The organism is Butyrivibrio sp. WCE2006, from assembly GCF_000701985.1.
Classification (GTDB): Bacteria; Bacillota; Clostridia; order Lachnospirales; family Lachnospiraceae; genus Butyrivibrio.
Genome location: NZ_JNKH01000006.1, coordinates 57,672 through 115,342 on the forward strand (window position 1 = coordinate 57,672; position 57,671 = coordinate 115,342).

General features: G+C 40.8%; 37 protein-coding genes (2 of these 37 cut by a window edge). 30 read left to right on the forward strand and 7 right to left on the reverse strand.

What is annotated here, in order from left to right; translation table 11 throughout:
- The 24 genes from T501_RS05990 to T501_RS06105 form a co-directional block, all read left to right on the forward strand.
- On the forward strand, positions 1 to 1,668 hold the 3' portion of the coding sequence (locus T501_RS05990) for an MMPL family transporter (RefSeq protein ID WP_081843056.1). 885 nt of this gene lie to the left of the window's left edge; only the last 1,668 of its 2,553 coding nucleotides appear in the window; the start codon falls outside the window, past its left edge; it ends in the stop codon at positions 1,666 to 1,668.
- On the forward strand, positions 1,649 to 5,203 hold the full coding sequence (locus tag T501_RS05995; RefSeq protein WP_044913837.1) for a hypothetical protein: 3,555 nt from the start codon (positions 1,649 to 1,651) through the stop codon (positions 5,201 to 5,203). The genes T501_RS05990 and T501_RS05995 overlap by 20 nt, the downstream gene beginning before the upstream one ends.
- Complete coding sequence (locus T501_RS06000; RefSeq protein WP_044913838.1) at positions 5,200 to 6,201, forward strand: fibronectin type III domain-containing protein; 1,002 nt, start codon at positions 5,200 to 5,202, stop codon at positions 6,199 to 6,201. Before T501_RS05995 ends, T501_RS06000 begins: the two co-directional genes overlap by 4 nt.
- A 33-nt stretch (positions 6,202 to 6,234) precedes the next feature.
- Entirely contained in the window at positions 6,235 to 7,434 is a 1,200-nt protein-coding gene (locus T501_RS06005; RefSeq protein WP_044913839.1) for a hypothetical protein, read from the forward strand.
- Between the two features lie 137 nt (positions 7,435 to 7,571).
- The gene (locus tag T501_RS06010) at positions 7,572 to 8,633 is read left to right on the forward strand and encodes a glycosyltransferase family 2 protein (protein ID WP_026509530.1); all 1,062 of its coding nucleotides are present in this window, start codon (positions 7,572 to 7,574) and stop codon (positions 8,631 to 8,633) included.
- A 104-nt stretch (positions 8,634 to 8,737) separates the two neighbouring features.
- On the forward strand, positions 8,738 to 9,877 hold the full coding sequence (locus tag T501_RS06015) for a glycosyltransferase family 52 (protein WP_026509529.1): 1,140 nt from the start codon (positions 8,738 to 8,740) through the stop codon (positions 9,875 to 9,877).
- A 118-nt stretch (positions 9,878 to 9,995) separates the two neighbouring features.
- Positions 9,996 to 11,747, forward strand: a complete 1,752-nt coding sequence (locus tag T501_RS06020) for an ABC transporter ATP-binding protein (RefSeq protein ID WP_026509528.1) — start codon at positions 9,996 to 9,998, stop codon at positions 11,745 to 11,747.
- A 24-nt stretch (positions 11,748 to 11,771) separates the two neighbouring features.
- On the forward strand, positions 11,772 to 13,532 hold the full coding sequence (locus T501_RS06025) for a hypothetical protein (RefSeq protein WP_026509527.1): 1,761 nt from the start codon (positions 11,772 to 11,774) through the stop codon (positions 13,530 to 13,532).
- 20 nt (positions 13,533 to 13,552) lie between these two features.
- Complete coding sequence (locus T501_RS06030; protein WP_026509526.1) at positions 13,553 to 14,011, forward strand: GtrA family protein; 459 nt, start codon at positions 13,553 to 13,555, stop codon at positions 14,009 to 14,011.
- A 5-nt stretch (positions 14,012 to 14,016) separates the two neighbouring features.
- A complete protein-coding gene (gene rffA / locus T501_RS06035; RefSeq protein WP_026509525.1) occupies positions 14,017 to 15,153 on the forward strand; it encodes a dTDP-4-amino-4,6-dideoxygalactose transaminase in 1,137 nt (378 codons plus the stop codon).
- 3 nt (positions 15,154 to 15,156) lie between these two features.
- The gene (locus T501_RS06040) at positions 15,157 to 16,998 is read left to right on the forward strand and encodes a hypothetical protein (protein ID WP_026509524.1); all 1,842 of its coding nucleotides are present in this window, start codon (positions 15,157 to 15,159) and stop codon (positions 16,996 to 16,998) included.
- Positions 16,971 to 17,483, forward strand: a complete 513-nt coding sequence (locus T501_RS06045; RefSeq protein WP_044913840.1) for a GNAT family N-acetyltransferase — start codon at positions 16,971 to 16,973, stop codon at positions 17,481 to 17,483. The genes T501_RS06040 and T501_RS06045 overlap by 28 nt, the downstream gene beginning before the upstream one ends.
- Positions 17,484 to 17,524: 41 nt before the next feature.
- A complete protein-coding gene (locus T501_RS06050; protein WP_026509522.1) occupies positions 17,525 to 18,475 on the forward strand; it encodes a glycosyltransferase family 2 protein in 951 nt (316 codons plus the stop codon).
- Positions 18,456 to 20,093 carry a DUF6020 family protein gene (locus tag T501_RS06055; RefSeq protein ID WP_044913841.1) on the forward strand — a complete coding sequence of 546 codons (1,638 nt, stop codon included), beginning with the start codon at positions 18,456 to 18,458 and terminating at the stop codon, positions 20,091 to 20,093. Before T501_RS06050 ends, T501_RS06055 begins: the two co-directional genes overlap by 20 nt.
- Positions 20,094 to 20,373: 280 nt before the next feature.
- Positions 20,374 to 23,166 carry a tripartite tricarboxylate transporter TctB family protein gene (locus tag T501_RS06060; RefSeq protein WP_044913842.1) on the forward strand — a complete coding sequence of 931 codons (2,793 nt, stop codon included), beginning with the start codon at positions 20,374 to 20,376 and terminating at the stop codon, positions 23,164 to 23,166.
- Positions 23,167 to 23,228: 62 nt separating this feature from the next.
- Positions 23,229 to 25,172: a polysaccharide biosynthesis protein gene (locus tag T501_RS06065; RefSeq protein WP_044913843.1), complete on the forward strand. Its 1,944-nt coding sequence runs from the start codon at positions 23,229 to 23,231 to the stop codon at positions 25,170 to 25,172.
- 15 nt (positions 25,173 to 25,187) lie between these two features.
- Entirely contained in the window at positions 25,188 to 26,471 is a 1,284-nt protein-coding gene (locus T501_RS06070) for a DegT/DnrJ/EryC1/StrS family aminotransferase (RefSeq protein WP_197027924.1), read from the forward strand.
- A gap of 22 nt (positions 26,472 to 26,493) precedes the next feature.
- Entirely contained in the window at positions 26,494 to 28,059 is a 1,566-nt protein-coding gene (locus T501_RS20670; RefSeq protein WP_081843057.1) for a WecB/TagA/CpsF family glycosyltransferase, read from the forward strand.
- A gap of 278 nt (positions 28,060 to 28,337) precedes the next feature.
- Complete coding sequence (locus tag T501_RS06080; protein WP_155994797.1) at positions 28,338 to 28,898, forward strand: hypothetical protein; 561 nt, start codon at positions 28,338 to 28,340, stop codon at positions 28,896 to 28,898.
- Positions 28,899 to 29,138: 240 nt separating this feature from the next.
- Positions 29,139 to 31,610, forward strand: a complete 2,472-nt coding sequence (locus tag T501_RS06085; RefSeq protein WP_044913845.1) for an ABC transporter substrate-binding protein — start codon at positions 29,139 to 29,141, stop codon at positions 31,608 to 31,610.
- Between the two features lie 243 nt (positions 31,611 to 31,853).
- Positions 31,854 to 32,840 (forward strand): ABC transporter permease, encoded by a 987-nt coding sequence (locus T501_RS06090; protein WP_026509514.1) that lies wholly within the window; start codon positions 31,854 to 31,856, stop codon positions 32,838 to 32,840.
- 17 nt (positions 32,841 to 32,857) lie between these two features.
- On the forward strand, positions 32,858 to 34,534 hold the full coding sequence (locus tag T501_RS20675; protein WP_044913846.1) for an ABC transporter permease: 1,677 nt from the start codon (positions 32,858 to 32,860) through the stop codon (positions 34,532 to 34,534).
- 179 nt (positions 34,535 to 34,713) lie between these two features.
- Positions 34,714 to 35,877 (forward strand): ABC transporter ATP-binding protein, encoded by a 1,164-nt coding sequence (locus T501_RS06100; RefSeq protein ID WP_044913847.1) that lies wholly within the window; start codon positions 34,714 to 34,716, stop codon positions 35,875 to 35,877.
- A complete protein-coding gene (locus T501_RS06105) occupies positions 35,877 to 36,872 on the forward strand; it encodes an ABC transporter ATP-binding protein (RefSeq protein WP_026509511.1) in 996 nt (331 codons plus the stop codon). Before T501_RS06100 ends, T501_RS06105 begins: the two co-directional genes overlap by 1 nt.
- 107 nt (positions 36,873 to 36,979) lie before the next feature.
- Here the strand turns inward: T501_RS06105 and T501_RS06110 are convergent, their stop codons facing one another.
- Entirely contained in the window at positions 36,980 to 39,691 is a 2,712-nt protein-coding gene (locus T501_RS06110; protein WP_197027925.1) for an FtsX-like permease family protein, read from the reverse strand.
- Positions 39,692 to 39,700: 9 nt separating this feature from the next.
- The gene (locus T501_RS06115) at positions 39,701 to 40,417 is read right to left on the reverse strand and encodes an ABC transporter ATP-binding protein (protein WP_026509504.1); all 717 of its coding nucleotides are present in this window, start codon (positions 40,415 to 40,417) and stop codon (positions 39,701 to 39,703) included.
- Between the two features lie 273 nt (positions 40,418 to 40,690).
- Here T501_RS06115 and T501_RS06120 point away from each other — a divergent pair, with 273 nt between their 5' ends.
- The gene (locus T501_RS06120) at positions 40,691 to 42,577 is read left to right on the forward strand and encodes a putative bifunctional diguanylate cyclase/phosphodiesterase (RefSeq protein ID WP_044913849.1); all 1,887 of its coding nucleotides are present in this window, start codon (positions 40,691 to 40,693) and stop codon (positions 42,575 to 42,577) included.
- Between the two features lie 70 nt (positions 42,578 to 42,647).
- Here T501_RS06120 and T501_RS06125 read toward each other — a convergent pair whose 3' ends face one another.
- Together T501_RS06125 and T501_RS06130 are read right to left on the reverse strand one after the other, a co-directional pair.
- A complete protein-coding gene (locus tag T501_RS06125; RefSeq protein WP_081843058.1) occupies positions 42,648 to 43,820 on the reverse strand; it encodes a DUF3048 domain-containing protein in 1,173 nt (390 codons plus the stop codon).
- Between the two features lie 126 nt (positions 43,821 to 43,946).
- Positions 43,947 to 45,026 carry a GGDEF domain-containing protein gene (locus T501_RS06130; RefSeq protein ID WP_044913850.1) on the reverse strand — a complete coding sequence of 360 codons (1,080 nt, stop codon included), beginning with the start codon at positions 45,024 to 45,026 and terminating at the stop codon, positions 43,947 to 43,949.
- A gap of 169 nt (positions 45,027 to 45,195) precedes the next feature.
- On the opposite strand from T501_RS06130, the gene T501_RS06135 reads away from it, so the two are divergent.
- Complete coding sequence (locus tag T501_RS06135) at positions 45,196 to 46,143, forward strand: MraY family glycosyltransferase (RefSeq protein WP_044913851.1); 948 nt, start codon at positions 45,196 to 45,198, stop codon at positions 46,141 to 46,143.
- A 110-nt stretch (positions 46,144 to 46,253) separates the two neighbouring features.
- Here T501_RS06135 and T501_RS06140 read toward each other — a convergent pair whose 3' ends face one another.
- Positions 46,254 to 47,924: a putative bifunctional diguanylate cyclase/phosphodiesterase gene (locus T501_RS06140; RefSeq protein WP_044913852.1), complete on the reverse strand. Its 1,671-nt coding sequence runs from the start codon at positions 47,922 to 47,924 to the stop codon at positions 46,254 to 46,256.
- Positions 47,925 to 48,162: 238 nt separating this feature from the next.
- On the opposite strand from T501_RS06140, the gene T501_RS06145 reads away from it, so the two are divergent.
- A complete protein-coding gene (locus tag T501_RS06145) occupies positions 48,163 to 51,675 on the forward strand; it encodes a glycosyl hydrolase 115 family protein (protein WP_044913853.1) in 3,513 nt (1,170 codons plus the stop codon).
- A 232-nt stretch (positions 51,676 to 51,907) separates the two neighbouring features.
- Here T501_RS06145 and T501_RS06150 read toward each other — a convergent pair whose 3' ends face one another.
- Together T501_RS06150 and T501_RS06155 are read right to left on the reverse strand one after the other, a co-directional pair.
- A complete protein-coding gene (locus T501_RS06150; protein WP_044913854.1) occupies positions 51,908 to 53,053 on the reverse strand; it encodes a glycoside hydrolase family 88 protein in 1,146 nt (381 codons plus the stop codon).
- The gene (locus T501_RS06155; protein WP_044913855.1) at positions 53,050 to 54,585 is read right to left on the reverse strand and encodes a lipopolysaccharide biosynthesis protein; all 1,536 of its coding nucleotides are present in this window, start codon (positions 54,583 to 54,585) and stop codon (positions 53,050 to 53,052) included. Before T501_RS06155 ends, T501_RS06150 begins: the two co-directional genes overlap by 4 nt.
- Before the next feature lie 65 nt (positions 54,586 to 54,650).
- Here T501_RS06155 and T501_RS06160 point away from each other — a divergent pair, with 65 nt between their 5' ends.
- The 3 genes in view from T501_RS06160 to T501_RS06170 are tightly spaced (at most 19 nt apart) and all read left to right on the forward strand, a layout consistent with a single transcriptional unit that may run on beyond the window.
- Positions 54,651 to 55,709 carry an NAD-dependent epimerase/dehydratase family protein gene (locus tag T501_RS06160; protein WP_026509495.1) on the forward strand — a complete coding sequence of 353 codons (1,059 nt, stop codon included), beginning with the start codon at positions 54,651 to 54,653 and terminating at the stop codon, positions 55,707 to 55,709.
- A complete protein-coding gene (locus tag T501_RS06165; protein ID WP_044913856.1) occupies positions 55,709 to 56,809 on the forward strand; it encodes a DegT/DnrJ/EryC1/StrS family aminotransferase in 1,101 nt (366 codons plus the stop codon). The genes T501_RS06160 and T501_RS06165 overlap by 1 nt, the downstream gene beginning before the upstream one ends.
- Positions 56,810 to 56,828: 19 nt before the next feature.
- A protein-coding gene (locus T501_RS06170) for a DUF6056 family protein (RefSeq protein WP_044913857.1) crosses the window boundary here: on the forward strand, positions 56,829 to 57,671 show its 5' portion. Its footprint extends 741 nt past the window's final position; 843 of the gene's 1,584 nt are visible here — the first part of the coding sequence; its start codon is at positions 56,829 to 56,831; the stop codon falls past the right edge of the window.

The window sequence follows — 57,671 nt, forward strand, 5'->3', positions numbered from 1 at the left end:
GGTATAGGTAGTGATATGGCAATCTGCCTTATAAAGGCTATTTTACTAAGCCTTTTGGCAGTGTTCCTTCTGATGCCGGGACTTCTTATGATCTTTGGTCCCTGGATGGATAAGACCAGGCACAAGAGCTTTGTTCCTAAGATTCCATTTGTGGGCAAATTTGACTATTATTCAAGATTTATAGTTCCACCTGCATTTGTTGTCATTATAATAGCGGCGTTCTTGATCCAAAACAAATGTCCTTTTGTTTATGGATACTCGATGATCAAGACTCCCATTAAAAATGAGACTCAGATCGCAACGGACATGATAAATGAGACCTTTGGCGAATCCAACTTTGTAGCGGTAAATATTCCTTCAGGTAACTATGAAAAGGAAAAGAAGCTGATACAGAATTATCTGGACTGTCCTGAGGTTAAGTCGGCACAGGGCCTTGCAAACATAGAAGCCATGGGAGGCTACTGCCTTGCTGATAAGCTTTCTGCCAGAGAGTTCTCAGAACTCCTGGAACTTGATTATGAGATGGCAGAGCTTTTGTATATGGCTTATGCAGTAAATGATAAGAATTATGCGAAGCTTGTAAATGGTATCTCAACCTACAAGGTTCCGCTTATTGACATGATCATGTTTTTACATGATGAGGTTGAGGAGGGTTATGTAACACTTGATGAGAGCATGAAGGAGACTCTTGATGATGCCTATGAGCAGATGAACATCGCAAAGAAGCAGCTTCAGGGCGAGAACTTCAGCAGAATTCTTGTTTACTTAAATCTTCCGCAGGAAGGTGAAGAGACATTTAATTTCCTTGATCAGATGCACACCATGGCTAACAGATACTATGAAGGACAGATCCTTATTATCGGTGAAGCTACCAGCCAGTTTGACCTGCAAAAGACTTTCTCCAGAGATAATACGGTTGTAACTGTCATATCTATCCTGGCTGTGCTTGTGGTTTTGCTGTTTACCTTCAAATCTGCAGGAATGCCTGTACTTCTTATTTTGGTTATTGAGGGTGCAATCTGGATAAACTTTGCATTTCCGACTTTGCAGAAGGACAATATCTTTTTCATGACTTACCTGATAGTAAGTTCAATTCAGATGGGTGCAAATATCGACTACGCGATAGTTATTTCCGGAAGATTTATGGAACTTAAGGATAAGATGTCCCACAGGGATGCAATCATTGAGACTATGAATTTTGCATTTCCTACGATCATTACCTCGGGGTCAATGCTTGCCCTTGCTGGAATTTCCATCGGTCTTCTTACATCAGACGGTGCGATTTGCGGAATAGGACAGTGCCTTGGACGAGGAACAATTATTTCAATTTTCCTGGTTATGTTTGTTTTGCCTCAGATACTTCTTATCGGTGCAAAGATCATTGATAAGACTTCCTTCGAGGTTTCAGTTCCGCTCGGAATTGAGCGAGAGGTCGGGCTTATGAGAATAGACGGCAGAGTGCAGGGACAGATAAACGGCAGGATAATCGGTGAAGTTCATGCGGTTGTGAGAGGTGATATAAATGCCCTTGTCAGAAGCGGAAATGTGACAAAGCTTGATGAGAATAATCTGACTCCAGAGGAGCGGGCTGCATTTGAACAGGCTCCTTTTGAGAATGCGCCTGCATATGCAGGGGGAGGAGAAGACAGTGAAAATAAAAACTCTTAAACTCATTCTTAAAAAGAGCGTTATGACTCTTATAATTGGAGCGATAGTCCTTGGAAACACTAAGGCTACAGCTTATGCTACTGATGGAATAGGGAATCAGATAACCAATGAGATTATTGATAGTGTCGAGAAAAAGGTAAAGAGCGATGCTATTGCCCAGATGGCACAAACTGCAGAGGAAGAAGAGGAAGAAGAAAAGGAAAAAGAGGTTACTGATGGAAATGCCGAAGGTGAAGGCGAAGAGAACAGCGAAGAACCGGAACCTATCGTATATGAGAATATAGACATCAATAACTATTCTGATTTTGCGGAATTTGCAAAGAACTGTAAGAGTGATGAATGGTCTCTTAATAAGATAATTAATCTTAAAACAGATCTTGACCTGTCAGGTAAAGACTTTGAAATGATCCCGTATTTCAACGGAATATTCAAGGGCGGACAGCACGTGATAGAGGGGTACGACAAAACAGATGACAACTATATAACCGGGCTTTTCAGATATATCGGTCCAAACGGAATGGTTCAGGATCTCAATGTTTCAGGCGATATCAGGATGACAGATGAGATGAAATTCACAGGCGGAATCTGTGGAATGAATCAGGGCGTCATAAAGGACTGCAAGTACGCCGGAAGAATAGAAGGAAATAATACAGTAGGAGCTATCGCTGCAATAAATGAGCGCAAGGGAGTAATCAATAACTGTATAAATGATTCCCATGTGGCAGGATATTACTTTACAGGCGGTATCGTAGGTAAAAATTATGGTGTTATCTCCGGTTCGGTCAATAACGGAAATATAAATGACAATGAGGACTGGGTTATAAAGGATGATGAGAAAGGCGAAGGAATCATTCAGTCCATTACATCATCCATCTCCGAAGAAAGCAGGATATTAAGGACAGGAACCGATACCGGTGGAATCAGTGGATATTCAAAGGGTAGCATAGTAAGGTGCACTAACAAAGGAAATATAGGATATGAGCACACAGGCTACAATATAGGCGGAATTGCCGGAAGGCAGGTCGGTGTAGTTACATACAGTGTAAATGAGGGTCTGATCAATGGCCGTAAGGATATAGGCGGAATCGTAGGACAGATGGAGCCTGACCTTGAGCCTGAGGATCTGCAGACTCTGCCTGAAGCTGCAGATAAGCTCCATGACCTTGTTGAGCAGACACTTAATGATATGGACGGCGGCGTAAATGTTTTGTCATCTGATGTGACGAGTCTTACCGGATATGCAAACGGTGTTGTGGATGATGGACATGCCCTTGCAGGAGAACTTACGACTTCGGTAAATGATAATGTCAGGACTATCAATCTTGCTCTTGAAAGATTTGAGTATGTGATGCAGAACATGCCGGGAGTTCTTGATCATCTGTCTGGAGCTTCCGATAAGATGTACTATTTTAATAATGCATTGGCAAGAGCTGTTGAATCCATAAATGTTGACGGCCAGCTCTCTGAGGATGACAGATATACCATTGAGAGCAGTGAAAATCAGATATATGAGAACGTTGCCAAAACCAGTGAAAACAAGCAACGAATGGAGGAGATTACAAACAGGATCAATCAGATGATGTATGAGACCGATGAATACGGTGATTACGTCTATGATGAAAATGGTGAGAGAAAACTAAAAGCTTTAAATGTGGATGAACAGAACCAGCTCAATTCATATCTTGCTGAGCTTCAGCAGCTAACCTCGGATTCCGGCAGCAGTATTTCCGGAATGTTTGGCGGAGTGTCTACGATTCTTGAGACTTATAAGCCTTATTCACAGTCTTCAGAGGATGCTGTTTTAGGTGAAACACAGAATGCGATATCGGCACTTCAGGATGCTGAGGGCGAGCTTAAAGAGGCTGCAAACGGTGCAAGAAGCATCATTGACTATCTGAACTCTCAGGAAAAGCTCAGGGTTTCCGGACTTGGCAGTGACTGGGATGCAAGTCTTGATTCACTCCATGCAAATCTGAGGGGGATATCCGGTTCGATTGAGAATATCAATCAGGATGGTAAGTCGACCTCTCATACCCTTAATTCAAATCTTAATGCAGTAAATGATCAGATAAATGTTATTTACCATATCATTTCTGATCAGTTTGATATTATTTATAATGATGATGCGGCAGTTTTCAAGGATGTTTCCGATGAAGAGATTCAACAGGCGAGGACCGGAAGGGTTGACAGCTCCAAAAACAGAGGAACCGTAAAGGGAGACATCAATGTAGGCGGTATTGCGGGTTCCATGGCGATAGATGATGAAGATCCTGAAGAAAATGCTGCAGGAAACATCAACATCGGAAAGGGAAGCAAATATACTTTAAAGAACATAATCTGCGAATGTGAAAATGAGGCTACCATCGAATCCAAGAAGGATGGAGCAGGACTGATCGTTGGTTATATGGCTCAGGGTATAGTTACATCCTGTGACGGATACGGACTTGCAAAGAGCACTGAGGGTAGTTATACCGGCGGAATTGCAGGCCAGTCGCTGTCCATAATAAGGGATTGCAATGCACTGTGTCTTCTTGATGGAAATAAATATGTAGGAGGTATCACAGGCTACGGAACCACAATCACAGGATGTAATGCGCTTGTTACATGGCAAAAGACTCCGACTGAGAGATACGGATCAATAGCAGGAATTGTTAATACTGATTCTGAAACGAAGAAAGCTAAGCTTGATAATATCAGCGGTAACTATTTTGTTGAAAATAAAATAGGCGGTATCGATGACATTAGTTTTGAAGGGATAGCGCAGCCTCTTGGATATGCTGAGCTTATTGAACACGGAAGGACACCGGCACAGTTCGGACACCTTAAGGTAGTGTTTGAAGTAGAAGGACAAAAACTTGGTGAGCAGGAGCTTCCCTATGGTGAGAGTCTTGAAAAACTGGAATTCCCTAAAGGTGAAGAAAGGGAGGACTTTTTCATAAAGTGGCCCGATGTAACCGGTAAGGTTATGGACGGAAGCTATGTTTTGTCCGGTGAGTATGTAGCAACAAACAAGGCTATCGAAAGTACTGAATTATACCAGAGCACAAACAAGCATATCGCGATTCTTGGAGGTAGTTACGGAGATGACGCGCATATAACGGCTGAGATGGTGGAAGAACCGGAATATGATATAAATAGCCCATCTTTGGAAAAAAGAGTTGTTAAATACAAGATAAGTATAGATGAGGGTACTTTTTCACAGACAACTGAAAGAAAAATAAGAATTTACAATCCCTACAAAAATTCAATTGTTAAGATTTACAGGGATGAGAATTGGGAAGAAATTCCTTCCAGGGCGATTGGAAGCTATCTTGAAATAGAGATGGATGACAAAGAGGCGATATTTGCTGTGGTTGAAAGAACGCCTCTCATCCTGAGATTACTTGATCTGTTTGGAATTATTTCCGTAGTAACCATTGCCATCCTTATTGTAAATTCGCTGATAAAGAAGCATGAGTTTGGCCATTTCAGACGTAAAAAGTCAGCTAAAGATAATGAGAAAGAAGTAACAGACGGGAAAGAGGAGAAAAAATGAAAAGTCTGAAGAGTTTTTGCCTTAAAAAATATATACCGGTACTTGTACTGTTTTTGGGATTGCTATGCTTTAATAAAATCGGAGTTAATGCAGCAGTTTCAGTTATTACCCAGAGCAGGCTTTCAACAGACAGTGCTACGGTAAACTGGACAAGAATTACGGGGGCAAAAGTCTACTATCTGGGGATAGGAGAAGATGAGACCGAAGCCAAAAATTCTGCACTTTCCCACGCTCTGAGCTTTGAACAGGGGACCCTGAGCCATACATTTACAGGCTTAAAGCCCGGAATGAAGTATACTGTTGTACTTAGATATGTTCGTGACGGGAAAGACGGACAAAAAGAGGATCAGGCAGGAAGTGTCATAATAAAAACGCTTCCCGGAAAGATAAGCGGTCTTACCCAGACAAGATGGTACGCTAACAAAAAGAAAGTATATGTTGGCTGGAATGAGCAGAATGCAGGAAACTACAGATATGTTTTCATGGATAAGGCAGGAAAAAGGATAAAATCAGGGGAACTTTTCACTAATTCCTTCAGTAGCAGGATAGATGACAAGAAATGCTATTCCTTTAAGGTCAAATCTGTTGCTATAATAAACGGTAAAACATATGAAGGCGAATGGTCGGACAGAATATTTCTTTTTGCACAGCCGATGATAAAGGCCTATAATTATGGGAATGATTTTGACCTTGGCATCAAGAACAAAAAGCTTGTACTTAAGTGGGATAAATCAAAGTATGTAAATGCCGGATACAGAATTTATGTATCAAAAAACAGAGACAAAGGCTATGTTAAGGTAGCTTCGGTAGGGAAAAAGAAGACTTCTGCTGTAGTTAAGAAATTTAAGGGGAGCTCATTTAAACATTCAGGAACCTACTATGTCTACGTGGAGGGCATAAGAAAATATGCCGGAAAAATAAGCTCTACAGGAATAGGTTATGTCTGGGAGTACAAAAACGGGAAAGTAAGACAGACCTATTACCATGGAGATTATTGATATCAGGAACAATAGAAGGATAAGGGGAAAACAATGTACGAGATCGGTAGCGAGTTTAATTTGGAAAAAGCTGTAAGAAGAGACGATTTTATCAGTATCTATTCAGACCTTGCTCAAAGAGGCAGCAAAAACATAGAGTTTTTGAGATGTGGAAGAGATGCGATAGGCTTTGTTGCAGATGATATTATTGCAAAGAACAAGGGACTTAAACATGTTTTTATCCCTGCATTATCCTGTGATTCAATGGTAAAACCCTTTGAAGTAAGGGGCATGGAGGTTTCATATTACAAGATAGAAGAAAATCTGTGCATAGCCAAGGATGCTCTCTTTGACAGAATAGAAGAGGTTATGGGAGGCACCTCAGAGTCAGAAGCTTTTGCGGTACTGATCATGAACTTCTTTGGAATTGCAGATACGGATGAGATATCAGATGGACTTAAGAAGAGCTTTCCCAATGCGCTTATTATTGAGGATGTGACGCACATTTTGATGGAGCCTGAATCATTTTTATTTGAAAAGGACAGGGCTGATTATTATGTGGGAAGTATCAGAAAGTGGCTTGGAATTCCTGACGGTGCATTTGCTATATCAAATACCGAATTTGTAATGGGAGCGCTTACCGGAGAGACAGATTTTACAGCCCTTAGAATGCAGGCTCTTACTGAAAAAACAGAGTATCTTGATAACGGAGACAGTGAGCTTAAGACTCATTTTAGAGAGCTGCTTTCAGAGGCAGAGGACTCCTTAAGTGACGGCCTTGATCCCTACCATATGTCAGATGTGAGTGCGGATTATCTGAGCGATATTGATCTGTACAGAATATCAGACAGAAGAAGGGCAAATTACAGAAATCTGTATAAGAAATTAGAAAGTCTTCCTCTTTGCGGGAAAGCTTTCAGACTCCTTCCTGAGATACCTGTAAATGGAAACAGTGAAGGCTATAAATATACACCCTTTATGCTTCCGATTGTTCTGGATATAGAATTCATGAGAAGAAGCGCAATTACCGATGACGGGAAAAACATAACCCGCGACGGATTTGAGAAGAGACTTGCGCTTCGGGGAATTTATGCACCGGTACTATGGCCCATAGCTGAAGAAGGTGCAGCAATATGCTATAATGCTAAGGGTTTTTCCGAAAACATGCTTGCTTTCTGGATTGACCAGCGCTATAGCAGATTTGACATGGAAAACATCGTGGATATTCTTGGCGATGAACTTAGTAGAATGTAGAATTTCATCAGAAATTCTATATTCGTATTGGACAAGGCCCTTGCAAAGCGAGGGGCGTGTCCTGCAGAAGGCAGGATTCCTGAACGCCTTTTAAGAAGTCTTAGAAATATCGAATGTGACTTGGAAAGAGCTGATAAATGCGACTTAGTGTGATAGTTCCTGTCTACAATATGGCAGGAGAAGATAAATTGAAGCATTGTCTTGATTCACTTGTGAATCAGACGTTGCCGGACGGTGAGATAGAGATTATCGCTGTGGATGACTGCTCTACGGATAATTCTTTTGAAATTATGCAGACTTATGAGAAACAGTATCCCGGGAGATTTATAGCTATTCACAGCAGTGTCAATCACCATCAGGGAGGTGCCAAAAACATCGGGCTTGGCAGAGCCGGTGGAGAGTGGATTGGCTTTATTGACGCTGATGACTGGGTTGTTCCCGATTATTACGAGAGATTACTTAAAAGGGCAGATGAAACCGGAGCCGATATGGTGGGCTGTGACTACAGTCTTGTTGACAGCTATACCTTTAAGCCCGGGCAGGTTGTACACAATAATAATTCTGAACAGACAGGCATAATGGATGAAGAAAAGTATAAAAAGCTTATTCTTGATACCGGAAGCCTTGTGGTAAAAATATATAAGAGAAATATTGTCCTTGGTGATAAGAGAGTAAGCTCTGAAAAGATCGATGTTTTTCCCGAGGACATTTTTTATGAGGATAATGCAGTAAGTAATACATGGATGCTGAGGGTAAAACATTTTGAATACATACCGGAGCCTCTGTATTTTTATTATCAGCACGATGCGTCCACGGTTCATACTATTTCAAAAAAGAACCTGGAGGACCGGATGACTGCGGGACGACAGATCCTTACTGAGGCTAAGACTCATGGGTATCTTGATAAATATAAAGATGAGATAGAGTTCATGTATACTGTACTTTTTTATGTGAACACTCTGTTTTCAGCAATGCCCAAAGAGCAGCATATAAAGGACTGTTACAATTTCACAAAGAGAATGGGGGAGGAAATGAAGGAAGCTTTTCCTGATTTTCAGAGTAACCCATATTATATTGACAGGATTCATCCTGAGGAGAAGAAGCTTATAGGAATGCAGATGAAATCACATATGATGTTTTATCTGTATTACAGGCTTTTGTGGTTTTACAGAAATCTCAGGAAAAAGAATAGAAGCTAAGATTTGTACTGCCCGGGAATGCGAAGCAGGACAGGGTAACGGTATTGGAAACAGACCGTTTTTTGTCAGATAGAGACATTTGTTTATAGATGAGGAGATATAACTTGCACGATAGAATCTATGTATGTCACACTTTCTATCATGTTTATGTGACATGTCTGAAAGAATTTCATATAATGCATCAGTTTGCAAAAGAAGGCAGTGACTTTACTTCTTCAAAAGCAGGGGATGGAAGTAAAATGGCAGGGCGTGCCACTTTAGTGCTTTCCAAAATGAGTAATAAATTTGGCTCAATGGTGGAAAGAGCAAGGAACTGCGGACTTTTTGAAGAGGTTATAGAGTATGATGAGAAGGAGGATACGTTCTTTCCTGAGCTAAAGCCACTTCGAACCAATACAGGAAGTCTTCCTAAAAATATGTTAAACAGAATAGAATTCTGCAGGAGATTTGCGCAGCTTCAGGAGAAGTATGTGCCTGTTGATTTTACAAAATATAAGGATATCTATGTCTTTTGTGATTCTGATCCCATAGGCTATTATCTGAATTATAAGAAGATAAGATATCATGCCCTTGAGGATGGTCTTAACTGTATAAAGTACGGAGACCAGGCCCGCTATGATAATAACGGACATTTCAGGTTCAAGGCATTTCTTGCATCTACGGGACTTATTTTTATTCAGAATGGGTGGGGCAGATACTGCATCGATATGGAAGTTAATGATATATCCATATTGGATTATCCCTGCCCTAAATATATTGAGGCTCCGAGGCAGCCACTGGTGGATGAGCTTACAAGGGCTGACAAGGAACTTATGCTTAAGCTGTTTGTTGAGAATATGCAGGAATTAAAAGAGCAGCTTGACGAGGGTAAGGATAAGCCAAGGGTTCTTATTTTATCAGAGCCCCTCTGTGATCTTGAGACCAGAGAGAGACTTTTTAAGGATCTTGTCCGCGAATACGGAACTATTGATGGCAAGGATGCTATAGTAATGATAAAGCAGCATCCGAGAGATTATCTTGATTATGAAAAGCTGTTTCCGGAGGTGATCCTTCTTTCGGGAACATTCCCCATGGAGATGCTTAACTTTATAGATGGACTTAAATTTGATAAACTTGTATCTGTATATACTGTAGTGGACTCAATTAAATTTGTTGATGAAAAAGTGTTCCTTGGAGATGATTTCATGGATAAATATGAAGCACCTGAGATACACAGACTTAATGAGCAGATAATTGATGACTGATTCAGAATGACAATTCAGAGCCTGGTATCGATCGGGAATACGAAGCATGATTGAGTAACGGTTCTGGAATTAGAACGGTCTTTGCCAGATAATAAACTATCGTTATTAGAGGAGAGAGATGAGAAAAATTTATCAGAAGATGATGCTCCTTCTTGATGGGAGACAGAAGAGACAGATGGTACTTATCATTATCATGATGCTTATAGGCGGTATTCTTGAATCGCTGGGAATCATGATGATCGTACCTGTTATGACCACAGTTGTGGACCCTGAGGCGGTTAAAGCACAAAAGTTTCTATCCGCTCTATATAATATTTTGGGGTGTCAAAATACCACGCAATTTGCTGCAATCATAATGGTTTCGATGATCCTTGTGTTTATCATTAAAAATATTTTCCTGTTTTTTGTTAATGTGGTGCAGCTAAGGTTTGTATATACCAATCAGTTTGCTACTTCAAGGCGCATGATGATCAATTTCATGGAGAGACCTTATGAGTATTACTTGAATGCTGACACTTCGGTTATTCAGAGAAATATCACTTCAGATGTAAACAATATGTACGGACTGATTCTCAGCTGTCTTCAGCTTATTTCCGAGATGATAGTTTTTTCCTGTCTGGTAGTAGTTCTTCTTACCCAGGATGCCAGAATGACACTTTCAATTGCGTCACTCCTTGTGGCTGTACTTCTTATAATCAAGTTTGCAGTTAAGCCCGTAATGGTCAAGGCAGGACAGGATAATCAGGATTACTACAGCGGGCTGTTTAAGTGGATTGAAGAATCTGTAACCGGAATTAAAGAGATAAAGATTGCCAATAAAGAGAATTATTTTATAAACGGTTATGCCAAGTGCGGTGAGGGCTATGTCAATGCAGTTCAGAAATACAACCTTTATAACTCAACCCCAAGGCTTCTTATTGAGACCATAAGTATTGGCGGTATGGTTGGATATATGCTTATCGTCATGATGAGCGGTGAGAGCTTAAAGAGTATGCTCCCTCAGATGTCAGTTCTTGCAGCGGCAGCAGCAAGACTTCTTCCAAGCGCCAACAGAATAAACAATTATCTCACATCAATTTCATATTTTGAGCCTTTCTTTATGAATGTAAGTGACAATCTTCAGCAGGAAATCAATGATGGTTCAATCTCCTACAGGGCTGAGGATTATGAGAAGATGCGCGAGGTTGAAAAGCTTCCCGTTCATAAGACAATAGAGCTTAAAAATATCACGTATCATTATCCAAATACGGATGCGTACGTGCTTAAAAATGCAGAAATGAGTATACCGGTAGGAAAGTCAATCGGTATTGTAGGTACCTCAGGAGCCGGAAAGACCACGATAGTTGATATTCTGCTTGGACTATTGCAGGTAGAGAGCGGTGATATTTTGGCGGACGGTGTGGAAGTAAGAAATCATTATCCCGAGTGGCTTAAAAATATCGGATATATTCCGCAGACGATTTTTATGCTGGATTCAACCATCCGTAAAAATGTGGCCTTCGGAATTCCCGATGAGGATATAGATGATAATAAGGTCTGGGCAGCTCTTAAGGAAGCCCAGCTTGATGAATATGTAAGATCTCTTCCTGATGGGCTTGATACTACAATAGGAGAGAGAGGAATACGACTTTCCGGTGGACAGAGACAGCGTATCGGTATTGCGAGAGCTCTGTTTGAGGATCCGGAAGTACTTGTGCTTGATGAGGCAACAAGTGCGCTTGATAATGAAACAGAGGCGGCTATCATGGATTCTATCAACAGACTTCATGGTAAGAAGACGCTTATTATAATCGCCCACAGACTTCAGACTATTGAAAAATGTGACATGGTCTACAGAGTAAACGGACAGAAGGTTTCAAAAGAACGCTAAATTTTGGGGGTTAGAGAAGAGGGTATGTTAACACTAAGGACCATAAAGAGTAAGGTTTTCAGATTTAAAAAATATCAGAAGCCGATGGAGAAATGGCTGTTTCCTTTGATACTGCTATTTTATCCTCTGATTGGTGCGTCTCAGGGTGTTGACATAACGGATACAACCTACAGTCTTGGCAATTATCAGTATTTGGATGCGCTTGATCCCATGTGGATGATCGCAACCTATATTCCAAATGTGTTGGGAAGACTGTTTATGAGTCTTCCCGGCGGAGATACAATGCTTGGAATGAATATCTATTGTTCCTTTGTGATAAGTGCAACTGCCATCACTGCGTATTATCTTTTGCAGAGATGGATGCCGGGCTGGATGACTTTTCTTGGGGAAATCATAGCAATCAATCTTTGCTGGTGCCCAAGAGTAATTCTTTATAATTATCTTACTTATTTCTGTTTTACTGCAGGCACGCTTTTTCTTATGCATGCCATGACGGATTATGAGATCACGAAATGGAAGTTTGTTCTTTCCGGAGTATTTTTTGGATTGTCGGTGATGGTGAGATTTCCCAATATAATCGAAGCAGCCATGATTCTTATTCTCTGGTATTATGAGACAATCCATAAACGTGATATAAAAGAGATTCTTGGTAAAACAGGACTCTGCATTCTGGGATTCTTTATTGGGTTTATTATTCCTTTTATTTTTATAAGTGCAAAGTACGGAATAACTGCATATGGTGATATGATAACGTCCCTGTCCACTATGTCTAAGGGGGCTTCTGATTATTCGGCTTTCGGCATGCTGGGATCAATACTTGGTGCCTGGTACAGGAGTTTCAGGAATATGATAATTATGATTCCCTGCATGATAGTAGGGCTTATCATGATAATGCTAAAGCCCGGGAGATACTACTGGATAAAGAGAATTCTTTATGTTGCAGGGATATTTGTGCTTCTGCTTTTTTATTACAAGAGCAATGTGTTCACAAGAAGCTATTATTACTATGACTCAATGTTTGAGCCTGCCATGATGTTTCTGATATTTGGACTTGGATTCCTTTTGGTGGGAGTTACACCTAATATAAACGGGCAGGCATCAGAAAGAAGTCTGTGCCTTGCAGCGCTTCTTATAATTTTTATCACACCTGTCGGAAGTAATAACTATACATATCCTCTGATTAATAATCTTTTCATCGTAGCTCCTTTTGTGATGTGGATGTTCAGAAGAGTCAGACAGGCAGCAGGTCCTGTGGAAATCCACTTCACCTGGAAGGCTATGTATATGGCGGTTTTGGTGCTGCTGTTTGTACAGGGTTCACTTTTTCATCTGGAACACAGCTTTGTGGATGGAACAGACGGAACAAAGAGGACTACACTGATAGGCTCCATGGATATTCCAAAGGCTGCAGGGATGCATACGACGATTACAAATGCAGAAGACATTTCTGAAGTATATAAGTGTTTAAATGATAATGATCTTGGCGACAGGAGTCTTCTTCAGTTTGGTAAGGCTCCGGGGCTTTCTTATCTGATGGATATGGAGCCTGCCATCTTTACAACATGGCCGGATCTTGATTCAAATACAACCGAAAAGTTTTCAGAGGCACTTTCTTCATTTAACGGCGATGAAAGCAAGGATTTACCTGTGGTTATAATAAATCCTGATTTTGAGGGAGAGGTGCTTGCAGAGGAAAAGTACGACCTGTTATTGGACTTCCTTAGCACTTGGAAGTATAATAATATCTTCGATAATGGTCGGTTCGAAATCTATACTGCCGACTGAGGAATTGGAAAGAGGATATTATGAATAATTTATTTCAGCAGATTATGAAGTTTGGGCTTGTGGGAGTTTTTTGTTTCTTTGTTGACTACTTCCTGTATCTTGGGGCAAATTTTCTTTTTGAAAAGGCAGGGATAGCAGCGATTTTTCCTAAGTACTATCTGATATCTGCACTCGTTGGATTTACTGTTTCTGTGGTTGTTAATTATATTTTGAGCTTCAAGTTTGTCTTTGTACGCCGCGATGACATGAGCAGAAGGAGAGAGTTTGCTATTTTCCTTATCTTAAGCATCATAGGTCTTGGAGTTAATGAGCTGTGCCTGTATATAGGTATTGATCTGATCTATATGAACTGGGGATGGCTGAAGAGCATTATGAGTGAATCATTTGCCAAGAATCTCTTCTTCAAGTTTGGTGCTACAGGCGTGGTTATGGTGTACAATTTCGTTACACGTAAGATTTTCCTTGAGCAGAAAGGCTGAAAAATATGAGAATCAATTTTAATGTTCCGCCCTATACAGGGAAGGAAATGGAATATATAAAGGAATGTGTTGAGAACCAGAAGATTTGCGGAGATGGCGCATATACCAAAAAAGATAATGAATGGTTTGAGGAGAAAACAGGTGTAAGTAAGTGCCTTCTTACAACCTCCTGCACTCATGCTACCGAGATGTCAGCAATACTTGCGGGCATAAAGGAAGGCGATGAAGTTATCATGCCTTCATACACTTTTGTGTCTACTGCCAATGCATTTGTCCTTAGAGGTGCAAAGGTTGTATTTGTTGATATCCGCCCTGATACCATGAATATCGACGAGAACCTCATCGAGGCAGCCATAACACCAAAGACAAGAGCCATTGTTCCTGTTCATTATGCGGGAGTGGGCTGCGAGATGGATACAATAATGGATATAGCAAAAAGACATAATCTTTTTGTTATTGAGGATGCAGCTCAGGGTGTTATGAGTACCTATAAGGGAAAAGCCCTTGGAGCCATCGGTGATTTTGGTAATTACAGCTTCCACGAGACCAAGAACTATAGCATGGGCGAAGGCGGAGCACTGCTTCTCAGAGATGAGACTTATGTAAATGATGCGATAATTATCAGAGAGAAGGGAACAAACAGAACTCTTTATCAGCTTGGTAAGGTGGATAAATACACATGGCTTCAGCCGGGCTCATCCTATCTTCCCAGCGATATGAATGCTGCTTATCTCTATGCTCAGCTTCAGATGGCAGATGAGATCAATGATGCCAGATTACAGTGCTATGACAGATATATGGAGGCCTTCAGAGATATGGCAGAGGCCGGCTTGATTGAGCTGCCCTATGTTCCCAAGGAGTGTGTACATAATGCGCACATGTTCTACATCAAATGTAAGGACTTTGAGGAGAGAGAGGGGCTTATAAAGTATCTTAAGGCTAACGATATCCTGCCTGCTTCTCACTATGTTCCTCTACACACATCAACAGCGGGACTTAAGTACAGCAGATTTAACGGTGAAGATAAATATACTACCAAAGAGAGTCTGCGCCTTCTTAGACTTCCTATGTATTACAATCTTACCCGTGAGGATCAGGATGAAGTGGTGATGCGCGTTAAAGAGTATTACAAGGCTTTGTAAAATATGAAAAAAGAAAGCAATTGTTCAAAAAACATAATTATAGGTCTCATGACTGCGGCTTTCGCAGCAGTCATGGGACTTTTGTACGCTTATTACTATGATTTAAATGATGATGTACTGATGAAGGATATTCTCGCAGGTGTTTTTACAGGAGAGCCTGCTTCACATAACATTCAGATGCTTTATCCCATAAGCCTTATTCTTAGCGGTGTATACAGAATGTTTAGTAATGCAGACTGTTACGGGATTTATCTTATTTTGTGCCAGTATGTCAGTCTTTTTATATTGATAAGGTTCTGCGTTATAAATATATTTTCACTGCCAGAGGGAAAACCTGGGAGAAAACTGTCACCTGCTAAAAAGACAATAATAAGGCTTTTTGTTGCAGCTGCACTTTTTGTTATATCTTTTGCTCTGATTGCAGGTCATTTTGTTTTTGTTCAATATACCTTTACCGTGGCAATGCTATGCGCAGCAGCAGCGGTTTTATTTGCAGACAGAAGAGGCGTCTTAGGGACAGTATTGGTTATTTTGGCATTTCTAACAAGATCTGAGATGACAAGTCTGATGCTTCCTTTTGTACTTCTTATTCCGTTTTACAGATTTCTTGAAGAGGATAAGAAGGGAAGGAAAAAGGAAATAGCCGCAGTTCTTATTATTGTGCTTGGTCTTGTGGCTTCTGAGCTTTTAAATTTCGCAGGTTATTCATTAGGGGAATGGAGAGCCTTCAATTCATTTTTTGACAGCAGAACACAGATATATGACTTTTACCAGATACCGGATTATGATGATAATAAGGAGTTTTATGAATCAATTGACTTAAAGGAAAGCGAATATGAGCTTCTTGTTAATTATAATTTTGGAATCGATGAGAAAATAGATGCAGGGAAGATGGCAGAGATTGCTGCCTATGCAAAGAGCATCAGAGAGAAGGAAGGCCTATTTGAGGCAGTAAAGAGATGCCTTCCACTGTATTTATACAGACTAAGAAGTGTAGGAATTCCCAAAAGCTTTGAGTATCCTATGACGGATGCTCCCTGGAATATCATTACACTACTTATGTACCTTGTGGTGCTGGGGTTAGCATTTCTTAAAGGAAAGCAGAGTAAAAAAGCAGCTTCTGAAATGGGTAAAGCCTTTTTCAGACTCATTGTTCTCTTTGCAGGAAGAACTCTTTTGTGGATGTATATTCTTGTAAGGGGTAGAGATCCTATAAGAATCACGCATTCTCTTTACCTTTTGGAGATTGTGGTACTTGTGATATTGACTTCATGGATATTAAGGGATATAGAGAACTTCGATGGTACAGGCAGCGATAGAGACTGCACTTTTAATTATCATTTCCTCACCGGAGGTTGTCTTTTAATATTCCTTGTAATAGGCGCTGTGTTTACTCTTTTTCAGGATAAGATCATAAGAGCAGAGATTGCAGGAAGGGAAGCTACTAATAAAGCCTACGAAGAGCTTGATGAGTTTTTCAAAAATAATGCTGACAGATTTTTCTTTGAGGATGTTTATACCTCTGTGGCATATGAGGACAGTGGCTATACCTATTCTCAGAGAATTGGCATAAAGGCTGATAATGAGATTTCAAATGCGATCCTTATGGGAGGATGGGCATCAAAAAGCCCGCTGGAAAAAGAAAAGCTGGCTTTTTATGGACTTGATGACTCCATGGAGATTGCACTTTTTGATGAGAAAGCTTATATAGCTGCAGATAAAGACAGAGACATGGGCTGGATTGTCAGATATTATGAAGATAAGGGAAAAAGTGTTGAGCTGACTAAAGAAGAGGAAGTTGGAGGGGAATTTGTGATATGGAAATTATCAGAGGAGAGAAGGTAGACTTAAGGCAGATTACCTATGATGACACACCTCTTGTGGTGAAGTGGAGAAATAACCTCAGGGTCAGAAACAATTTCATATACCGGGAGGTTTTTACTGAGGAAATACATAACGGCTGGATGAAGAACAAGGTTGAAACCGGCGAAGTTTGTCAGCTGATAATATGTGAAAAAAGTGGTCGCCCTGTGGGTAGTGTTTATCTAAGGGATATTGACGAAGATACACATGAAGCTGAGTATGGTATTTTCATAGGAGAGGATGATGCCACAGGCAAGGGCTATGGTAATGAAAGTGCTGAGCTTATGTGCGAATATGCAAAAAAAGAGCTGGGACTTAAAAAACTGATTTTAAGAGTTTTTGTCGGCAATGATGCCGCGAGAAAAAGCTATGAGCATGCGGGGTTTACCTGGTGCAAGGACCTTCCTGACGTTAAATGCTCAGATGGTGAAGTTAAGGATATGATCCTTATGGAAAAGATACTTTAATGTTTTGATGACTATTATAAGGAATATGGTAAAATAACCCTATGCGAAATAAATTAGTAAGTTTTGTGATACCGTGCTATCGCTCGGAGCAAACAATTGAAAATGTTATAAATGAGATAGAAGGGGCTATGGACATGCTTGTCCTTTACAGCTACGAGATCGTTCTGGTAAATGACTGTTCACCTGATAATACCTGGGACAAAATCTGCGAGCTTATTAAGGAGCATGATGAGATAAGGGGCTATAATCTTGCAAAGAACTTCGGTCAGCATGCTGCAATTATGGCAGGATTAAATAAGGCGAAGGGAGATATCATAGTTTGTCTTGATGATGACGGGCAGACTCCTGCTGATGAAGTTGGAAAGCTCCTTTATCAGATTGAAAAGGGGGCGGATGTTGTATATGCAAGATATGCCCACAAGAAGCATAATCTTTTCAGGAACTTCGGAAGTGCCATGAATGACTGGATGACCCGGGTTATGCTTGGAAAGCCAAAGGATCTGTTTATATCAAGCTATTTTGCGGCAAGACGCTTTGTTGTGGATGAGATGATAAAGTATCAGAGCTCTTACCCGTATGTAATCGGTCTTGTCCTTAGAACCACGAAGAACATTGTGAATGTTGATGTTACTCACAGAGCAAGAACCGTGGGGGATAGCGGATATACATTTTCAAAGCTGATGGCGCTTTGGATTAACGGGTTTACAGCCTTCAGTATCAAACCACTTCGTATTGGCACCTTTATGGGCGGAGTACTTGCGGCTTTTGGTATTTTGTATGGTATATATACGATACTGAAAAAACTTCTTTATCCCGATCTTCCTACTGTGGGCTTTTCTGCACTTATGTCGGCCATTACATTCATGGGTGGTATGCTTATGCTGATGGTTGGCATGGCAGGGGAATATATCGGACGAATATATATTTCACAGAATAATAATCCGCAGTATGTAATCCGCGATGAGGCTAAAAATGAAAAATCAAATGAGTAGGAATAAGACCTGGCTGTTGCCGGTCTTATTTGGCGTATGTGCGTCCGTGTCTCTGGTTTTTGGATATCAGCTTGAGAGTGCGGATCATATAGACCTTTCAGATAGAAGAGCACTGATTTTGATTCCTGTATTTGCCGTGATTACTGCACTTTTGGTAAGGACAAGCTGGAACGGGCTTTACAGGAAAATAAGGAAGGACAGCCAAAATGAAGGTTTGGCCGGAGAAACGGTATATAAGGGATATAACAGATCCGATTATTTCAGAACCTGGATGTTTATTGCAGCATTGAATTTTATCGTGCTTTTGGGAGTTTATCCCGGATTTTTCGTCTATGATGCCCAGACTGAGGTTATAGAGGTTTTATCCCGCAGCTTTAATACGCATCATCCGCTTTTGCATGTGATGCTGCTTGGTGGGAGCGTTGCCTTTTTCCATAAGGTAACAGGGAGCTACAATCTGGGAATCTTTGCATATATACTGGCGCAAATGCTGGTTATGACCTGGATATTTACCTATTTTTTGAATTTCCTTAAAAAGCATGGTGCAGGTAAAAAATACAGAACAGTAGTAGCTTTGTTCTTCGGGATGTTTCCGACGATTGTCATGTATACGCTCTGTTCCTGTAAGGATGGGCTGTTCTCGGTGCTTCTTGTGCTGACGGTGGTCCTTACAATTGAGTGGGAAGAGCTTAAGGGAAGAGGCGAAAAGAGAAGAAAGGCGTGGCAGATCATAATAAGTGCAGTTTTTATGATGCTCTTCAGACACAATGGTTTTTATGCATATCTTGTGTATGCAGTGATTGTTATTGCCGCCGTTTTCTTTGGAAAGAAAAGAGATAAGTTTCACAGAGCAACCTTTCTTATTGCTCCTGTGATAATATATTTTATTATAAACTCCGCCATAGGGCATGCTTTTGCTGCAGAGAGCGGAGAACATCAGGAAATGCTGACAGTTCCTATTCAGCAGATTGCCCGTGTGTATTACTATGACAGTGAGAGCTTTTCTGATGAGGAGAAGGAGGTTCTTCACAAATATTTAAGTGAAGAGGCACTTTCACATTACACACCCAGAATATCAGATATTCTGAAAATGTATTTTGACAATAAAGCCTATGAAGATGACAAAGCATCGTTTTGGAAATTGTGGCTTGATAAAGGAATAAAGAACCCTATTAGTTATTTAAATGGCTGGTTTTTGACTTCCTATGGATACTGGTATCCGGGAGCTGTGATAAATGTCTATCAGGGCAACACGGTATTTACATTTACTTATACTGACAGCTCGTATTTTGGTTATGAGGTTGAACTTCCGGGTGAGAGGCACAGCTTTATACCTGCAATAGATGATTTTTACAGAAAGCTTTCAATAGAGAAGTTCCAGCAGAACATACCGGTCATTTCACTTTTGTTTTCACCTGCTGCATATTTCTGGCTTTTTATTTATCTGTTTTTGACAGCAGTTGTGAGAAGAGATATGAAAATATATCCGTGGCTTTTGGTTTTACTGGTATGGCTTACAGTACTTCTTGGGCCTACGTATCTTGTGAGATATACCATATACTTATGGTTATGTGCTCCGATTTTAGTGTATACTGTTTTACTGCGTAAGCATAGATAGTGCCAATCCAAATATGAAAACAGTGTACTGTTACTGTTCACACCTTACGGTGCTCACAGCAACTGGATTTGCCCATTCCAGTTGCCTTCGGCAAAGGGGCAAATCCTATATTTAAGACGTAGAACATTCTCACGCTCAGCGCAGCAAGTGCGCAGAGCTGTCTGAACAGTAACAGTGTACTGAAGGAATAAATGACATCAGGACTCATCCCATAAATGGGGGCTCTCCTCATGTCGAGTTACCATAAGCGGTACCCTTTAGGCCGAACAGTGGAGGAATTATGAGAAGAAAAGTTGTATATAAGAGTACTGCAATAAGAGCGGTTATTATTTTCTTTGCGATTATTGCAATTCTGTCTGTTTTCCCTCTTAGAATCTGGCAGAGGACTATCACTGAAAGGGGTGGAGGTGAGATTGTCCAAACTTCTGACAGAATCAATGATTACCATGATGTGGTTCAGAAATTTATTGCCCAGTATGACAGGCTTGAATCAATAGATATTTATCTTGAAGATGTTGAATTGGGAAATTATATGTCCATGGTTTTTTATAATGAAAACATGGAGCAGATTTATCAGAGATTTGTCTATTTAAGAGATGCGAGCCTTCCGGGATATATAAATGTCAGGGTTGGCCTTGATCTTAATGTGGGCGAGACCTACACCATGATCATAAATGGTGCTTTTTCCACTTTTTATGTTGCATTTGAGCATTCGGGCGAAGATACGTCGCCGTACTTTGTTTCCTTTGCTTATCACGATACCACTGTGGAGGGACTTCAGCTGGCAGCAGGTTATAATTACAGGCAGCCTGTTACCAAGTCCATGTCTCTTCTTATTATTGCAGGGATAATCCTGGTGGCGGCGCTTCTTATCATTATTGAAAAACTTACCGACAGAGAGAGGCGAAATAAGCTTGTTACAGTGCATCAGGTTGTAAAGACAGTTGGTAATCCTATTGCAGCGATTGGCACACTGGCGATGATGATACTTATTTATCCTTTAAAGTATTTTGATCAGAGACCTTTGGAAAATGCTTTTTTGGAACTTGGTGTAGTGATCGCGGCTGTTCTTGTTTTTTATGCCATCAATCATGAAAGTGATGCGACACTGGATGTGAAGCTTTGGCACAATTTCAAGAATTTTACACAGATGGGACTTATTGCGGCAGCAGTGTGGTTTTGCTGTGAATACATGAATGCCCTTTACACGATTTATCAGACACTTGCAGAGCGCAAGGAAATGATTTTTCTGCTACTGTTTTTGTGTATTTCAATTCCTTTTTCCAGAATAAAAAGCCTTCGCAATCTGATTTATCTGATCGTTGCAGGGGGAATCGGAATCTGGTACAGGATGGGACATCTTGTTCCTGCAGATGAAAAGGAATACGATCTTAAAAATGCTGCACTAACCTATGGCATTATAATAGCGGTCCTTGCAGGATTCCTTATCCTTAATTTTGCAGCTGAGATTTATTACAGAACAAAGGGAAGGGAAGAGTACCTGGAAAAAAGAACAGGCTTTAAGATAAGTGTCTTTGGTATTCTGCTTCTGGTATTTTTTGCAGTTCTTATAGTGTTTAGAAATACGAGATGGTGGGGAGTTGTCCTTGCAGTCTTTGTAGTAGGCCTGATGGTTACCTATGCGCTCTATGGCTTTAAGGAATATCCGGAACTTATTCTTGGAGGACTACTTCTTAATTTTGTGGTGTCCATGGGATACTGCTGGATGTACAGAAGCTTTGCAGCGTTTAATACCGGAAGATATGCATTTGTATTCCATACCGTAACCGTGACGGCTGAGTATATGACTGTTATGGAATGTGCATCTGCGGTACTGCTTCTATATAAAATATATACCATCAGAGATGAAAAATCCTTCAAGGCACGATTTAGATATCTGTGGAAGGAATTCATACTGTTTGGTTTTGTAACTGCATATATGATATTCACTATTTCAAGAACATCATATCTTGCATGTGCAGTAATGTTTATCTGCATGCTGGCAATAACAGCTACTGATTGTCACAGCGGCAGGCTTAGATATCTTGGGATACAGGTAGGAACCATGGCTCTTGCCGTGATTTTATGTTTCCCCGCTGCATTTGCTTTACAAAGAATATTTCCTGCTCTTGTAGCGCATCCGAAGAAATTCCTCATTGAGACAGGTAACTTTGGACTTTATGGAGGCGGACAGCCTGACAATCATCTCTACATGAATATAGAGAGGTTTGTGGATCTGTTTTCTGAAAAGATTCTTGGCGTTGATATTATGGATTATAATTATCCGGAGGATATAGCGAACTTTAACGACGAAGGTTATTCCACAGTCGGAGAAAACGGTGTTCCTCTTACTGAGTATCAGTCAATGACAATGTGCTACAGCCTTCCTGAGATTGTGGCATCAAGTCAGACTTCACCGGAGATAAGACAATACCTGCTTGATACCGGAGGAGCTGAACTCCTTGAAAACATGAGGCTTGAAGAGGAGAGACTTGAGGCTGAGAGGCTTGAAGCAGAAGCTGCTGCACAGGAAGCTGAAAATGCTTCCAACGTTGAAGAAAGCGGCGAAGAAATCAACTCTGATGATCTGACGGATGCCAAAGAATCTTCAGACGATACAGCTGATTCTCAGAATGATGAAAATCAGGGCAGCGAGGAATCTTCGGATAATGCTCAGGGTACAGATGGAATTGAAGAGTTTTCAAATGGAAGAATTACCATTTTTAAATCCTATCTTCAACAGATGACACCCTTTGGACATGACGATATGGGAGCTGTGCTTCCTACCGGTGAGATCGCAATCCATGCGCATAACACTTATATCCAGGTTATGTTTGACCATGGTATTTTAGCCGGAATTGTGTTCCTGTTTATGATGGCATTTGCCTTTTTTGCCGGTGCGAAATATTATGTAAAAAACAGGGATGAAGTTTCAGGTGCACTTTTGCCCTTTGCCATGACCGTTGGTTTTGGAATAGCGGCATTATCTGAGTGGGTCTTCCAGCTCAGTAACCCTATGGCGATTGCACTTGTGTTATCGCTTATGCCGATTACATTTAAGAAAATAAAATAATGACTTTTATCAGACTGGCAGTTTTAGGATGAAAAGCCTATTTTGTGATAGAATAAAGAGATATGAATTCAGAAAAGAAACCTTTTAACTTTGCAAAATTTTATAGAAGGGTCGGACTTATTGTATATGATGTTCTAAGTATCATCATTGCAAGCTATATGGCCCTTCTTATGAGATACGAGTTTAATATTGATCTGGTTCCATATGAGTTTATGGAACCTGTAAATGATTACCTTGTTATAAATGTGGTCATTTCGCTTATAGTCTTCTACTTTTTCAGACTGTATAACAGTCTCTGGGCATATGCCGGAGAGAATGAGCTGCAGAACCTTGTCTTTGCCTGTGTGACATCAGGTATTGCCAATGCAATAGGCTTACAGTTTTTTAGAATCGGCAGAGTGACTGTTCCTCAGAGTTATTACTTTTTATATACATTTATTCTTATTACTCTGATCTTTGTGAGCAGATTCAGCTACAGATTTATCAGAAGCGTGAAGCATAAGACAGAGAACCGCAAAAACACCACATCAGTAATGGTTATTGGTGCAGGTGAATCCGGTAATATCATCATCAAAGAGATCGTTAACAGCAATTTTTCAAGCATGGTCATCAGATGTATCATTGATGATGACAGAGGAAAATGGGGACATTATATCCAGGGTATCAGAGTTGTGGGAGGCCGTGATAAGATTCTTGAATGTGCGGATCTCTATGACATAGATGAGATTATAGTTGCCATTCCTTCACTTTCAAGAAGTGAAATGAGAAAGCTTCTTGATCTTTGTAAGGAGACTAACTGTAAGCTTCGTTCACTTCCCGGGGTTTATCAGCTTGTTAACGGTGAGGTCAATGTAAGTAAGCTTCGTGAGGTAGAGGTAGAAGACCTCCTTGGAAGAGAACCGATAGCAGTAGATCTTAATCAGATTGCAGGCTATGTTAGTGGTAAGACTGTTCTCGTTACAGGTGGCGGCGGTTCAATAGGTTCCGAGCTCTGCAGACAGATTGCGAACCACAAGCCGGGCAAACTGATCATTGTTGATATCTATGAGAACAATGCCTACGACATTCAGCAGGAACTTAAGAGAAATCACCCTGAACTGGATCTTGTGGTGCTTATAGCTTCTGTTAGAAATACAAACAGAATCAATAGAATTTTCGAGCAGTACAGACCTGAGATAGTTTACCATGCAGCTGCACATAAGCATGTACCGCTTATGGAGGACAGTCCCAATGAGGCTATCAAGAATAATGTCTTTGGTACCTTCAAGACTGCCATGGCAGCGGCCATGAACGGATGCCGTAAGTTTGTAATGATTTCTACGGATAAAGCGGTTAATCCCACTAATATCATGGGAGCCAGTAAGAGAATCTGTGAGATGATCGTGCAGACCTTTAATAAGCATTATGATACAGAGTTTGTTGCAGTTCGTTTCGGTAATGTACTTGGTTCAAACGGATCAGTTATTCCTTTATTTAAAAAGCAGATTGCAGCAGGCGGTCCGGTTACAGTAACGGATCCTAACATTATAAGATATTTCATGACTATACCTGAGGCGGTCAGCCTTGTTATGCAGGCAGGAGCTTATGCAAAGGGCGGTGAGATATTCGTCCTTGATATGGGTGAGCCTGTAAGGATTCTTGATCTTGCTGAGAATCTTATTAAGCTTTCCGGATATAAGGTAGGCGAGGATATAAAGATTGAGTTTACCGGACTTCGCCCGGGAGAGAAGCTCTATGAGGAGATGCTAATGGATGAGGAAGGTCTCCAGGATACAGCTAACAGAATGATCCACATCGGAAAGCCGATTGATATGGATGATATGAAGTTCTTTGGACAGCTGGAGGAGCTTAACGGAGCATCTAAGGCAGAACATGCTGATGAGATCAGGGAGATAGTTCAGAAGATAGTAACAACTTATCACCCTGAGGATAATGCTGATTCACATTCCCTTGAGCATCAGAAGGCTCTTGAGAGAGCGGCTGAGCTTATAAATGAAACAGAATAAGGCAGGCATAGTATTATGGACGAGAGATTTAACGGTATTAAGAGATTTGAGAAAAAAGTCTGGCTTTCATCTCCTACAATGCATGGAGATGAGCTTAAATGGATCACAAATGCGATAGAAACCAACTGGGTTTCTACTGTTGGTGAAAATATAAATGAGACTGAAAGACTTATTCAGGAGAAAGTCGGCAGAAAGTATGCTGTGGCTTTGAGTGCAGGAACCGCAGCTTTACATCTTGCAATCAGACTGGCAGGGGAGAGGCTTTACGGACCCCAGCCTGCAAATAAAGGTACACTTACCGGCAAGAAGGTTTTTTGCTCAGATATGACATTTGATGCGACAGTTAATCCTGTTGCCTATGAGGGAGGCGAAGCTGTTTTCATAGACACTGAGGAAGAGAGCTGGAATATGAGCCCCAAGGCTTTGGAAAAGGCTTTTGAGATTTATCCTGATGTTAAGCTGATCGTTGTGGCGTATCTCTACGGAACTCCCGGAAAGATACAGGAGATAAGGGATATTGCAGATAAACATGGTGCGCTTATAGTTGAGGATGCTGCCGAATCACTGGGAGCAACCTACAGAGGCGTGCAGACAGGTAAATTTGGTGACTATAGTATTATCTCTTTCAATGGGAATAAGATAATTACCGGAAGTGCAGGAGGTATGTTCCTTACTGATTCAGAGTATGACTGTCACAAGGTCAGAAAGCTGAGTACCCAGGCAAGAGAGGATGCTCCCTGGTATCAGCATGAGGAGCTGGGATATAATTATCGTATGTCCAATATTGTGGCAGGTGTTGTCAGAGGACAGATTCCCTATCTTGATGAGCATATTGAGCAAAAGAAGCGTATTTATTACAGATACAAAGAAGGCCTTAAGGACCTTCCGGTTTCAATGAATCCTATTCCGGAGGATACGGAGCCTAATTACTGGCTTAGCTGCATGATCATAGATAAAGATGCGATGAGCCCTCATGTAAGATCTGAGAAAAATGCGCTGTATAAGTCAGAACCCGGAAAATCCTCACCCTCAGAAATATTGGAGATGCTTGGCTTTTTTAATGCCGAGGGCAGACCTATCTGGAAGCCTATGCATATGCAGCCTGTTTACAGGAATAACATTTTCATTACAGAGCAGGGCATACTTAGAGGACGAAGTAATGCATATATTGACGAAGGCGTTCTGACTGACGTTGGAGCAGATATATTTGAGAGAGGTCTTTGCCTTCCTTCAGATAATAAGATGACTGAAGAAGAACAGGACATAATAATCGATATTATTCACAGATGTTTTAAATAAATGATTTGCGAGGTCTTTTGATATGGGCTTTTCACGCTCACATAGAAGAAAAAGAATACTGCTTATAGTAGATGCGGTTGCATTGGCGCTTGCTTATGCAGCTATGATTACAATAAGATTTAACTGGTACATGAAAAAGGAGTGGATGGCACCTTTGTATACCATGGTCTTTTTCATGGAAATTCTTTTTGCCACACTTGTGAATGTATACAATAGCAGAAAATATGACTATAAGCCTATCGAGAATCAGGATCCACTGGAAGTCTTCGTTGGTGTATGCAAAAATCTGTTCATACTGTTTGTATTTTTGATAGTAACATTGATGGCGTCCAAGGAAAATGCCTACTATTTTTCAAGACTGGCAATGCTGTATCTGGTTATCCTGGACTTTGTATTTGTGCTGTCCTTCAGACTGATATACAGAGCAATCCTTAAAAAGCATGGTAATCCTGATATTCACAGAAGGAAGATAACAGCTCTTGTTTATGAGAAGGATATCGAGTCTGTCAAGGCACATCTTGGTAAGGAGCTTGCCTCAGAGTTTGAGCTTGAAGCTATTTTTACTCTGGATGATTCCTATAACGCAGATGAGACAAGAATATTCGATGATTACGAAGCTGTGTTAAACAGAGAACAGCTCATAGAAAGGGTTAAGGAATCAGGTTGCAGTGATGCCTTTGTCTGCATTCCTGATAAGCTTGAAATAGCTGACTATGTAAGAAATGATATTGTAAGAAGACTGGGGTATGAAGGAATAAATACTTATTTCGGTCTTTCAATTGACGGACTCTGGGTTACAGGTAATCTCATCAGAGGAATGGGGTACTATCAGGCCGTTTATTATTCAGCCATGGCAAAGAGGTGCAGAGTTCTTGGTGTGGACTTTGCAGTATCAAATGTCGAAAATGCAGTCTTATATGTGAGAAGTCATATACAGGACTTTTTTGGAAAGTATATATGTTTCTGTAATGTCCATACAACTGTGGAAGCAAGTGAAAATCCGGGGTATATGAATATACAGAATTCCTCTGCACTGACGTTTCCTGATGGTCAGCCCATAGTAAACAGAATTCAGAAAGCAGGATTCGTTAAAGCAGAGAGAATTGCCGGTCCCGACTTTATGGACATGATGTTCAAATCGACAATGGACGGTAAACTGTCTCATTATTTCTATGGCTCATCTGAGGAGACTATTGAATTATTAAAGAAGAATCTTCCGGAGAGATTTCCCGGAATGGATATAAAAGGGTATTATTCACCGCCTTTCAGAGAGCTTACTCCAAAGGAGGATGAAGAGATAGTTGAGATGCTCAACGCATCCGGTGCCGACCTTATCTGGATAGGACTTGGCGCTCCCAAGCAGGAAAAATGGATGGCGGCGCATGAAGGAAAACTTCATGGTGTCATGCTCGGAGTTGGTGCAGGATTTAATTTTTATGCAGGAAATATAAAAAGAGCACCCATCTGGATCAGAAAAATCGGTATGGAATGGCTTTACAGACTGTTTCAGGACCCTAAACGTCTTCTCAAGAGATACGTTATATCAAATGCAAAGTTTATCTGGAAAGTGTTTGTTTTAAAGAAATAATTGCACTGTATAATTTTTTAGTTTCTGCTTGCACGCTTTAAACCGACAAAGTGTCCGTGAGACAAAGACAAAAGTTCGTCTGTGCTTGACTTATTTTAACATTTTGATATAATTTAATCTCGGTGTAGATAATTAAATTGCAATAATGTATACTTACATTTAGAACAACGGCGTTCCTACTTGCAGAGTGTAAGTTTAGGAGCGCTTTTTCTCTATAAAGAAGTTGTTTGTAAGACAGATTGTTATTGTGCCTTACTTAGAAATGGAAATACGGAGTAATGAGTATTTTGCATAATCCATATAAGGGAGATTATGATCATGTTCCCGAGATGGATAAAAAAGGGAGGTTTCGAGACAGGTTCTTCTATAAAGGGGATCTATATGTGCTTCCTTTTGATGAAACACAAAAGAAGAAGACCTATCTTTCGTGCGTACTGTATGGAATAGGAATGTTTGCTGCTCTTATTATTCAGGGGTTGGTGAATCAGACATCATCACATACTCTGTGGGTGGTACTTCCTTATATATTGCAGTATTTGCCTGTATTATTTTTCATTGTAGGAATAATAGAATATATAGATGCTACGCCCAGGATGACAAGAAAACAGTATGATAAAGGTATAGGGCGCATGCATTTTTGTGCTATAGCTGTAATAGTGCTTACAGGGCTGAGTGCAGTGTGTGAGATCATCTATCTGGTGATAAGAAGAGGGCAATACGATATTAAGCTTGAATTATTGTATCTGCTTCTGCACATTCCGGTTATCTTTGTAGCATTACTTTTTGCCGGATATTATAATAAGAACTTTTCAGGAATATCTATTGAGTCCAATAAGTGAGCATATAACTTTTACTTATGGTCAGATATAGAGTTTGATTAATAGAAAGAATCAGTATTAGCGCATATACTTTCTATGTGTTTGAGCATAGTACTTAGCGAGGATCTTAGGAGTTTGGTGCTGGTAATGAAGATTCACCCGGTGAGGTAATAATTAGCCCGGTGAAGTATGTAAGCGGTGACAACCACCAAGGTGGATGCACATATAATATTATGGGGATACCCCAGAATGGAGGGCAATATGAAAAAGTTAGGCAAATTTCTGGCATTAGGACTTGCTGGAACAATGGTTGTCTCAGCAGTTGGATGCGGCTCAAACAGCGGTTCATCTAACGAAACTGCCGGTTCTGCAGATCAGACAGAATCTACAGAAGCACAGGCAGAAGACAGTGCTGAGGCTGCAGAGTCTACAGAGTCTACGGAAGAAGCTACAGAAGAGACAGAATCAAGTGATTCAGCAGAGGCTGCTGAGAGCACAGGAAGCGGAGCTCCGCTCGTAATCGGAGAATCAGAATTCTCAGAGAAATTCAGTCCTTTCTTCGCAAATTCAGCTTACGATATCAACGTAGAGCAGATGACTTCTATACCGCTTCTTAAGGTTGATCGTATGGGTGAGATCATCATGAATGGTATCGAAGGTGAGACCAAGGAATATGATGGTAACAGCTATGAGTACAAGGGACCCGCAAACTGTGAGATTACAGAGAACGAGGACGGAACAGTTGATTATGCTTTCGAACTTCGTGATGATCTGAAATTCTCAGATGGCGAACCTATTACAATAGATGATGTAATTTTCTCAATGTATGTACTTGCAGATCCTTCATATGATGGACCTTCATCATTCAGTGCACTTCCTATCACAGGTATGGAAGCTTACAAGAGCGGATCTGATACACTTTTCAACCTTCTTGTTAAGGCTGGTGAGGACAATACAGACTTCACATACTTTACAGAAGATCAGCAGAAGAAATTCTGGGAGACAGATTTCCCTGCAGCTAAGGAACAGTTCATCAACGACATCGCTGATTACTGCTCAGCAAACGGCGCAGTATCAGATGATGAGGATATAGCTAAGGATCCTATTGCAAACGCAATGGCTAACTGGGGCTATGGTAAAGCTGAAGGCGGCGTTCTTACAGCTCCTTCAGGTGCTACATTTGATGTTAAGGGTGGCACAGCTCCTACAGTAGATGATTTCTGGAATGAAATCATGGCAGCTTATGATAACGATGTTATGGCAGCTACTGACAAGGAAAAGGCTGGCGACGGCATCCTTGATATGCTCAGTGATGACTACAAGAACTCAATCGAGACAGGTGATTCAGCAGCATCTATCACAGGTATCGAGAAGACTGGTGATTACTCACTTGTAGTACACATGGACAAGCTTGATGCAACAGCTATTTACAGCCTTCCTGTTGAGATTGCACCTCTTCACTACTATGGTGACAAGGCTGAATATGATTATGATAACAACAAGTTCGGATTCTCAAAGGGTGATCTTTCATCTGTAAGAGCAAAGACAACAACTCCTCTTGGAGCAGGCCCTTATGTATTCGACAAGTATGAGAACAAGATTGTTTACTTCAAGGCTAACGAGAACTACTATCTTGGTGCTCCTGTAATCAAGGAAGTACAGATGAAGGTTACTCAGCAGTCTGATGCAGAGCCCGCTGTTGTTCAGGGTACAATCGATGTTGCTGAGCCTTCAGCTAACAAGTCTACTCTTGAGCAGATCGCCGGTGACAACTCAAATGGTGAGCTTACAGGTGACAAGATTGCTACATCTCTTGTAGACAACAATGGTTATGGTTACATCGGTATGAACTCTGAGAACGTTAAGGTTGGCAGCGATCCTTCAAGTGATGAGTCAAAGGCTCTTCGTAAAGCTATCGCAACTGTTATCGCTGTACATCGTGACGTTGTTATCGATTCTTACTATGGCGATGCTGCTAACGTAATTAACTATCCTATTTCTAACACATCATGGGCAGCACCTCAGCCTTCAGATCCTGATTACAAGGTTGCTTTCTCAGTTGATGCAGACGGAAATGATATCTATACAGACGGCATGAGCGAGGATGAGAAGTATGATGCAGCTCTTCAGGCAGCACTTGGATTCTTCGAGAAGGCTGGTTATACAGTATCTGATGGCAAGCTTACAGCAGCTCCTGAAGGTGCAAAGCTTTCATATGAAGCTATGATTCCTGCAGATGGTAAGGGTGATCACCCTTCATTCGGTATCCTTACAGCTGCTAAGGAAGACCTTGCAAAGATTGGTTTCGACCTTATTATCAATGACCTTTCAGATTCTTCAGTTCTCTGGTCAGCAACTGAAGGTGGTACAGCAGAGATCTGGTGTGCTGCTTGGGGTTCATCTATCGATCCTGATATGTATCAGATTTACCACTCAGAAGGTGGTTCTGCATACATGTACAGAATCAACCAGAAGGAACTTGATGATCTTGTAGTAGAAGCTCGTTCAACAACAGACCAGTCAGTACGTAAGGCTATCTACAAAGAGTGCCTTGACTACATTGTTGACTATGCAGTTGAGATTCCGATTTATCAGAGACAGCAGTGCTCAATCTACTCTGTAGATCGTATTGATGTTGACAATTCTGAGATGCTTCAGGATCAGACAACATACTTCCACTTCTTCGCAAGCACAAGTGCTCACGATGGAATTGAGAAGCTTATGACTAAGTAATTCGTGTTTAACAATATAAATGCGTATGACTTTGTCCGTGGGGGTCAATTGGCTCCCGCGGACAAGTTATGTAAAAAAATGCTTTATGACTTTAAATCAATAGAGAAACTTATTGAAAGGTTTTGGTATAATATAAATTCGAAAACATTATTTCGCTTTGCGGAATTTTAAATAGATTGCATTTTTGAGAAATGCTAAAGAAAAAAGGTAGAAGATATTATATTAGAAGGAGTATAGACAACAATGAAGAAATTCATAATCAAACGTCTACTCATATCGGTAGTTTTATTGTTTTTTGTATCAATGATCATTTATACGATCATGAGATGTATGCCTACATCATACGTTGAACAGCAGGCTATGGCTTTGTCTACAAAGCCTGGTGCAAAGAGCTACTCTGAGTGGGTTGAACAGTTAAATGCTCAGTATGGTCTGGACACGGGGGTAATCCAGGGGTATTTCAAATGGGCTTCACGCGCTATCACACTTGACTTTGGTGATTCCTGGTTCTGGAATCAGCCTGTATTACAGAAGTTTAGTAGTGTAATCTGGTATTCATTTGCACTGGGACTTGTAACATTTATATTGGAAATAATAATCGCAATACCTGCCGGTGTGGCTGCTGCAAGAAGACAGTATTCTGCAACTGATTACACTGTAACGGTTATCGCACTTATCGGAATTTCACTTCCGAGCTTTTTCTTTGCGACGATTTTGAAATATGTTCTTTCAGTAAAGCTGGGCTGGCTTGATCTGTACGGAATAGTCGGAAGATATCATGAATCTTATTCAGATTTTGGTAAGCTTCTTGATATGGCACGTCATATGATCATGCCTGTAATTACACTTACAGTTGTAAGTGTCGGATCACTTATGCGTTATACAAGAACAAACATGCTTGAAGTTCTGAACGCAGATTATATCCGTACTGCAAGAGCTAAAGGACTTTCTGAGGACAGAGTAGTTAATTATCATGCTTTCAGAAACACACTTATACCGATCGTTACTCTTCTTGGTGGATCACTTCCCGGACTTTTCTCCGGTGCTATGATCACTGAGACTTTGTTCCAGATACCCGGTATCGGTTATACATCTTACCAGTGCGTAGTACAGGGCGATATTCCTTTCGTTATGTTCTACATGGTATTTATGGCAGTATTGATTCTTTTAGGTAACCTTATCGCTGATATTCTTTATGCGGTAGTTGACCCGAGAGTAAGAGTAAACTAAGGAAGGAGGCGGATGAAATGTCAGATAAGAAAAACGAAGTAAATAAAGAAGAAATGCATCTTGATGATGCCAGCAGAGTCCGTGTCCTGTCTCCCGGAATGATGGTTCTTAAGAGATTCCTTAGAAACAGACTTGCGATTGTTGGTATGGTTATCATCGTAGCGATGTTCCTGTTCTCTTTCCTTGGAGGAGCAATTTATCCTTATTCTGAGAGTAAGGTGTTCTACAAGACTGAACAGGTTATGAAGGAGTTTGCAGGAGCTACAGTTATTGATCAGTTCCAGTTCCAGACAATTGATGGAGTAAAGCTTCCTTCAGATATTAACTCAAAGGCTCTTATTGCTGTTTCCAAAAAGCAGTATGTATTTGAAACCCGTGGTGGTGAGGTGCTTGGTATGGCTCCTGCTGCTGAGGATTCAGATGTTTATATTATTTATTCACTTGAACCTGCTCAGATGTTCCTTAAAGGTAACAAAGAATTTGATGCTGCAGTTGAAGCAGGAAGAAATGACTTCGAGCAGGATGGAAAAATCTACATGTTCAACGGTACGGATTTCAAGGCTGATGTCTATGAAGCAACAGAGGTTGCCGTAGCAAGTAAGAGATCATTTACCGGATATAGCAAGGATACAAAGTTCACTTATGATTTTTACAGAAATGCACTTCTTGCTGTTGCAAGGGAAGAGGGTTCATTTGAAGCAGATGGCACCAGCTATACTGTAAATTCAGAAGGTCTTGTTGAAGCAAATGGCGAAGGCTATGCTGTTGTATCAAATATGAACTTCAACGCTATTGATTCAGGAACCTTCCTTGATCCTGATTATAAGGCGGCTGCTCTTGAGGCATTTGAAGCTGCAGGTAATTCAGGCTCTTTTGAATACGCCGATGCTGAGGGCAACATGGTTGAGTACAGATTTGAGAAGAAGTCAGGTCAGTATGTAATCAAGAAGTTCCAGGAGACAAGACTTATCGATACATATGCATCACCTTCCAAGGAGCACCTTGTTGGTACAGATGCTAACGGTATGGACCTTCTTGCTCGTCTTATGTATGGTGGACGTATTTCATTGCTTATTGGTTTCGTGGTAGTATTTATCGAAGTATTTATAGGTATGGTAATCGGTGGTGTAGCAGGATTCTTCGGCGGATGGGTTGATAACCTCCTCATGAGACTTGTAGACGTTGTTTACTGTATCCCTGCAATGCCTTTGTACCTGATTCTTGGTTCAATCATGGACTATTATCAGGCAAGCCCCAGAGCACGTATCTACCTTCTCTGTGTAGTAATGGCTGTTATCGGCTGGGTAGGAATTGCACGTATTGTCAGAGGCCAGATCCTTTCACTTCGTGAGCAGGAGTTCATGGTAGCTGCAGAAGCACTTGGTATCAGTACATACCGCAGAATTTTCAAGCACCTTATACCTAACGTAATTCCTCAGCTTATCGTATTTGCAAGTATGGGACTTGGTGAGGTTATCCTTTCAGAGGCTTCACTTTCATTCCTTGGTCTTGGTATCAAGTACCCTGCTGCATCATGGGGAAGTATTATCAATGCGGTTAACGATTCATACGTTATGACTAACTATCTCTTCGTATGGTTACCTGCAGGAACATTCATTCTTCTTACAGTTCTTGCATTTAACTTTATTGGTGATGGTCTTAGAGATGCTTTTGATCCAAAGATGAAAAGATAATTCTGACAATAGGCACTGCGAGTCACATGCCTGCATGTGGATTCGTAGTGGCATTTGTCAGATAAGAAGTCATGAGGAAGAAGCGAGAAAGCCCGGATTCCAAATGATTTCGAGTCTTGTGGGAGTATGATAGTACAAAGCAGGACGTATTATCTTATATGTATATATAGGAGAGCAAAATGGCAAAGAATTCAAATTATATCTCTGCTAAAGAATCAAGACGAATCTCTAGAGAGAATCGTAAGATCACATCAGAGATAGAGAAAAAGAGAAACAGAAAACATATTCCTGAGAGCGAATATGTTACAAAGATGAAAAATCCTGAGAATTGTGTTGAGTTTGATAATGTTCACACATATTTCTTCACAGATATAGGAACAGTTAAGGCTGTTGACGGCGTATCCTTCGAGGTACCTCAGGGTAAGACAGTTGGTATCGTTGGTGAGTCAGGCTGTGGTAAATCAGTTACAAGCCTTTCACTTATGCAGCTTGTACAGAGACCTTCAGGTCAGACTGTAGAAGGTGAGATCAGATTTAACGATGGAGATAAAACAATAAATGTTGTTAATGCTCCTGCTTCAGTTATGCAGAAGCTTCGTGGAAATAAAATGTCAATGATTTTCCAGGAGCCCATGACATCACTTAATCCTGTATTCAGAATCGGTGCACAGGTAGATGAGGTTATTGCTCTTCATAATCCTGAGATGACACCCGAGCAGGTTAAGGCAAGAACAATTGAAATGCTTCAGATGGTTGGTATCGCCAATAAAGAGGGTGTATACCAGATGTATCCCCATGAGCTTTCAGGTGGTATGCGTCAGCGTATAATGATCGCTATGGCTCTTGCCTGCGATCCTAAGCTTATCATTGCAGATGAGCCTACTACAGCGCTTGATGTTACTATCCAGGCACAGATTCTTGATCTTTTGAGAAACCTTAAGGATAAGATCAATTCATCAATCATGCTTATCACTCATGACCTTGGTGTTGTTGCTGAGATGGCTGATTATGTTGTTGTTATGTATGCGGGACGTGTTATTGAGAAAGGTACTGCAAGAGAGATATTCAAGGATCCCAGACATCCTTATACAATAGGTCTTATGAGATCCAAGCCGGTTGTTGGTAAGCATGTTGATAAGCTCTACAATATTCCGGGTAACGTACCTAACCCTATTGATATGCCTGATTATTGCTACTTTAAGGATAGATGTGAAATGTGTACAGAGAAATGTTCCGGTAAATATCCCGGAGTATACAAGGTTTCTCCTACACACTTTGTAAGCTGCTACAGATGCGAGGAACTTGCTGGCAGCATAAATAATATTGAAGGAGGTGCAAATTAATGAGTGTTAAGATTAATGATAATAAAGACAACATACTCGAAGTAAAGCACCTCAAAAAGTATTTCCCCATTAAGGGTGGATTCTTTGGCGGCGTTACAGGTAATGTTAAGGCTGTTGATGATGTAACATTTTCAATTCCCAGAGGAACAACAATGGGACTTGTTGGAGAGTCAGGTTGTGGTAAGTCAACTACAGGAAGAACTATTTTAAGACTTCTTGAGAAGACAGAGGGTGACATCATCTTCAACGGAAAAGATATCAGTAAATTTGATAAGAGGCAGCTTCGTGATCTTCGTACAAAGATGCAGATTATTTTCCAGGATCCGTATTCATCACTCTCACCAAGACTTCCTATCGGTGAGATTATTGGAGAAGCTGTTCGTGAACATGAACTTGTTCCCAAGTCAGAATTTGATGATTATATCACAGAGATCATGAAGGAGTGTGGTCTTCAGCCCTATCATAAGGATCGTTATCCTCATGAGTTCTCAGGTGGTCAGAGACAGCGTATCTGTATTGCAAGAGCTCTTGCTGTTAAACCTGAGTTCGTAGTATGTGACGAGCCTGTATCAGCTCTTGACGTTTCTATTCAGGCGCAGATCATTAACCTCCTTAAGGATCTTCAGGAGAAGAACAATCTTACATATCTGTTCATCTCACACGATCTTTCAGTAGTTGAGCATATTTCAGATGCTGTAGGTGTTATGTATCTTGGAAGCCTCGTAGAGACAGGTAAAACAGAGGATATCTTTGCTGAACCTCTTCATCCTTACACAAAGGCTCTGTTCAGTGCTATTCCGATGCCTGATCCGGATATCAAGAAGGAGAGAGTACTCCTTGAGGGAGATATTCCTTCACCTGCTAATCCGCCTAAGGGATGTAAATTCCATACCAGATGTCCTCATTGCATGGGTATCTGTAAGGAACAGGCACCTCAGGCTAAGGACATGGGCAACGGACACGTTGTAAAATGTCATCTTTACAATGACAAATAAATTGCTTTGATTTTTTTAGGCTATAAATGCTGATTGAATTAGCATTTATAGCCTTTTTCATCATAAAGGAAATTCTTATCTAAAAGAGAGCACTAGCCAGGGAGATTTTAGAAGTCATTCAGCGATAAATCTTTTATCTTACTCATGGCAATAGAATAAATGCCTACAGAAAATATGGTGGTAATAATGAATGAGATAATACATGAAGGGATATCTGGTGTGCGAAGGAACATATAATGTAACTGTTCCATGGTACGCAAAATGTAAAGTGCCATGATACATCCAAGAATTATCCCAAGTATAATACCTGCAGAAGTGGTAAATACTACTTCACGTATGGCATAAACGATGGTTTCACGTATCGTATAGCCATTAATTCTCATTATTGTCAGTTCGCCCTTTTTAGATACCAGGTACATGTTTGCGAGTCCCAGGATGACAAAGAAGGCCATGATACCTGAGAGTACGATCAGGAGAACAACAATAAGATTAAGAACAATAATTATATTTTGAAGAGATTCTACCTCTTCAGAAGCCGGAGTATAAGCCTCAAATCCGGAAATGTTTGATAATTCATCTATCAGCTTGTTTTCTTTTGCCTTATCACTAAAGGTTATGAAGAAAGTGCTGTCATTATAATTCGTATTAACGACCTGTTCATAGTAGGATTTTGTCGATATTATGTATCTTCCAAGGTAATTATTTATTACTCCGCTTATTACGGCACTGTGTTTATAACCCAGATCATCAAGAACATAGATACTATCCCCCGGTGCAAGGTTATATATTTCAGACATCTTGGTTGTTATCAGAAGTCCGTTATTTGGATCCGGAGCCTTATCTGTAGCTGTCATTGACAGCAAATCACTGTTTGTATAGTGATCAATGATCGGATGATAGTAGGATAGGAGATTCAGGTCATCTGATAATAGAAACTCTATATATTCTGTAGTATCGTCAATTTGAACATTCCCCTTTTTATCCAAAAACAAAAGATAGGAAATGCCATGTTTATCAAGTAGCGTTGAGACTTTCTGTGTGACATCCTTAGATACAGAAGTGTTTATGGTTATCTTGGCATCATATCCCGTATAATCGTTGACCTGTCTCTCAAGGGAACCGTTTATTGATGCGCGAAGTGTAAGACCAATAAGGGTAAGAGAACAGCATCCTGCTACGCTAAGTATTGTGACAATGACACGGATTATATCAGAGCGCATATTGAGCAGTATAATTCTGCTGTAAAGAGGGAGCATTCTTAGAAAAGGAGACTTTTCAAGTGCTTTCAAATGTCCTTTAGGAACGCGTTCAGAAAGAAGTTTTTGGGCAGAATCCTGCATAAGTGAACCGCATGAAAAGTATATGGCAAGTATGGCAACAATCAGAGCTATGATTATGGTGACTATTGTGGGAGTTATTTCAACAACTAATTTAAATCGCCCGAAAAAGAAGTGGTCACCATAGCCAAGGGCTATAACAGGTTCAATAATATAAAGCGAAAGAAGTATGCCAAGAAAAGCTCCAATCATAGCAGCTGAAAGACCAAAGATCAGGTATTTTGCGAATATTTCGCTGCTATGCATCCCCAGGGCTTTTGATATACCGATGATAGAACGTTGTTCAAAAACCATCCTCGAAAGGGATACAAATACAACCATTACGGAAATCAGAACAAACAGTAGGGAGAAGGTCATATTCAGGTTTCTAAGATTTTCGAAGTTGTTTTTGGTATAGGTGAAGGATGGGTTGGCATTCCTGTTAAATACATACCAGATTCCTTCTCCCTTTGCTACGGTTTTATTATGATTCTCACGGGTGTCCTCAACACGGTCTACGGCATGATCATATTCCTTAACGCCCTTTTCATAATCGGAAATCTGTTCATCGGCGGTTTTATATTCTACAGGGTCCTTGCTGATGATTACAGATAGCATATTGCCCAGGTCTGCCATGACTTCACCTGTTTTACCGTTAAGTGAAGAGACCATTCTTCCGGCAAGCTCCAGGTCGGAAGAAGCGTCAGATAATTCTTTTTCGCTGTCCTTTAGCTGGTCATTCATGAAGCTTACATAGTTGTTATAGCGTACAGGTGCGAGCTTTTCCCCCAGAGCTTCTATTTTATCTATATATTCATCTGCAAGATTAAAATAAACATCACTAAAATAAGACACTCCTGATGGTTTATCAAAAATGACTTCAGCATAACTGTAACAGTTATCAAATTTGGAGCTATCAAAGGCATCTATTGGGACGAGAACGCAGTAGGACTCATCAAGGTCATAGGTCAGATGCTCTGCGTGGGTAAAAGTTCCTGTGACAAGAAAAGAGTTTTCATTCAGCTCAGGTGGATCCTCATCATACTGATCTTTTATCTGTATGGTATCTCCGACATTAATGGAAAGCTTTTGGGAAAGAATTTCTTCTATTATGCATTCATTGGATTTTTGTGGAAGTTTTCCCAAGGATATGGTGGGAATTCCGATTTTTTCAGGTATAGATGCTGCTGTAATGGACGTTGTGCTCTCATCTGTCTTAAGCTTTGCAAAGGAGCGAAGTCTTCCTTCAACGGTTGTGATTCCATCAATTGCATCAATTTCAGACAGGTCGGACTCAGAGAGCATGCAATTTGAAGAAATCTGTATATCCCTGAAATTTGTCTGGGTATAAACAGTTTCTGCTGCACTTTTTAGCCCGAAAGAAGAATACGTAAGACCTAAATAAGCCGCTGTAGCAAAGGATGCTACAACGATGATGGAAAACCAGGCTACAAGTTGTTTTCTTATATTTCGTAGTGAATCTGTAAGATGTATCTTTTTCATAGGCATAAATTACCAGGTAAGGCTGTTTGCGCTGGCAGGAACATCGTTAATCACAATAGAGTCAAGCTGACCGTCTTTTATCTTAAAGATTCTGTCAGCCATTTTTGCTATTTCGTTGTTGTGTGTAACCATTACAACTGTAGTGCCTTCTTCTCTTACAATGCGTTCAAAAACGGACAGTACTTCAATGCTTGTGGAGTAATCAAGTGCTGCTGTTGGTTCATCAGCGAGAATCAGTTTTGGGTGTTTGCAGATGGCACGCGCTATTGACACACGCTGCTGCTGACCACCGCTTAACTGTGCAGGATAGTTACCTGCCCTCTCAGAAAGACCTACCACACGAATTGCCTCATCCGGTGACATTGAGTTTTCAGATAGAACGGATATGAATTCGACATTTTCCTTTGCAGTAAGGTTGGGCATGAGATGATAATCCTGAAAAACAAAGCCTATATAGTGCCTTCGATATTCGGTAAGCTCTTTGTTTGTAGGATGAGAATAATCTATGCCTTCGATTTTCAGCTCTCCGGTTGTCAGATGATCCATACCTCCGATTATGTTTAGAATAGTGGTCTTTCCGCAGCCACTTTCGCCCAGTATGACAACAAATTCATTCTCATATATTTCTAAAGAGATATTTTTTAATGCTTCAAGTTTTCCGTCACCGGAACCGAATTCTCTGGAGACGTTATTTAAACTGACTATGACTTTTTTTGTTTCTGACATAATTATCTCCAAAGCACAATAAGGATAATTTCCAATAGTTAATTTGAATATAACATGATTAGATTAAGAAACGCATTATGCCTGGGATATGTTTTATACATTTTAGAAAAATATAATAAATACTGCTGTAATCAGGAAAAAATCAGAAAATGATATTTCTTCAAAAATTCGATATTTTGTAAAAATGATATAAAGAATATCTGAAAAAAAAGGGAGGTCCACCGTTCTTAAGATATTTTTATGTATAATCATTAATAAGTTGGGAGTTAGTATATGATCACACTGCTTAGTTTAGGGATCATAGCAATCGGCATACTAGCAATAAGGGCAAGAAGTATTAGCCGCACAGTAGGCACGATATGGATTGATCTTGAAATTGATGTCACAATTGCATACATAATTCTTATTTGGGCGTTGGAATTATATGAAGAATACATAGGATTTAGAAGCGATATTTCGTATGTTGCCAGTGAGACCATGCTGATAATTGCTTTAAATACCTATCTTCTTTGCGGTCTTAAGATAACCATAGGCCTTGCAAGGTACTGGGAAAAGGCACCGCTATTGTCAATCCTTCCCTATGCTCTTCAATTGATTTATCTTCTGATTCTTAATCCTATTAATCATATTGCGTATTTTAGTGATGTAAAGGGATTAGTCACACCGGAGAGGATAGTATTTATAGTTTTGTCAACTGCTCTTAGTGCCATATATGTGCTGTTTACTATTTATCTGGCATGGAGACACCTAAAACGACTTGGAAAAGTGGCTGCATCAGTTATCTCTGCTATGGTGATGGTAGTTTTTTTCATGCTTATAATGAACAACTGGATCACTGATTTTATGTATATGGGGTCAGCATTTGCTGCAGCTGTTACATTTAATCTGGTTATGCTTTATCTTGTTGATAACCCTACCGATCCCAAAACCGGATTATATAACCAAAAGGCATTTTTCAGGGCAGTGGAAGAGGATCTTTTACTGAATCCTAATACTGATTATCAGCTTTGTCTTCTGGATATAAGGGATTTTCAGGATGTTAATGAGAGATTCGGATTTGAGCGTGGTGATGATATCTTGAAGCGCGTAGCTGCTGAAATGCGCAGGAAGTTTTCATGGGAGGTGGAACTTGCATACCTGGGTGAGGACAACTTCGTAGGTCTGTTCCCAAATGGATCATATTGGATGCTTCAGGGGAGCCTGTCGCTTGATGAAATGTATCCTGGAGAACAGATAGATTATACGTTGTCACTGTATTCAGGGGTATATCCAGTAACTGACAGGAAAATGAATCCGCAGCTTATGTGCGACAGGGCTAAGTTCGCCATGAACGCCATAAGATACGAATATGATAAGCATGAGAAAGTATTTGATAATACATTAAATCATGCGTTTGAAATGCAGGCATATATGCTTCATAACTGTGATAAAGCCATTAACGATAAGAGCTTTATACCGTACTTTCAGCCTATCTATGATGCAAAGACGAAGAAAATATGCAGTGCGGAGGCTCTTGTAAGATGGAAGGATAAAAACTACGGACTTATAAGTCCGGGTGATTTCATACCACTGTTCGAGAGGAATGGCTTTATCAACAAACTTGATATCTATATTTGGGAAACTGTATGCATGCAGATTGCTGAGTGGAGAAAGGAGGGTATCCTTGTACCGCCGGTATCTGTAAATATATCAAGAAGAGATCTGCAGATGGAAAACCTGTATGAGATCATTCTTGATTTGATTAAGAAGTATCACCTGTCTCCCAATGATCTTAAGCTTGAGATTACGGAAAGCGCATTTGTGGCGGAAAATCAGAAGTTTTTCAATACAGTGGACTTACTTAAAGAGGTTGGTTTTAGAATACTTATGGATGATTTCGGAAGCGGTTATTCCAGCTTTAATACCTTCAAAAATGCACATGTTGATATATTGAAGGCAGATATGAAATTCATGGACGGAATAGGCTCATCTGAAAAGGGAAAGGTAGTTATAAACACTATTGTTGAAATGACCAAAAAGCTGGATATGCCAATAGTTGTAGAAGGTGTTGAGACTGAGGAACAATATGAGTATCTGAAGGCTATCGGGTGTGAGATGATACAGGGATTTTACTTCTCAAGACCTGTTCCGGCTGAGACATTCAAAACACTGATAGAATAAGACAGGAATGAATTTGTTTATAGATGAGAAGATAAAAGGCGCCGCATTTCGCGACGCCTTAAACATTCTATTATTCAATTACCAGCTGATCCCATGTATCTGCAGGAACAAGTGCGATATAGGTTTTACCATTGTTGATCTCAAGCTCGTTAGCCTGTGAATCAAAGAACTGTGTCTTTACAAGCTCACCGGTCTTTGTCCAAACAATATCTGTTGCCTTACCGTTTGTGCAGTAGTAACCGGGCTGGTTGATATCAATACAGTTGTAGATAAGATAACCATGATCATCAAGCTGATTGAAGGTGCACTTCTGAAGAATTACATTCTTGAAGGAAAGAACAGCACCGTCTTCGCCATCCTTGTGAGGGTTACCATAATCATAATACTCATATTCCTTGGTATCAGGATTGTATACGAGCTTTGAGCTGTTGTGCTCAAAAGGAATGATATCTATAGTGTTAGCATCGATGCATTTAGCATAGCCTTTGTTCTCAAGGCTTATCTCATTACCCCAGGGAGTAAAGTTGAAGTGAGCATCCTTAACTCCGTCGGGAGTGAATTCATTATATGTTGTTGAGAAATTGCTGCCTGAGAAGTTATTCTCAAGATCGCCTGCAAGGATGTACTCTGTATATTCTCTCTTCTTACCGTTATCTACACGGGAGAATGTACCTGAGAAGTGGTTGTTACCCCATTCCTTGGCAAGATAGGGATCGATATGAACCTTGGGACCACCATCATGACAAAGTACAGCATTCCATTCTGCAGAAAGGATGATGTTTGTAGGTCTTGTACTTCTGATAGAACCAAGCTGCTTGATTGAACCCCAATCCTTCATAAGGCACATGAGACGGGTGATACGTCCGTTCTGGGTACTGTTCATCATTTCGTATACTACATCACACTCTGAAATACCAAAATGAGGAAGTGCGATTGATTCGTTATCAACCATTGCAGCGATAGGACGCTGATCCTTAAGTGACTCGCTGATGGGTTCACCTGTGAGCTCACTTCTATACATACCGGCAGGAATCTCTGCTGTAACAATTTCCGGTTCAGGTTCAGTCTCTTCAACAGGAGCTTCTTCAACAGTCTCCTCTGCAGGTTCCTCCTCCTGAATGGATTCCCAGGAGAGTCCTTCTGATGAATCATCTGCAGGTGTCTCGGACTTACTACATCCTACGGCAGATGTGAGCATCATTGCTGTGAGCACGACGCTTACAATTCGTTTATTAAATTTCATAACATAATCCTCCTTAAAATGTGTTTTAAGACACACCTTCATTATTTTAACAGAAAAGAAGTATTTGAAAAAGCATATTTTCAAAAAAGACAATTTTTGGGCAACAGGCAGCATTATCCGATATGGTCATGAAAAGTCTCTTCGCTTGCGGTCAGCTGCTTCTATCAGCATTCTGAGTTCATCCTCATCCCTTGGTGTTCCGTGGGAGTAACCACTGGTGTAATGAATCTGCTGATCAATATCCGGTACGCTTAAGGTCGCCATGTTTCTCTCCCAGATAGAAAGACGCTGAAGTGCATCACTCAGCTCAATGTCCTGAAGAATTATAAGGAATGAATCTGAACCATATCTGTAGGAATGACTGTCTGTGAGATGGGTTTTTATGCATTCACCCACCTGCTTAAGTATCAAATCACCGGCTTTTTGACCATGCTCGGCATTGATGCTCTTAAAATCTTCAAGATCAAGCATAACAACAATAATGTGATGATTCTGATATGAATTGAAATCGTCTCGAAGGGCGTAGCGGTTTTTCATGTCAGTGACATTGTCATGCACTGGAACGTTCTGAAGCATGTCATTCATTCGCTCTATTCGATGGATTCTTTCAAGCTCTGTGGCCTGCATTCTGTATTTGTTATATGATCCGATAATGGTCAGCATGGCAAACAGAGAGTAATTAAAAAGATTTACCTGCAATGCATGATCATAGGAATAGAGAAAAAGGTAAAAAATAATGTATGAGCCACCTATCACTACTGAACTGAGGGCAGGCGGTAGCAATATAAAATTTACAAGACAGACTATTGTTGAAAAGAAAGTAAATATCTGATGTCCTCTGGTATAGTTAAAGTATGATACGAACATGCCAAAGACTATAAGCAGGATAAAATAAGCGATGCAGACAAAACGATATGCCTTGTAAGGGCGGTTTGAAGATTTAAGCCCGTGATCACAAATAAGAAAAGCTGTGATGCTCACTGCTATTGCAAGCAGTGTAGAGGGCAGTACTCCCTTTGAAGACAGTATGATCCTGTTGAAAAAAATATAATAAAGCAAAATAAAAAATTCTATTATAGAGAAAACCAGTGAAATTTTACGGGTTGCCGCGATATTCAGGCGATATAAGCCATCCTTAATGGTTGAATGAATATACGGATTCATATAGTTCTTTATGATATCCGGGAATTTAGAAACAGTTGCCATTCTTTCCTACCTTCGTTAATATAATGATGTCGGGATTATAGTTTTACCCGCACTTCATATTATTTTGATAACTCTAAAATACTTTATGAGTCTAAGAAATTATAACATGAATGTGCAAATATCAGAATAAAATTAAGTTAATAAGGAAACAGAGGAGTGAAGAATAGAAATGTTATATGAACTACTGATTAGCAGATTTACGCAGTTTCAGGCAGCTGCAATAGGAATGATAGTCGCATATGTGATTACATTTATTTCATTAAATATGCGATTTTCTTTTTTGCCCCAGGACCAGGGGAGAGCATTTGCAGTGAACGGAGCCCTTTCAAAGGGTAAGCTTAGAGGCGTGGGAATAGTCTTTGTTATCGACTTTATTCTGGCATCAATACTGTTTTTGCCGTTATCCTTTGAACTGATTATATATTTGGGACTGCTGTTTCTTATAATGCTGAGCGGATATCTTGATGATGCGTCTGATAAACCCTGGAACGAGTATAAAAAGGGTCTTATAGATTTTGTTATATCAGTTGCTACCATGGCTACATTTTTAGCTCATAACGACAGCACGATTCAATTTCTTGCATTTGAGCTTAAATTGCCATACCCTGTGTATTTCATACTGGGAGTCATTCTTATCTGGGTTGCGATCAATGTTACCAACTGTTCTGATGGTGTGGACGGATTATGTGGATCCCTTGTAATTGTAACCGTAATGTCATTTGCAATAATGTTCTCTGAACCTCTCGGAAGTATGGCTACTGCAGGACAGCTTTTTTCAGCAGTACTTCTGGCATACCTTTACTTTAACTGCTCTCCAAGCTCCATGCTTATGGGAGATGCCGGTTCAAGAGCACTGGGATTCTTTATAGCTCTAATTGCCATGAAATCAGGACATCCTTTTGCATACCTGATGTTGTCTCTGGTTCTTATTATTGATGGTGGGCTTGGACTTTTAAAGATTTCGCTTATAAGATTCTTGAAATTGCATGTTATGACTAACCTGAGAACACCAATCCATGATCATATGAGGAAAAATCTAGAATGGTCAGACACTCAGGTAGTTATCAGATTTGTAATATTGCAGATAGTGATCTCAATACTTTTTGCAGCATTGTAGTTAATTATCAGGACATTATATATAGTCTGTGAATATAGGACACGGTAGGTCTTATGTGAAAAACGCCTTTCTCGTTTGGAGAAAGACGTTTTTTGCTTTATAAATCTTTTTTATACCGGATATATTTTGTTTTTTAGGCGTTCTTCAAATTCCTCAAGGCTGAGAGGTTTATCATAGAAAAAGCCCTGCACATGGTCGCAGCCTACCCGCTGAAGAAGCGCTATCTGATCAGGTCTTTCCACACCTTCTGTGATGACCTCGATATCAAGCTCCTTTGCCATATTAATAATGTTCTTAAGGACGATTTCATCCCTGGTTGTCAAAATTTCATTATCGATGAAGGACTTGTCGATCTTTATGGTGGATACAGGAAGATCCCTTAAAATTCCTAGCGAGGAATAACCTGTACCAAAGTCATCGATGGAGCTGGCGATGTGCATGCCGTTTAGCTTGTTAAGGAAATCAGTAATAAGACCTTTCTCCTTCTGGGTAGCTGTTTCAGTGACTTCAATCTGTATATAGTCAAGGTCGATATTATATTTCTGGGTAATGGCCAGTATCTGATCTGCGAGTCTGTCATCAGAAAGATCACTTCTTGAGAAGTTGACCGATACCGGAACAGGATCCAGACCTTTATCTATCCATTGGCGGATAGTACTGCAGACCTCTTCCATTACATATATATCGAGACCTATGGAGTAACTGTTCCTTTCCAGAACCGGAACAAATTCAGCAGGGTAAACGTATTCTCCATGATAAAACCAGCGGGAAAGGGCTTCGGCGCCAATAAGGGTATTGGTTTTAGTGTCAACCTTAGGCTGGTAGAAAACTTTGAATTCGTTGTTGGATAGTCCATCCTCAAAGCTGTCTTCTATCTGTTTTTCACGATAAACCTTGGTGCTCATTTCCTTTGTGACGAACAGGAAGGGCTCATTTGAAAGTGACCTTGCAACACTGCAGGCGATAGAGCTTCTTCCGATGGTCTGACCTGGATTCTTTAATGAATCATCTATATCGTAAACACCCGCAACTGCACTTATATAAACAGGAATCTTTTCACCGTTACGGATACCGAAAACTTCGGTTTTCTGCAAAAGAGCAAGGAAATCTCCCGTGCGTTCTTTGCGGATAAGCGCCACAAAATTATCACCTCCAAGGTGACCGATAATTTCATCATCGTTACAGAATTCCAATAAGGCCCTGGCATATCTTCTGATGATATTGTCTGTTTCTTCATTGCCAAAGCGTCTGTTTATAAGACCAAATCCTTTTAAATTAAAATAATAGGAGTTAAATCTCTTGATATCACCGGAGATCATCTTCCTTGTGGCAAAGGAAATAAAGCCTCCTGAATTGGGAAGACCTGTAAGATACTGTGTAAGAGCACTCTTCTGAACAAGCTCCTCCAGGCGGAATCTGCCCATGTGAATAAGGAAAATGCGGATGGCTGAGAGCAGTAATTGTCTCTCATCTGCAGTCCAGTTCGTTTCGATGGGAGCGTATACATGGATGGAGATCATACCGTTTTCAAAGGTCCGTTGTGACTCCTCCAGCCACACGATCTCAGCACCTGAATCGTTAGCTATATCGCCTGTGTAGACAGTTACATGCCTGACTTCACCGGTGGGGGTCTGTCTTGTTTCAGGTATATTTAAATCCAGGATAATCTGTGAAATATTAAAGGATGGCGCAAGCAAATCAAAGGCTTCTTCCGCAGCCTCGATAGTATTGTCTGTGTCTGATAAGATTTGGATAAATCTATTTAGAATATTATTTTCCATATACGCCCACTTAATATGAAATTAACGCGACCATTTCTATTGTCCTACAAAATGTTAATTAAAACAAGTAAGTATTTACAGGTTTCAGCCAGGCTTTAATAAATCGTCATTTTAGACAATTTAAAAGAAAATATTCGGCAAAGTGCTATAACACAAAATTATAAAAAATTGATAAAATATTAATTAACATTTTTGTAATTAACCAGATAGTAACCAAAAATCTCATGGGGGGAGAGTTATGGGTATAACTATCAGACAGTACTCATCGGTCGTGGTGACGATCAGTGAGCGCGAATCTGAAGCGGTCAAACTCGCGGTATCGAATCTGATACGCGATTTCAAACGTGTACTTCAAATTAATACAGAGGTCTATGATCCTGATTCACAGCAGATTCTTGTGGGTACGGTAGGAGTATGTCAGGATTTTGAGGAAGAGGATCTTGTGGGACTTTTCAGTTCCCATGGAAGGCGCAGAAAAGAGGCTTACGTTATAAGAGACAGAAGAGGACGCCTTGTTATAGCAGGATCGGACAGGAGGGGAACGGTTTTCGGAATCTATGAATTCTGCAGATCGGTTCTTGGCGTGTCTCCCTGGTACTTTATGGCAGATGTTCCAATCCATCCAAAGACAGAAATATCACTTCCTGATGACTATCATATTTCCGACCATCCGAGCATTGAATACAGGGGCATTTTCATAAATGATGAGGAAGAGCTGGATCACTGGGCACAGAGGTATCTGGGTGAGACAACTATAGGTATAAAAACCTATGAAAAGATATTCGAACTGATGCTGCGTCTTAAAATGAATTATCTTTGGCCTGCCATGCATGTCAACGCCTTCAATGCCAATCCCGAGAATGCGAAGCTTGCGGACAAGATGGGAATAGTTATCGGTACTTCCCACTGCGATATGCTTATGCGTAGCAATAATAAGGAGTGGAGACCATGGCTTGAAAAGAAGGGCTATGGCGGAATGCCTTACGATTTTTCCGCTTCTGAAAAGAGCCGTGACGCAATAATAGAATACTGGCAGGAAGCAGTTGAACAGACCAGGGACTATGAAGTAACCTACACCCTTGGAATGAGAGGGATAAATGATACTGAGTTTGAACCTGTAGCGCTTAAGGGGTTGAGAGGAGAAGAGCTTAAAAATGCAAAGATAGAGCTGCTTGAAGATGTTATAAAGGCACAGGAGCAGATCCTAGAGAGCACTTTGGACTACACTCCTATGAAGATTTTTGTACCCTACAAGGAGCTTCTTGAGCTATATGATGGCGGACTAACGATACCGGATGATTTTACGCTGATCTGGGTAAATGACAATTACGGCCATGTAAGGCGCTATCCCAACGAAAATGAGAAGAGAAGATCTGGTGGAAACGGGTTGTATTATCACAATTCCTACTGGGCACCGCCGGGTTCATCATATCTTTTCCTGTGCTCTATTCCGCTTTCCCAGACCAGGAATGAGTTAAAAAAAGCCTATGAGGAAGGTATCCGCAAACTTTGGGTCACTAATTTCGGTGCGATAAAGCCCCTTGAACAGCAGATGACCTATTATGCACAGCTTGCCTGGGATATCGGAAAAGCAGACACAATCTGTGCGGATGAAATAGACTTTCTGGCGAAGTGGATAGATGAAACCTTTAGTGGTCATCACGGGAAAAAACTGGCACCCATGCTGGTTGAATTTGATCAGCTTACCAATGTTCGAAAAGTTGAACAGATGGATGCTGACGCCTTTTCCCAGACAGCTTATACCGATGAAGCGGTAAGCAGAATCCACAGATATGAATATATGTTTAAGACCGGGAACAGGATTTATCATTCTTTGCCGGACAATGAGAAGGATGCATTTTTCCAGCTTATTCTTATGAAAATTCATGCAGCTTACTATACTTATGCCATGTATTACTACGCTGACAGAAGTAATCTTTGCATAAGACAGGGAAAAACCCACAGTGCTGCGGACTATACCACAAGATCTCTGGCCTTTGATCATGCAAGGCGAAGCATGCTTTATTTCTATAATCACATTATGGCTGACGGAAAGTGGGATGGCGTCATGACGCCTGAGGATTTCCCTCCGCCGAGAACAGCAATGCATCCTGCATGTAAGCCGCCTATAAGAAAATCAGAGGATCATCTTATAGTGACCTGTCAGAATGAGGAAAATGCTCTGACTTTTGTTAAACCTGTTGAAAAATGGTTTGAGATTGCAAATGCAGGTGAAAATGAAATTGTTGTGACGGTTGATCTGCCATCCTGGCTCAGAATAACAGATGAGAGCATGGTTGGCTTTGAAGGACACGGCGATATCAGGATAAGCGGGGAAGAAAGATTACTTCTTGAGGTTGACTGGAATCAGGTTTCGGATCTGACAGAGCTTTTGACAAAAAAGGGTGAGGTTAAAACAGATGATCCCGTTGTTTCCATAAAGGATTCAATCCATGTTATGGCGCTTATGACAGGGGAAAGTCATATCATTCCTGTTGAAGCAAAGCTCTTTAGGGGAATCACTCTTCTTGGACAGGGCAATATAGTATTTCCTCCGCATATGGAGGATGACGGAATGCTGAGGATCGAGGCGGACATGGTAAGAGATTTATCAGGTGCCTGGGTACGCATTCCAAACCTTGGAAGACAGAGGGGCTCACTTGTTGAAGCAAGGACAGAAGGTGCAACTCTTACCTATGAGGTTACTGTTACAAGCTCAGGAGCATTTTTATTAGAGCTTCACAGATTCCCTTCGCTTAATTCCAAGGGAAGGATAAGAATTGGAGTTTCAGTTGATGAGAATCCCGTAGAGGTTATTGAGACTGAGGCCAATGATGCCTATAAGGGCGAGTGGAAGAATAATGTAAGGAATAATGTGGATAAGCTTTATCTTCGTCTTCCAAACATTAAACCCGGATCCCACAGGATTATTTTCCATGCAGTTGATAAGTACTTCTCCTTCTCCAGATTTGTTATATATACAAGAGAGAGGCAGGAGAACACTCTTGGTATAAGAGGCGGAGATTTGAGACTTCCGTTAAGCTTTGATGCTGCAGGGTTCAGCTGGGATTTCTACGGAAAAGAAGCTTATGAGCTTCCACCAAGACCCGTATATTATGCCTTTAGAAAGCAAAAGGGTAATTGCCTTGAGATGGGCGAGCACATGGAGTTCTTATCACACTATGGTTCTCCTATGGCAGCGACAGAGATAGTCGGTCAGGGTGAACACATATCTGTGGAAAAGGATGGAAGAATATTCATAGAGGCTGCATCTGCACTTGCTGAATCGAGGATGGCCTACACAGAAGGAGAGGGTTGGGATTATTGTAATGCTCCTTCACACGGTGAGACAGGTCTTGCCATGTACATAAGGGATGAAAAGGCTCTTGAAAGATACAATGGAACAACCTGGGGAGGCATGAGTGCCATAAAGAAGGCACCTTCGCTTCACTATAATGTGGAAACCAGAGGCGGTACCTATAGAATATGGGGAAAGCTTCTTATGTGGGATGCAGATAAAGCCCACTTTACGATAGGTGTAGACGATAAGATATACTCTGAGAGAGATCTCTACGGAGGACAATCTGTCTGGAGATTTTCTGCAGAGAACATATGGCGATGGGTTCCTCTTGTCGATGTAAAGCTTCGGGGAGGAAAGCATACACTAAGGTATTATGCTCTCTCGGCAGGTGTGCGCGTTGAGCAGTTTTACATGACATCAACGGATGAACTTCCACCTGCCATGGTTTGAGCAGAGCACTTGACGAGGTATTTTCGAGTCTAGTGCGAGCCATGCAAGTCCACTTAGCAAGGTCCTATCGAGCTTAGTGGAGCTTGCTTGAGCAGAGCACTTGACGAGGTATTTTCGAGTCTAGTGCGAGCCATGCAAGTCCACTTAGCAAGGTCCTGTCGAGCTTAGTGGAGCTTGCTTGAGCAGAGCACTTGACGAGGTATTTTCGAGCCTGGTGCGAGCCATTCCAGAGTTAAAATTCAAGAATACTCAGGAAAGCCAGAGCAGAACCCTGTCCCCATGGATAATGACCGTAGGTCTGCCTGTGAACTGCGATGTCTTCGCACCCGCTTAAAGACTGTTTTACAGAGCCGTTTTCAGTGTGCTCAAGGAGAAAATCCCTGGCGCTGACAACGGCTTTTTCTATTTCAGTGGACAGCTCTTTTGCATGAGTGCGGAAGGCACCGCTCCTGAGCCAGTTGGCCATGGAGTAGGCGATCATTGCTGTTGCTGAGGTATCAGCCTCTCCGTCAATTGCAGGAAGAAGCCATGAAAATCCTCCGTCAGGTCTCTGGTAGGTGAGAATAGTCTTCATTAAGCTGTAGAAATCTGACATGAGCTTGTCTGAAGTCTGTTTAAGAAGAGAGTCACTTATGGGATTTTCACTTTCTTTGGACTGTTTTTGGATGTTTGAGAGTATCTCTGAGTATCCGAGCATCAGCCAGCCAACAGCCCGTCCCCAGCCTATGATTCCAAGTTTTTTACCTTCGGATAAAGAAAAGGCATGGTAGGGAAGTCCTGACCTTTCATCAAAACCGTTCTGGTGGAAATTGACAAGCTGCTTTGCAGCAATAGAAAGAGCAGTCCTTTTGTGGGAAGCTGCTGCATATAAGGAGAGGAACATCGCAGATTGTCCGGCACCGTCAGCGTAGATAAGGTCATTTCCCTTTGAAGGGTTATAAATAATACTTTCCTCGGGATTCTTTTGACACTGTGAGAGGAAAGCAGCTATCTTGGCGGCTGCGTGCTGATAGCGCTTTTCATCAGTTTTTTCAAAAAGCTTTATCAGTGTTACTCCTGTCAGCGAATCATCCACATAGGAAACTTCTTCGCCCTGCTTTATCCATCTGTCCAGATAAGAGCGAAGAATGGTTATGGCGTTTTCCCTCACCGGTTCCGAGATAAGCTTTGAAGCAGAGTCTGATGGAGAAAGGGCAGCCTCTGAAAGCCCCAGCATCAAAAGACCTGCAGGCCAGAAAATGGGATCACGGTTTGAAGTTGCCCTGCCAAGGGCTTTTTTTGCCGCATCCTTTACCATATCCTTTGGGGTGTATTTGTTTATTTCCAACAGGTCAGCCTCAGCCACCCGCATCATCTGTTCAATTATTTCCTGAGTCATGCTTTTTTAAACCTTCTTAATACAATATTTTTCAGATAATCATATTCATCGGTTTTGTGATACAAAAACCAAAAGATTCCATTATATATGATGGTAACCAGGATAACCATGATTGCAAAGCCTGGAATAGTTATGTTTTTTAATACAAGTGTGCTTATAAAATACAAAAGGCATGTTATCGATAATTCGGTAAGTATGTATTTGATGCTGTCTAAGAAATAAGAGGCTGCATTTTTGTCAAAGCATACTTTGTAAATAATTATCGGTTTTGTGATATTGGCGATAAGACCTGATACTACGGTTCCGATGTAAATACCGGCAAGTCCGATTTTCTGTACCAGGACAATGGAAATCACAAGGTTTACAAAGCCCTGGATGAGTGCCAGGTATTTATCCTGTTCAAATACCCCTGCAGCAGTTTTGTAATTGGATAGTACAATTCTGTCACCCTTAAAATAGTAATCTGTGATGAGAAGATATACGGCGAATGTACCGAGCATCCAGGTGGGGCCGTGTCTTCTTACGATCCATAGATATATGAGGGGCTGCAACAGAATGAAGAAACCACATGCAGAAAAACCGTAAACCCATGAAGCAAAGAAGCGGTATACCCTGAACAGGCGGTATTGCCTGTCCTTTGTCTCTGTGGCTATGAGGTTGCCAAAGCTGGATATTACTGAGTTGAAGATTATATTTACGAAATTTGCTATGGTTCCTGTAACAAGAGTGTAATTGTCCACAACGCCTGCAACGGCAACTTCGATAAAGGATGAGATTATAAGTGTGTCCGTCTGAAGTCTTGCCACATCTCCGACCTTGTGAAGAACCAAAGCTCTGGTCTTGCTCCAGACCTCTTTATGTTCCTCGGCAGTAAGAGGAGTGATATCTTTTTCTGTGAGATACGGGTATAATCTGTTAAGGTAGCTATTTACAAATATCTTCTGGATCAGCGAAACAGCCGCATCTGTCAGCAGGTAGAGATAGAAGTTTGGTATAAACAGCAGAATAAGGATCTGGAAAAATACGGTAACGATTTTCGTTATGGTATTGATATTTGTCTGTACGTAGTTCTTCTGCTCTGCGTTGACCAGACTGTATTTATATGAAACAAAGTAGGTGCTTACTGTATTAAAAAGGAAAATGAGATAATAAAAAGTAAGATCTCTAGTGGTAATATTTCCGGGATTCTTAGCCAGATATTTTAAAAACGGAGTAAGCAGAAGTCCTATTACCGCAACAACTATGGCTATGGTATGATAAGCCTTGCGGTACATCTGCATATATGACTTTACTTTTTCAGTATCGTGCCTTGCTATTGGAGCATAGAGACTGAAATTAAGAGCAGTTCCTATACCAAGTTCAGCCATTGACAGAAGTGATAGGATATTGCTATAGAGTGCGTTTACGCCAAGAAGTGTTTCGGCGAGTCTCTGAATAAAAATAGTGCGCAGAATGAATGACATCAGCGCAGTTGCCAGTTGACCTACATATCCAAATGTTATGTTTTTGGCAGCGAGCTTTGTTCTGCCCATAAATTGACCTCCGGAGCTTTTTTAACTATCATGTTATTATATCATCTTAAGGAGAATTTTTAGAAATGAAAGAAAAAAATGTAAATCTGAACGGTAAAACAGTGCTTATAACCGGTGCTGCCGGATTTATCGGCTCACATCTTGCAGCACGTCTGTTTGGTGAATTTAAGGATATAAAGGTTGTAGGCTTTGACAATGTTAACGACTATTATGATGTCAGATTAAAAGAGGAGAGACTTGAAAAGCTGTCTGCATATGAGAATTTCATATTTGTAAAAGGTGATATTTCAGATAAGGCAGCAGTCGATGAGGTTTTTGCAAAATATAAGCCTGCAGTTGTTGTAAACCTTGCTGCACAGGCTGGTGTACGCTATTCTATCGAGAATCCCGGAGCTTATATTGAAGCTAATGTGATCGGTTTCTATAACATTCTTGAAGCCTGCAGACACTCTGATCCCAAGGTAGAGCATCTTGTATATGCTTCCAGTTCAAGCGTTTACGGTGGTAATACAAAGCTTCCTTTCAGCACAAAGGATCAGGTGGATCATCCTCTTTCACTTTATGCTGCAACCAAGAAATCCAATGAGCTCTTTGCATATTCCTACAGTAACCTGTATGGAATGGCAACCACAGGTCTTAGATTCTTCACTGTTTACGGACCTATGGGAAGACCGGATATGGCGCTTTTCCTGTTTGCTGATAAGCTCCTTCGCGGTGAGACTATTCAGATCTTTAACTATGGTAACTGCAAGAGAGACTTCACATATGTTGATGATATAGTTACAGGTGTTGTCAATGTTATGCAGAGCACTCCCGACGAGGATGAGAAGGGTAACAGATACAAGGTTTACAACATCGGTAATCACAACCCTGAGAACCTTATGGATTTCGTTGATATTCTTCAGAAGGAACTGGTTGCTCACGGAGTACTTCCGGAGGACTTTGACTTTGAGGCACACAGAGAGCTCTTACCTATGCAGCCAGGTGACGTGGAGGCTACATTTGCCGATGTGGATGACCTTATGAGAGACTTTGACTTTAAGCCTGATACAGATTTAAGAGACGGTATCAGAAACTTCGTTGACTGGTATGCAGGATACGTTAAGCGCAGGGATAATAAATAATGGACAAAATTATGCAAAGCCGTATGGATCGCGGCTTCTTCAAACATCAGGAAGAATATGAGAAAAAGGCTCTGGAGGTTCTTCGCTCCGGCTGGTATATCCTTGGCAAAGAGGTAGAAAACTTTGAAAATGAGTTTGCAGCCTTTGTGGGGACAAAGTACAGTGTAGGTCTTGCAAGCGGGCTGGATGCTCTGTGGCTTGCTTTCAGAGTTCTGGGGATCGGTAAAGGTGATGAGGTTATAGTTCAGGGTAACACCTATATAGCCAGCGTTATGGGCATTACTATAAATGATGCAACCCCTGTTTTTGTTGAGCCTGATGAATATTACCAGATTGATACCTCAAAGATTGAGGAGAAAATCACAGACAGGACCAAGGCTATTCTTGTTGTACATCTCTATGGACAGGCAGCGGGGATGGACAAGGTTTTGGAGCTGTGCAAAAAATACAATTTAAAGCTGGTGGAAGATTGCGCTCAGTCTCACGGTGCCTGCTTTAACGGGAAAATGACAGGAAGCTTTGGGGATATAGGATGTTTTTCTTTTTATCCTTCAAAGAATATGGGAGCATTCGGTGATGCAGGTGCTATCACTACAAATGATGCTGAGCTTGCAAGACTTATGAAGATCTACCGCAATTACGGAAGTGAGAAGCGTTATTACAACATGGTAGTAGGCGCTAACTCCAGACTCGATGAGATGCAGGCAGGCCTATTAAGAGTAAGACTCAAATATATTGAAGAGATAAACAATGAGAGGGCTGCCATCGCAAAAAGATATGACGAGGGTATTACCAATCAGATCGTTATAAAGCCTGCTGTTGCAGAAGGTGCCACAAGCGTATGGCATCAGTATGTGGTAAGGATAGCCGGAAGGCGTGATGAGTTTATGCAGTATCTTGCCGATAACAATGTGACTACCATTATCCATTATCCGATACCGCCGCATCTTTCCGAGGCATACAGATATCTCGGAATAGGAGAGGGTGCATTGCCGATAACCGAGAAGTATGCTAATGAGGTTCTCTCACTTCCGATATATACCGGGATGAAAGAGGATGAGCAGACTTATGTTATTGACCTGATAAATTCATTCAAATAAATCCTTATCGGAGCGACAAATGGAAAAAAAGATTAAGCTTAAAACCCTGAGAATAGTACTATTTTTAATAAATATTCTTTCTTTACTTCCGATATTGTACGTGTCAATGTATGGCGTACCGTCAGCGGATGATTTTAGCATGACGAATGAAGTCCATGATGCCTTTTTGTCATCGGGAGGGTTTTATGCTGTTGTTAAAGCAATATACATGTCCATATGGTATTACAATAACTGGACAGGTGTATATTTCAGCAACTTTATGACTGTTTTGGCTCCGCATGTTTTTGGAGAAAAATTCTATTTTCTTGGAACCTGGATCGTGCTTTTTATGTTCACTGTGGGGCTTTGGTATTTCCTAAGACAGCTCCTTATGGGAATCCTCAGAGTGGAGAAGCACCTTACAGGCTGCATTATCAGTATTATCTATTTTATTCTGATCCAGTGTTTACCTGAAGGCTCTGCCAGAGTGGAGAGCCTTTTCTGGTACAGCGGGGCTGTCAACTATTTGTTTATGTTTGGTCTCGCTCTTCTGTGGCTGGGATTCATTCTAAAGATTTCCGGTGTATTATCATTTAAAGGATATAAGATTTCTGCTCTTTCGGTAATCGGATTTTTACTGGGCGGCGCCAATTATATGACTGCACTTAGCCTTGGGATAATATCTGCATGTATCCTATTGATAGCTCTTATAACATACTTCACGGAAAAGGCACCTATTGAAAAGCAGATAGAATACAGAAAACATCTTTTGGTAAGGGTGGCTGAAAAACTGACAGAGCTTAAAGTTTGTGTCATCCCATCATCATTCATGCTTTTGGGTCTTTTTCTTTCAATGATCGCTCCCGGTAATCATAAGAGATCT

Coding starts and splice junctions, on each gene's coding strand:
- T501_RS06165 (WP_044913856.1), top strand. CDS start 55,709: ATGGACAAAATTATGCAAAGCCGTATGGATCGCGGCTTCTTCAAACAT.
- T501_RS06025 (WP_026509527.1), top strand. CDS start 11,772: ATGTTAACACTAAGGACCATAAAGAGTAAGGTTTTCAGATTTAAAAAA.
- T501_RS06000 (WP_044913838.1), top strand. CDS start 5,200: ATGAAAAGTCTGAAGAGTTTTTGCCTTAAAAAATATATACCGGTACTT.
- T501_RS06010 (WP_026509530.1), top strand. CDS start 7,572: ATGCGACTTAGTGTGATAGTTCCTGTCTACAATATGGCAGGAGAAGAT.
- T501_RS06115 (WP_026509504.1), bottom strand. CDS start 40,417: ATGTCAGAAACAAAAAAAGTCATAGTCAGTTTAAATAACGTCTCCAGA.
- T501_RS06060 (WP_044913842.1), top strand. CDS start 20,374: ATGAGAAGAAAAGTTGTATATAAGAGTACTGCAATAAGAGCGGTTATT.
- T501_RS06070 (WP_197027924.1), top strand. CDS start 25,188: ATGGACGAGAGATTTAACGGTATTAAGAGATTTGAGAAAAAAGTCTGG.
- T501_RS06105 (WP_026509511.1), top strand. CDS start 35,877: ATGAGTGTTAAGATTAATGATAATAAAGACAACATACTCGAAGTAAAG.
- T501_RS06135 (WP_044913851.1), top strand. CDS start 45,196: ATGTTATATGAACTACTGATTAGCAGATTTACGCAGTTTCAGGCAGCT.
- T501_RS20670 (WP_081843057.1), top strand. CDS start 26,494: ATGGGCTTTTCACGCTCACATAGAAGAAAAAGAATACTGCTTATAGTA.
- T501_RS06145 (WP_044913853.1), top strand. CDS start 48,163: ATGGGTATAACTATCAGACAGTACTCATCGGTCGTGGTGACGATCAGT.
- T501_RS06150 (WP_044913854.1), bottom strand. CDS start 53,053: ATGACTCAGGAAATAATTGAACAGATGATGCGGGTGGCTGAGGCTGAC.
- T501_RS06050 (WP_026509522.1), top strand. CDS start 17,525: ATGCGAAATAAATTAGTAAGTTTTGTGATACCGTGCTATCGCTCGGAG.
- T501_RS06055 (WP_044913841.1), top strand. CDS start 18,456: ATGAAAAATCAAATGAGTAGGAATAAGACCTGGCTGTTGCCGGTCTTA.
- T501_RS06120 (WP_044913849.1), top strand. CDS start 40,691: ATGATCACACTGCTTAGTTTAGGGATCATAGCAATCGGCATACTAGCA.
- T501_RS06005 (WP_044913839.1), top strand. CDS start 6,235: ATGTACGAGATCGGTAGCGAGTTTAATTTGGAAAAAGCTGTAAGAAGA.
- T501_RS06085 (WP_044913845.1), top strand. CDS start 29,139: ATGAAAAAGTTAGGCAAATTTCTGGCATTAGGACTTGCTGGAACAATG.
- T501_RS06130 (WP_044913850.1), bottom strand. CDS start 45,026: ATGGCAACTGTTTCTAAATTCCCGGATATCATAAAGAACTATATGAAT.
- T501_RS06040 (WP_026509524.1), top strand. CDS start 15,157: ATGAAAAAAGAAAGCAATTGTTCAAAAAACATAATTATAGGTCTCATG.
- T501_RS06090 (WP_026509514.1), top strand. CDS start 31,854: ATGAAGAAATTCATAATCAAACGTCTACTCATATCGGTAGTTTTATTG.
- T501_RS06100 (WP_044913847.1), top strand. CDS start 34,714: ATGGCAAAGAATTCAAATTATATCTCTGCTAAAGAATCAAGACGAATC.
- T501_RS06125 (WP_081843058.1), bottom strand. CDS start 43,820: ATGAAATTTAATAAACGAATTGTAAGCGTCGTGCTCACAGCAATGATG.
- T501_RS06045 (WP_044913840.1), top strand. CDS start 16,971: ATGGAAATTATCAGAGGAGAGAAGGTAGACTTAAGGCAGATTACCTAT.
- T501_RS06155 (WP_044913855.1), bottom strand. CDS start 54,585: ATGGGCAGAACAAAGCTCGCTGCCAAAAACATAACATTTGGATATGTA.
- T501_RS06020 (WP_026509528.1), top strand. CDS start 9,996: ATGAGAAAAATTTATCAGAAGATGATGCTCCTTCTTGATGGGAGACAG.
- T501_RS06110 (WP_197027925.1), bottom strand. CDS start 39,691: ATGAAAAAGATACATCTTACAGATTCACTACGAAATATAAGAAAACAA.
- T501_RS06140 (WP_044913852.1), bottom strand. CDS start 47,924: ATGGAAAATAATATTCTAAATAGATTTATCCAAATCTTATCAGACACA.
- T501_RS06065 (WP_044913843.1), top strand. CDS start 23,229: ATGAATTCAGAAAAGAAACCTTTTAACTTTGCAAAATTTTATAGAAGG.
- rffA (WP_026509525.1), top strand. CDS start 14,017: ATGAGAATCAATTTTAATGTTCCGCCCTATACAGGGAAGGAAATGGAA.
- T501_RS06080 (WP_155994797.1), top strand. CDS start 28,338: ATGAGTATTTTGCATAATCCATATAAGGGAGATTATGATCATGTTCCC.
- T501_RS06160 (WP_026509495.1), top strand. CDS start 54,651: ATGAAAGAAAAAAATGTAAATCTGAACGGTAAAACAGTGCTTATAACC.
- T501_RS06030 (WP_026509526.1), top strand. CDS start 13,553: ATGAATAATTTATTTCAGCAGATTATGAAGTTTGGGCTTGTGGGAGTT.
- T501_RS20675 (WP_044913846.1), top strand. CDS start 32,858: ATGTCAGATAAGAAAAACGAAGTAAATAAAGAAGAAATGCATCTTGAT.